At 67.1% G+C, this 55906-nt stretch carries 52 protein-coding genes and 1 tRNA gene (1 of these 53 only partly in view); 27 read left to right on the top strand and 26 right to left on the bottom strand.

Going from position 1 to position 55906, the window contains the following annotated elements; all coding sequences use genetic code 11:
• Positions 1-404: the 5' portion of a YdcF family protein gene (locus G5A07_RS02870; RefSeq protein WP_191862654.1), read on the bottom strand. The gene continues 373 nt to the left of window position 1, outside the view; the window shows 404 of its 777 coding nt (coding positions 1-404); it begins with the start codon at positions 402-404; the stop codon falls past the left edge of the window.
• 309 nt (positions 405-713) lie between these two features.
• Between G5A07_RS02870 and G5A07_RS02875 the strand changes: the two genes are divergently transcribed.
• Positions 714-1106, top strand: coding sequence for a hypothetical protein (locus tag G5A07_RS02875; protein ID WP_138984340.1), 393 nt, complete (start codon positions 714-716; stop codon positions 1104-1106).
• Positions 1107-1118: 12 nt separating this feature from the next.
• A complete protein-coding gene (locus G5A07_RS02880; protein ID WP_191862657.1) occupies positions 1119-2864 on the top strand; it encodes an ATP-binding protein in 1746 nt (581 codons plus the stop codon).
• Between the two features lie 68 nt (positions 2865-2932).
• Here G5A07_RS02880 and dkgB read toward each other — a convergent pair whose 3' ends face one another.
• Both dkgB and G5A07_RS02890 read right to left on the bottom strand, forming a co-directional pair.
• Entirely contained in the window at positions 2933-3742 is an 810-nt protein-coding gene (gene dkgB / locus G5A07_RS02885) for a 2,5-didehydrogluconate reductase DkgB (protein ID WP_191862659.1), read from the bottom strand.
• A 125-nt stretch (positions 3743-3867) separates the two neighbouring features.
• Positions 3868-5082, bottom strand: a complete 1215-nt coding sequence (locus tag G5A07_RS02890) for an MFS transporter (protein ID WP_191862661.1) — start codon at positions 5080-5082, stop codon at positions 3868-3870.
• Between the two features lie 105 nt (positions 5083-5187).
• Between G5A07_RS02890 and G5A07_RS02895 the strand changes: the two genes are divergently transcribed.
• Positions 5188-6090, top strand: a complete 903-nt coding sequence (locus G5A07_RS02895; RefSeq protein ID WP_049454144.1) for a LysR family transcriptional regulator — start codon at positions 5188-5190, stop codon at positions 6088-6090.
• A gap of 102 nt (positions 6091-6192) precedes the next feature.
• Here the strand turns inward: G5A07_RS02895 and G5A07_RS02900 are convergent, their stop codons facing one another.
• Positions 6193-8313 carry a methyl-accepting chemotaxis protein gene (locus tag G5A07_RS02900; protein WP_191862662.1) on the bottom strand — a complete coding sequence of 707 codons (2121 nt, stop codon included), beginning with the start codon at positions 8311-8313 and terminating at the stop codon, positions 6193-6195.
• A gap of 183 nt (positions 8314-8496) precedes the next feature.
• Here G5A07_RS02900 and G5A07_RS02905 point away from each other — a divergent pair, with 183 nt between their 5' ends.
• Together G5A07_RS02905 and G5A07_RS02910 are read left to right on the top strand one after the other, a co-directional pair.
• On the top strand, positions 8497-8952 hold the full coding sequence (locus tag G5A07_RS02905) for an Rrf2 family transcriptional regulator (RefSeq protein ID WP_191862664.1): 456 nt from the start codon (positions 8497-8499) through the stop codon (positions 8950-8952).
• Positions 8942-9847, top strand: a complete 906-nt coding sequence (locus G5A07_RS02910; RefSeq protein WP_109813754.1) for an NAD(P)/FAD-dependent oxidoreductase — start codon at positions 8942-8944, stop codon at positions 9845-9847. Before G5A07_RS02905 ends, G5A07_RS02910 begins: the two co-directional genes overlap by 11 nt.
• Before the next feature lie 41 nt (positions 9848-9888).
• Here G5A07_RS02910 and G5A07_RS02915 read toward each other — a convergent pair whose 3' ends face one another.
• The 4 genes from G5A07_RS02915 to G5A07_RS02930 all read right to left on the bottom strand — a co-directional run bounded on the left by G5A07_RS02915 (position 9889) and on the right by G5A07_RS02930 (position 14324).
• Positions 9889-11109 (bottom strand): RtcB family protein, encoded by a 1221-nt coding sequence (locus G5A07_RS02915; protein ID WP_109813755.1) that lies wholly within the window; start codon positions 11107-11109, stop codon positions 9889-9891.
• A gap of 57 nt (positions 11110-11166) precedes the next feature.
• Entirely contained in the window at positions 11167-12291 is a 1125-nt protein-coding gene (locus G5A07_RS02920) for a slipin family protein (RefSeq protein WP_071305572.1), read from the bottom strand.
• Between the two features lie 357 nt (positions 12292-12648).
• Positions 12649-12720 (bottom strand) — tRNA-Thr (locus G5A07_RS02925).
• A 647-nt stretch (positions 12721-13367) separates the two neighbouring features.
• Positions 13368-14324: an aldo/keto reductase gene (locus G5A07_RS02930; protein ID WP_191862666.1), complete on the bottom strand. Its 957-nt coding sequence runs from the start codon at positions 14322-14324 to the stop codon at positions 13368-13370.
• Positions 14325-14493: 169 nt separating this feature from the next.
• Between G5A07_RS02930 and G5A07_RS02935 the strand changes: the two genes are divergently transcribed.
• From G5A07_RS02935 to G5A07_RS02945, 3 genes are all read left to right on the top strand, one after another.
• Positions 14494-15351, top strand: a complete 858-nt coding sequence (locus G5A07_RS02935; protein WP_049480099.1) for a class I SAM-dependent methyltransferase — start codon at positions 14494-14496, stop codon at positions 15349-15351.
• A gap of 112 nt (positions 15352-15463) precedes the next feature.
• Positions 15464-15715: a hypothetical protein gene (locus tag G5A07_RS02940; protein ID WP_224329425.1), complete on the top strand. Its 252-nt coding sequence runs from the start codon at positions 15464-15466 to the stop codon at positions 15713-15715.
• Between the two features lie 88 nt (positions 15716-15803).
• Entirely contained in the window at positions 15804-16343 is a 540-nt protein-coding gene (locus tag G5A07_RS02945; RefSeq protein ID WP_191862667.1) for a pseudouridine synthase, read from the top strand.
• A gap of 60 nt (positions 16344-16403) precedes the next feature.
• On the opposite strand, the gene G5A07_RS02950 is transcribed toward G5A07_RS02945, so the two are convergent.
• Both G5A07_RS02950 and hrpB read right to left on the bottom strand, forming a co-directional pair.
• Positions 16404-16778: a hypothetical protein gene (locus tag G5A07_RS02950; protein WP_019336760.1), complete on the bottom strand. Its 375-nt coding sequence runs from the start codon at positions 16776-16778 to the stop codon at positions 16404-16406.
• Between the two features lie 145 nt (positions 16779-16923).
• A complete protein-coding gene (gene hrpB, locus G5A07_RS02955) occupies positions 16924-19428 on the bottom strand; it encodes an ATP-dependent helicase HrpB (RefSeq protein ID WP_191862669.1) in 2505 nt (834 codons plus the stop codon).
• Between the two features lie 67 nt (positions 19429-19495).
• Here hrpB and G5A07_RS02960 point away from each other — a divergent pair, with 67 nt between their 5' ends.
• A complete protein-coding gene (locus tag G5A07_RS02960) occupies positions 19496-20293 on the top strand; it encodes a TatD family hydrolase (RefSeq protein WP_032129204.1) in 798 nt (265 codons plus the stop codon).
• Positions 20294-20371: 78 nt separating this feature from the next.
• On the opposite strand, the gene G5A07_RS02965 is transcribed toward G5A07_RS02960, so the two are convergent.
• The 5 genes from G5A07_RS02965 to G5A07_RS02985 form a co-directional block, all read right to left on the bottom strand.
• Positions 20372-21298 (bottom strand): NAD-dependent epimerase/dehydratase family protein, encoded by a 927-nt coding sequence (locus G5A07_RS02965; protein WP_191862670.1) that lies wholly within the window; start codon positions 21296-21298, stop codon positions 20372-20374.
• On the bottom strand, positions 21295-22233 hold the full coding sequence (panE, locus tag G5A07_RS02970; RefSeq protein ID WP_191862672.1) for a 2-dehydropantoate 2-reductase: 939 nt from the start codon (positions 22231-22233) through the stop codon (positions 21295-21297). Before panE ends, G5A07_RS02965 begins: the two co-directional genes overlap by 4 nt.
• 187 nt (positions 22234-22420) lie before the next feature.
• Positions 22421-23188, bottom strand: coding sequence for a hypothetical protein (locus G5A07_RS02975; protein ID WP_191862674.1), 768 nt, complete (start codon positions 23186-23188; stop codon positions 22421-22423).
• Positions 23189-23507: 319 nt separating this feature from the next.
• Complete coding sequence (locus G5A07_RS02980; protein WP_019336752.1) at positions 23508-24299, bottom strand: ABC transporter permease; 792 nt, start codon at positions 24297-24299, stop codon at positions 23508-23510.
• A complete protein-coding gene (locus tag G5A07_RS02985) occupies positions 24296-25264 on the bottom strand; it encodes an ABC transporter ATP-binding protein (protein ID WP_019336751.1) in 969 nt (322 codons plus the stop codon). The genes G5A07_RS02980 and G5A07_RS02985 overlap by 4 nt, the downstream gene beginning before the upstream one ends.
• Positions 25265-25348: 84 nt before the next feature.
• Here G5A07_RS02985 and G5A07_RS02990 point away from each other — a divergent pair, with 84 nt between their 5' ends.
• The gene (locus tag G5A07_RS02990) at positions 25349-26098 is read left to right on the top strand and encodes a ferredoxin--NADP reductase (RefSeq protein WP_099559826.1); all 750 of its coding nucleotides are present in this window, start codon (positions 25349-25351) and stop codon (positions 26096-26098) included.
• 74 nt (positions 26099-26172) lie between these two features.
• Here G5A07_RS02990 and G5A07_RS02995 read toward each other — a convergent pair whose 3' ends face one another.
• The 3 genes from G5A07_RS02995 to G5A07_RS03005 all read right to left on the bottom strand — a co-directional run bounded on the left by G5A07_RS02995 (position 26173) and on the right by G5A07_RS03005 (position 29406).
• A complete protein-coding gene (locus tag G5A07_RS02995; RefSeq protein ID WP_049454132.1) occupies positions 26173-27333 on the bottom strand; it encodes a lytic polysaccharide monooxygenase in 1161 nt (386 codons plus the stop codon).
• Positions 27334-27514: 181 nt separating this feature from the next.
• On the bottom strand, positions 27515-28687 hold the full coding sequence (locus G5A07_RS03000; RefSeq protein ID WP_191862676.1) for a lytic polysaccharide monooxygenase: 1173 nt from the start codon (positions 28685-28687) through the stop codon (positions 27515-27517).
• Between the two features lie 233 nt (positions 28688-28920).
• Positions 28921-29406 carry a DUF1203 domain-containing protein gene (locus G5A07_RS03005; protein ID WP_043399484.1) on the bottom strand — a complete coding sequence of 162 codons (486 nt, stop codon included), beginning with the start codon at positions 29404-29406 and terminating at the stop codon, positions 28921-28923.
• 153 nt (positions 29407-29559) lie between these two features.
• Between G5A07_RS03005 and G5A07_RS03010 the strand changes: the two genes are divergently transcribed.
• From G5A07_RS03010 to G5A07_RS03025, 4 genes are all read left to right on the top strand, one after another.
• Entirely contained in the window at positions 29560-30762 is a 1203-nt protein-coding gene (locus G5A07_RS03010) for a GGDEF domain-containing protein (protein ID WP_019336746.1), read from the top strand.
• A gap of 68 nt (positions 30763-30830) precedes the next feature.
• Positions 30831-32357, top strand: coding sequence for an alpha/beta fold hydrolase (locus G5A07_RS03015; protein ID WP_191862678.1), 1527 nt, complete (start codon positions 30831-30833; stop codon positions 32355-32357).
• Positions 32354-33100 (top strand): ATP-binding cassette domain-containing protein, encoded by a 747-nt coding sequence (locus tag G5A07_RS03020; protein WP_057504146.1) that lies wholly within the window; start codon positions 32354-32356, stop codon positions 33098-33100. The genes G5A07_RS03015 and G5A07_RS03020 overlap by 4 nt, the downstream gene beginning before the upstream one ends.
• Complete coding sequence (locus G5A07_RS03025; protein WP_019336744.1) at positions 33097-34281, top strand: ABC transporter permease; 1185 nt, start codon at positions 33097-33099, stop codon at positions 34279-34281. The genes G5A07_RS03020 and G5A07_RS03025 overlap by 4 nt, the downstream gene beginning before the upstream one ends.
• Before the next feature lie 72 nt (positions 34282-34353).
• Here the strand turns inward: G5A07_RS03025 and G5A07_RS03030 are convergent, their stop codons facing one another.
• Positions 34354-34782: a hypothetical protein gene (locus G5A07_RS03030; protein WP_019336743.1), complete on the bottom strand. Its 429-nt coding sequence runs from the start codon at positions 34780-34782 to the stop codon at positions 34354-34356.
• 67 nt (positions 34783-34849) lie between these two features.
• Positions 34850-35635 carry a helix-turn-helix transcriptional regulator gene (locus tag G5A07_RS03035; RefSeq protein ID WP_043399471.1) on the bottom strand — a complete coding sequence of 262 codons (786 nt, stop codon included), beginning with the start codon at positions 35633-35635 and terminating at the stop codon, positions 34850-34852.
• Positions 35636-35712: 77 nt separating this feature from the next.
• Here G5A07_RS03035 and G5A07_RS03040 point away from each other — a divergent pair, with 77 nt between their 5' ends.
• On the top strand, positions 35713-35967 hold the full coding sequence (locus G5A07_RS03040; RefSeq protein WP_010482232.1) for a hypothetical protein: 255 nt from the start codon (positions 35713-35715) through the stop codon (positions 35965-35967).
• A gap of 84 nt (positions 35968-36051) precedes the next feature.
• On the opposite strand, the gene G5A07_RS03045 is transcribed toward G5A07_RS03040, so the two are convergent.
• Both G5A07_RS03045 and G5A07_RS03050 read right to left on the bottom strand, forming a co-directional pair.
• On the bottom strand, positions 36052-37053 hold the full coding sequence (locus tag G5A07_RS03045; protein WP_010482231.1) for an energy transducer TonB: 1002 nt from the start codon (positions 37051-37053) through the stop codon (positions 36052-36054).
• A gap of 200 nt (positions 37054-37253) precedes the next feature.
• Positions 37254-37874, bottom strand: a complete 621-nt coding sequence (locus G5A07_RS03050) for a TIGR00645 family protein (RefSeq protein WP_049454116.1) — start codon at positions 37872-37874, stop codon at positions 37254-37256.
• A gap of 112 nt (positions 37875-37986) precedes the next feature.
• Here G5A07_RS03050 and G5A07_RS03055 point away from each other — a divergent pair, with 112 nt between their 5' ends.
• From G5A07_RS03055 to G5A07_RS03075, 5 genes are all read left to right on the top strand, one after another.
• Positions 37987-38676 carry a glutathione binding-like protein gene (locus tag G5A07_RS03055; RefSeq protein WP_010482229.1) on the top strand — a complete coding sequence of 230 codons (690 nt, stop codon included), beginning with the start codon at positions 37987-37989 and terminating at the stop codon, positions 38674-38676.
• Between the two features lie 154 nt (positions 38677-38830).
• Complete coding sequence (locus tag G5A07_RS03060; RefSeq protein ID WP_191862680.1) at positions 38831-41056, top strand: S9 family peptidase; 2226 nt, start codon at positions 38831-38833, stop codon at positions 41054-41056.
• Between the two features lie 25 nt (positions 41057-41081).
• Complete coding sequence (locus G5A07_RS03065; RefSeq protein ID WP_029379809.1) at positions 41082-41597, top strand: cytochrome c oxidase assembly factor Coa1 family protein; 516 nt, start codon at positions 41082-41084, stop codon at positions 41595-41597.
• Positions 41598-42067: 470 nt separating this feature from the next.
• Positions 42068-43339, top strand: a complete 1272-nt coding sequence (locus G5A07_RS03070; protein WP_191862682.1) for a M12 family metallo-peptidase — start codon at positions 42068-42070, stop codon at positions 43337-43339.
• A gap of 181 nt (positions 43340-43520) precedes the next feature.
• Positions 43521-45323, top strand: coding sequence for a DUF885 domain-containing protein (locus tag G5A07_RS03075; RefSeq protein WP_191862684.1), 1803 nt, complete (start codon positions 43521-43523; stop codon positions 45321-45323).
• 84 nt (positions 45324-45407) lie between these two features.
• Here the strand turns inward: G5A07_RS03075 and G5A07_RS03080 are convergent, their stop codons facing one another.
• A complete protein-coding gene (locus G5A07_RS03080; RefSeq protein WP_010482223.1) occupies positions 45408-45866 on the bottom strand; it encodes a hypothetical protein in 459 nt (152 codons plus the stop codon).
• 184 nt (positions 45867-46050) lie between these two features.
• On the opposite strand from G5A07_RS03080, the gene G5A07_RS03085 reads away from it, so the two are divergent.
• The 4 genes from G5A07_RS03085 (at position 46051) to G5A07_RS03100 (ending at position 48650) form a co-directional block, all read left to right on the top strand.
• Entirely contained in the window at positions 46051-46299 is a 249-nt protein-coding gene (locus tag G5A07_RS03085; protein WP_006475755.1) for a hypothetical protein, read from the top strand.
• A 122-nt stretch (positions 46300-46421) separates the two neighbouring features.
• Entirely contained in the window at positions 46422-47339 is a 918-nt protein-coding gene (locus tag G5A07_RS03090) for a bestrophin family ion channel (protein ID WP_010482217.1), read from the top strand.
• Between the two features lie 19 nt (positions 47340-47358).
• Positions 47359-48348, top strand: coding sequence for a porphobilinogen synthase (hemB, locus tag G5A07_RS03095; RefSeq protein ID WP_010482215.1), 990 nt, complete (start codon positions 47359-47361; stop codon positions 48346-48348).
• A 32-nt stretch (positions 48349-48380) separates the two neighbouring features.
• Positions 48381-48650: a hypothetical protein gene (locus tag G5A07_RS03100; RefSeq protein WP_010482214.1), complete on the top strand. Its 270-nt coding sequence runs from the start codon at positions 48381-48383 to the stop codon at positions 48648-48650.
• A gap of 55 nt (positions 48651-48705) precedes the next feature.
• On the opposite strand, the gene G5A07_RS03105 is transcribed toward G5A07_RS03100, so the two are convergent.
• On the bottom strand, positions 48706-49578 hold the full coding sequence (locus tag G5A07_RS03105; RefSeq protein WP_191862688.1) for a PD40 domain-containing protein: 873 nt from the start codon (positions 49576-49578) through the stop codon (positions 48706-48708).
• 48 nt (positions 49579-49626) lie between these two features.
• Between G5A07_RS03105 and aroE the strand changes: the two genes are divergently transcribed.
• The 3 genes from aroE (at position 49627) to dinG (ending at position 53099) form a co-directional block, all read left to right on the top strand.
• Positions 49627-50472, top strand: coding sequence for a shikimate dehydrogenase (gene aroE, locus G5A07_RS03110; RefSeq protein ID WP_049454105.1), 846 nt, complete (start codon positions 49627-49629; stop codon positions 50470-50472).
• A 3-nt stretch (positions 50473-50475) separates the two neighbouring features.
• The gene (locus tag G5A07_RS03115) at positions 50476-50829 is read left to right on the top strand and encodes a hypothetical protein (RefSeq protein ID WP_029379808.1); all 354 of its coding nucleotides are present in this window, start codon (positions 50476-50478) and stop codon (positions 50827-50829) included.
• Between the two features lie 167 nt (positions 50830-50996).
• On the top strand, positions 50997-53099 hold the full coding sequence (dinG, locus tag G5A07_RS03120; protein ID WP_057501004.1) for an ATP-dependent DNA helicase DinG: 2103 nt from the start codon (positions 50997-50999) through the stop codon (positions 53097-53099).
• A 39-nt stretch (positions 53100-53138) separates the two neighbouring features.
• On the opposite strand, the gene G5A07_RS03125 is transcribed toward dinG, so the two are convergent.
• Positions 53139-53750 (bottom strand): hypothetical protein, encoded by a 612-nt coding sequence (locus G5A07_RS03125; protein ID WP_052148841.1) that lies wholly within the window; start codon positions 53748-53750, stop codon positions 53139-53141.
• Positions 53751-53888: 138 nt separating this feature from the next.
• Positions 53889-55727, bottom strand: coding sequence for a dihydroxy-acid dehydratase (ilvD, locus tag G5A07_RS03130; RefSeq protein WP_191862686.1), 1839 nt, complete (start codon positions 55725-55727; stop codon positions 53889-53891).
• Between the last annotated feature and the right edge of the window lie 179 nt (positions 55728-55906).

The following is a 55906-nucleotide window of genomic DNA, read 5'->3' on the forward strand; positions in this document are numbered from 1 at the left end:
AGACGGGCCAGCTCGCGCGCGTAGACGTTGGCCTCGCTGGTCTTACGGTTTCGTGAGGCACCTCCGCTCACGATCACCCTGCAGGTCTCGTGCTTCTGCTGGCAGAGCAGATAGCGCTGCGCCGTAACCAGCAATCGGCTGTACCCCACCAGACCCGGGCTGGAGCCCTCGGCATGGTGCTCGATGCCACCGCCCAGCAGCAGGATCGTTGTCTTCGGCCGATCTGCAGGTGTCGTGAATGCAGCGCTGGCCTGGGCCCGGTCGAGCATCCATTGCGTTATCGGGCCCGTTGCGCTGGACAGGGCCATCAGGGGCAGCATCGACAGGAGTGCCGCGGTGCGGAATCGGCGTGTGGCGATCAGTGCGGCACATGCCAGCAGAAGAAGAAGGGTAAACGCCAGCACAGTGCACCTCAGGAAAGTTTGAATGAATTCCGATGGCGCGGGGCCTTCGTTGTGTGGATGCTGGATGCCATGGATCTGAAGCGACTGTCACCCTCCGCAAGAGCGGGCGTCATTCTCGGCGGCGTATGGCTTGGATTAGGGCTGGGATACGTGTTTTCCGAGCGGTTTCCGGGTTTGTTCGCTCTCATTCATGAGCGGATGCAGTAGCGAATCGGGAAGATGCGTTGTCGCGAATGGCCCTGCACGAAATCGTATTTGGCCGGGAGCGTCATGCACGAACAGGTCGCATGCGACATATGGCGGAGACAGATGCACGCAATCGATCGACGTGGCATGGCGGGAACGCAGGCGGCAGGCGCCGATCGCCCTGAGCTTGGCGAGCATTCAATGCTGAAGGTGATTGCCGCGGTGTCACCATGCGAGCTGCCGTCCTTTGTTGCTGCGTTGGACGAAGCGATAGCACGGTGGAGGGTGGAGTCTGCGAGTACGCCCAGCAGCGATCTGGATGCAGAACTGGCGCGCCTGCACGCGCTCAAGAGCATCACGTCGGCGCTGGGCAGCAGGCTGATCGCCAGCGCGTGCGACGACCTGGGTGAGTGCCTTCGATCGGGCGCGGCGGCAGACCACATACGACGCCGCTCCCAAGCCTTGGCGGTAGCGGCGCAGCGCCTTCTGCAACGTTACATCGTTTCTCACAGGTGAAGGAGTCCGGCCATGCCCCATGCACCCTCTGCTCTGCTCGATCCTGGTCCCGACGCACTGCTTCAGGCGGCCCGCTCACTGGAAATGAAACGACTTGCGCTGTTGCTGTCCTCGCTGCAGGAGCCGCGTGCCAGCCTGTCCAGAGTGGTATTGCAGGTACTGACCGTGCTGTGGTGCTGGCTCTGGATGGATGGACCACAACCCGTGCTGGCCAACGAGGCGGCGAAGGTGCTGCCTGCGTCGATTGCGCTGCTTGTTGCGTCCGTGGCATGGGCCGCATGGGTGAACCTCCATAAGGATCGCGGTGTGGCATGGCGCGACGCGGTGGGCCTGCTCCTCAGCCTGGTGATGGTGACGGTGCAGGTCGATGCAGCCTTCATTCTTCTGATGACGCTCAATGCGACGCTGCCTTTCCTGGTGATCGCGGCGACGGCTGCCTACGGGCGGAGGGCGATCGCGCCAGCCATCGCTGCAACGGCGTTGGGGCTGCTGTGGGCCGCGCCGGAGGGCTATTGGATCTCACGACCTGCCTACCTGGCCTATGCCCTGGCGCTGACGATCCTGCTGCCGGCCGTGGTTGCCTCCATGGTTGCGGCCATGCGCGATATTGCGCTCCGTGCCGTCGCGTCGCGCGAGGCCCAGGGGCGGTTCATCGGAACGATGAGCCATGAGCTGAGGACGCCGTTGAACGCCATCATCAATGGCATCCAGTTGCTGGACATGGACGCCGCGACGCCGGCGCAGCGCAGTTCGTTTGCGATGGTGGCCCGGCAGGCAAGAGCGCTGCGGCATCGCATTGATGATGTCCTCGATGTGGCCAGCATCGAGGGTGGAACGCTGCGGCTTCGTCCTCAACCCTGTTCATTGGCGTCCGCGCTCGATGCGATGCAGGAAAGCTGCGCACCGGCTGCTGCGGAGAAAGGTGTACTGCTGACGGTGGAGGACTGCGATCCCGCAGTGTGGATGCTGGTTGACGCAGGCCGGGTCGAACAGGTGATCAGCAATCTTGTCTGCAACGGGATCAAGTTCAGCCCGGTGGGGGGCGAGACCCGCGTGTCCATTGACGCCTCCCGCATCGGTGAGCAATGGCAGGTGCGGGTGACCGTTTCCGACTCCGGGTGCGGTATCGACGAGAGCGACCAGGAGGCGATCTTCTCCCCCTTCGTCCAGGTGAGCGAGGGCGATGCCCGTTGCGAGCAGGGGGTTGGGCTTGGGCTCTACATCGTGCGACTGATTTCCGATGCCATGGGCGCGACGATCGAGGTGGGCCGCAGCACGTGGGGTGGCGCCTCGTTCCAGTGGTGCTTCACCGCTCCTGCCGTGATCGGCGAGGCAGCATCACCTTCGCTTGAGGCGGTGTTCAAGGCACATGCGGCGTCGGTACGATCCCTGCATTGCCTGCTGTTCGAGGATGTGGAAACCAACCGGCAGGTGGTCGAGCGGCTGATGGAATGTGCAGGTCATCGACTGAGTTGCCGGCACGACGGGCGCGATGCGCAGGCTGCGGTGGCGTCGCTTGCGCCGGACGTGGTGCTGCTGGACCTTCATATGCCGGGTTGCAGCGGTTGGGACGTGCTTGAAGCGGTCGGCTCCAGAACGGACGGTCCGCCCATCCTGGTGATGAGCGCGGACACGCGTCTGCAGGTCATCGAGAGGGCGCGTTCAATGGGCGCCGCCGGCTTCCTGTGCAAACCGTTGGATGTGCACGAGGTGCTGCGGATGCTGCACGAGGTGGCGCCCCGGGGATCCAGTCTGTAGAGCCGAGCCATGCTCAGCTCCAGGGAGACGGCAGCCGAGCGTGGGCTCGGCTCTACAACAACGGGGCCTCAATCCCAGGCCGGCGCAATGCCTTCCGGGTTGGCCAGGCGGTGCCCACGATCCAGCTTGGCGATCTGCGCCATGTCTTCGTCGGTGAGGCGGATCGCGGCCGCTTCCAGGTTGCCCGACAGGTTCCCGCGCTTGGTCGAAGACGGAATGACCGAGTAACCCTGCTGCAGTGCCCAGGCCAGTGCGATCTGCGCGGGCGTGGCCTGGTGACGGCCGGCAATGGCCTGGATCACCGGGTCCTTGATCACCTCGCCATAGGCCAGGCTCATGTAGGCGGTAATGTGGATGCCGTTGTCCTGCAGGAACGTCACCAGCAGGCGGTTCTGCAGGTACGGATGGATCTCGATCTGGTTGGTGGTGATCGCATCGGCGCCGAGGATCTCGATCGCCTTGCGGGTCTGTGCGATGGTGAAGTTGGAGATGCCGATCGCCTTCGTCAGGCCCTGTGCCTTGGCCTCGGCCAGTGCGGTCAGGTACTCCTCCATCGGCACGTCGACCTTGTCGTTCGGCGACGGCCAGTGGATCAGTGCCAGGTCGACATGGTCGGTGCGCAGCTTCTCCAGGCTGGTGCGCAGGCTGGCCAGCAGCGCTTCGCGCTTGAACTCGGTGATCCAGACCTTGGTGGTCAGGTAGATCTCATCGCGCGGCACACCGGAGTCGGCAATGGCCTGGCCGACCTCGGCTTCATTGCCGTAGATCTGTGCGGTATCGATGGCGCGGTAGCCGACATCCAGCGCGTTGCGCACGGAGTCGATCACGGTCTGGTCTTTGAGGCGGAAGGTGCCGAGACCGAAGGCGGGGACAGTCATGGGGAGCTCCAGCAGAGGGGAGGGATGCGAATATCCGGCAAAGGGTAGGCCAGTGGCCGCATACGTGCCGGCAACGGTGCATTGCACCACCGTACCGGCAGGGTGCCGGCACGGCATGACCTGTCTCAATGCGCGGCCACGGCGATGCCATCGGCGCGATCATCGATGCCATCACGACGGTCCAGGCGGCCGCTGAGCACGGTCAGCGCATACGCGCCCACCACCACCAGCGCGCCCAGCCACGGCGTGTGCATCAGGCCGATGTTCTCCACCACCAGGCCGCCGAGCGAGGCGCCCAGCGCGATGCCGATGTTGAAGGCGGCGATGTTCAGGCCCGAGGCCACGTCGGTGGCCTGCGGTGCATAGCGCTGCGCCTGCTTGACCACATAGACCTGCAGGCCGGGCACGTTGCCGAAGGCCACGGCGCCCAGCGCCAGCACGGTCAGCAGCATCAGCCAGGCGTTCCAGGCGGTGAAGGTGAGCGCGAACAGCACGATGGCCAGCAGCGCGAAGATGCGCTTCAGCGCGGGCACCGGGCCCATGCGGTCGGCCATGCGCCCGCCCCACAGGTTGCCGATCGCCACCGACACGCCGTACACCAGCAGCACCAGGCTGACCGCATTGGCCGAGAAACCGGTGACGTCCTGCAGGATCGGCGCCAGGTAGGTGAAGGCCAGGAAGGTCCCGCCATAACCCAGCGTGGTCATCGCATAGACGAGCAGCAGGCGCGGCTGTGCCAGCACCGCCATCTGCTGGCGGAAGCTGGACGGGGCGCTCTGCGGTACGCTGCGCGGCACGAACAGCAGCGCGCCCAGCAGTGCGATCACGCCGAGCCCGGCCACCGCCAGGAAGGTGGCGCGCCAGCCCAGGTGCTGGCCGATGAAGGTGCCCAGCGGCACGCCGGTCACCAGTGCCACGGTCAGGCCGGTGAACATGATGGCGATGGCACTGGCGGCCTTCTCCTTCGGCACCACCGCGGTGGCGATGATCGAACCGATCGAGAAGAACACGCCGTGGGCCAGGCCGGTGAGGATGCGCGCGGCGATCAGCGACGTGTAGCCCGGCGCCAGGAAGGCGATGACGTTGCCGAGGGTGAACAGCACCATCAGGGCTACCAGCAGCGACTTGCGCGGCACGCGGCCGGTGAGCGCGGTCAGCACCGGCGCACCGATGGCCACCCCGAGGGCATACAGCGAGACCAGCAGGCCTGCGGAGGGCAGGCTGACCTGCAGATCGGCGGCAATGGTGGGAATCAGGCCGACGATGACGAACTCGGTGGTGCCGATGGCGAAGGCACCGAGGGTCAACGCCAGCAGGGCGAGGGGAATGCCACGGATCATGGCCGGCTCCGGAGGGAAGGAAGGCGCGCAGTGTGCGCGGTGCACCTTTGCCGAAAAACCAGTCTTCACGCCAATCACTATTGCCGCTCAGTCAATAATGGCGGGATGAAGACCACTCTCGATGAAATGCAGGCCTTCCTCGCGGTGATCGACAGCGGGTCGATCAGTGCCGCTGCCGAGCAGCTGGGGCAGACGCCCTCGGGCGTGAGCCGTGCGCTGGGGCGGCTGGAGGACAAGCTGGGGATCACCCTGCTGACCCGCACCACCCGCCGCCTGCACCTGACTGCCGAGGGCGAGGCGTTCCTGCGCCATGCCCGGGCGATCATCGATGCGGTGGAATCGGCCGAGGAACAGATGGCGGCACGCCGCGAGCGCCCGGCAGGGCGCCTGCGCGTGGATGCGGCGATGCCGTTCGTGCTGCACGTGATCGCGCCGCTGGTGAGCGGCTATCGTGCGCGCTACCCGGAAGTGCAGCTGGAGTTGAACAGCTCCGACCGCTACATCGACCTGCTGGAGCGGCGCACCGATCTGGCGATCCGGATCGGGCCACTGGCCGACTCCACATTGCATGCGCGGCCGCTGGGGCGGTGCCAGCTGCGGCTGGTGGCAAGCCCGGCCTACCTGGCTGCACACGGCGAACCGGCCAGCGTCGCCGCACTGGGCCAGCACACACTGCTCAGCTTCAACGAGCCGGAGTCACTCAACCGCTGGCCGTTGCCCGGAGAGTCGGATGGGCTGCTGCTGGTGCGGCCGGACATCGCCGTGTCCAGTGGCGAGACACTGCGCCGTCTGGCGGTGGAAGGTGTCGGCATCACCTGCCTGTCCGACTTCGTCACCGATAGCGACCGCGCTGCTGGCACCCTGGTGCCGGTGCTGGCGGCGCAGACGCTGGATGTGTACCAGCCGATCCACGCGGTGTACTACCGCAACACGGCGGTGTCGGCGCGGATCAGCTCGTTCCTGGATTACCTGGGTGAAGCAATGGCGCAGAGCGGTTACCTGCGCTGATCGGATTCGGGTGGGTGCGGACCGTTGGTCCGCACTGCACCTGCCATCGCCCGACCAACGGTCGGGCGCTACCCATCTGACGCTGGCCGGCAACCGGACCAATCAGGCCGCGCGCGCCAACCCGCCCTTCGCATCCGCCGTGGTCGACAGATCGAACACATCCACCGCCTCGATCAACCGGTTCGCCTGCTGTTCCAGGCTGCGTGCCGCGGCGCTGGCTTCCTCCACCAGCGCAGCGTTCTGCTGGGTGGTGCCGTCCATCTGGATCACGGTCTGGCTGACCTGCTCGATGCCCGCGCTCTGTTCCTGCGAGGCGGCGGAAATCTCGGCCATGATGTCGGTCACGCGCTGCACCGAGGCCACGATCTCGGCCATGGTGTCGCCTGCCTCGCGCACGCGCTGTGCGCCATGGCCAACCTGTTCCACCGAGGCTTCGATCAGTGACTTGATCTCCTTCGCGGCCGCCGCCGAACGCTGCGCCAGCGTGCGGACCTCGCTGGCAACCACCGCGAAGCCACGGCCCTGCTCGCCGGCACGCGCGGCTTCCACCGCAGCGTTCAATGCCAGGATGTTGGTCTGGAAGGCGATGCCATCGATCACGCTGATGATCTCGGCGATCTGCCGTGACGAGGTTTCGATCGCGCCCATCGTCGTCACCACCTGGCCGACCACGCTGCCACCCTGCGAGGCGACCGCGTGCGCGCCGATCGCGAGCTGGTTGGCCTGGCGCGCATGTTCGGCGTTCTGGCGCACGGTGGAGGTCAGTTCCTCCATCGAGGCAGCGGTTTCTTCCAGGTTGGCGGCCTGCTGTTCGGTGCGGCGCGACAGGTCATTGTTGCCGGCGGCGATCTCTGCGGCGGCGGTGTGGATGTTGCCGGAGGCGTGCTTGATGTCGGTGACGATGGTCGCCAGCTGCGCGGCGGTGGTATTGGCGTCGCCGGCGATGCGCGCGAATACACCCTGGAAATCACCGTGCATGCGCGCGCCGAGACGGCCATCGGCAATCGCGCGCAGCATGCTGGAAACCTCGCCCAGGTTCAGTTCGGTGGTCTGCATCAGGCGGTTCAGGCCGTCGACCATCGCGCGGAAATCATGTTCGAAGCGTGCGCTGTCGCCGCGCTGGCTGAAGTCACCGGCGGCAGCGGCTTCGGCCAGGCGGCGGATCTCGCCGTTGATCACGCCGAGATTGGCCTTGGCGGTATCCAATGCATTGGTGATCACGGCCTTTTCGCCGGGCAGGCGTTCCATGTCCTGGCTGAGGTCACCGACGGCGTAGCGGCCCATGATCGCAATCGCGCGCATCTTCACCTGGATGTGTGCATCCACCAGCGTGTTGCTGTCGGCCACCATGGTGCCGAAGGCGCCGGGGAAGGCGCTGGCGTCCATGCGGTGGCTGATGGTGCCGGCCTCATGCGCCTGCGCCATCGTGGCCTGTGCATCCAGCACGCCGCGCAGCGTGGACTGCACCGCCTGCATGGCCTGCGCGAGGCGGCCGATCTCGTCGCGGCTGCGCACCTGCACCACGTGTTGCAGGTCGCCGGCAGCCACTGCACGTGCAGCGGCTTCCACCGCCAGTACCGGCTGCACCACGGCACGCCGCAGCCACCACGCCAGGCCCATCAGCAACAGCACGGCGGCCAGCACGGTCAACGCCGCGCACACCAACAACGTCTGCCGCGCCTGCTGGGAACGCGCGGCCACCGCCGCTTCTGCCACCTGTGTGGCGTGCGCGCTCAACGTATCCAGTGCGCTCGCCACCGGGCGATCCTTGCCGTGCACGAGGTTGTCGCCGGCAGCGGGATCGTAGCCGGCCTCCGCAAATGCCTGCAGGGCGGCGTGATAGTCCTTCTGCAGCTGCGCATGCAGGCCGATGAAGGCCTGTGCCAGATCACGCGTGCGCGCGTCCGGGCTGGTCACCAGGCCCTTGGCCAGCTGCTCGACCAGTCGGCCCTCGCTGTCGAAGGCATCCAGATGGCGCTGGCGCAGCGCATCGTCGCGGCCGCGCAGCAATACGTTCTTCCATTCCTGCACCTGGCCGCGGAACTCGCGTTGCAGGCGTTCTGCATCGCGGCTGTGCGCGACTTCGGGTGGAACTTCGGTGGACAGCTTCAACCAAGCGGAGGCCAGGCCCGCCAGTGCGCACAGCAGGACCACGGCCAGACCAACAGAAACCGCGCCGAGCAGCTTGGACTGCAGGCGCGGAGCACGGACAGACGCTTTCATGGAAGGGACTCTCGGGAAGGGGCAATGCGGTATCGACCCGTGCCCTGCACGTCTGAAGTGCGACAACGATCACATTCGCGTTCCGTTTAGCGATGTGAAGGAGATGTTTCATAGGACAAATGTGTCCATATGGAACGAATACGGACTCTCGACAGATGGTTTAAATGTAACTATTGTTGTTACATGAAATCAGCAAGCCCGCTTTCCGATGCCCTGCACGTGATGGCACATCTGGTGGGCCACGCTGCCCCGCGTACGTCCGAGCAGCTGGCGTCGTGCCTGCCGACGCATCCGGTGGTGATCCGTCGCCTGCTGGCACAGCTGCACAAGGCCGGCCTGGTGCGCAGCACGCGCGGCCACGGCGGTGGCAGCCTGCTGGCACGCGATGCCGCGGCGATCACCCTGCATGACATCTATCTGGCCGTGGGCGCACCACCGCTGGTGCAGGTCGGCGCCCGCGATTCCGGCGGCGGCTGCCCGATCCAGCAGCTGGTCAACAGCGCCCTGCTCGAAGGGGCGCGCGAAGCACAGCGCCTTCTCGAACAGCGGCTGCAGGCGACCACGCTGGACCAGCTCGGCGCCGACTTCGCCCGCCATCTCGCCCATCACCGTTCCCTGGAAGGTCATCATGAATCCTGATGTGCTCATCGTCGGCGGCAGCTATGCCGGCATTGCCGCCGGCCTGATCCTGGCCCGCGCCCGTCGCCCGGTCACCGTCATCGATGCCGGTTCACCGCGCAACCGTTTCGCCGGCCATTCGCACGGCGTGCTGGGGCTGGATGGCATCAGCGGCGCCGAGCTGCTGAAGACCGCGCGACAGCAGCTGCTGGACTACCCCACAGTGCGTTGGGTGCATGCCGAAGCCATGCAGGCCAGCGCCCGCGCCGAAGGTGTGGAAGTGCATACCGCCGATGGCCAGGTCCTGGCCGCGCGCAAGCTGCTGCTGGCCAGCGGTATCGCCGACCAGTTGCCGGCGTTGCCGGGCCTGGCCGAGCGCTGGGGCAGCACCGTGCTGCATTGTCCCTACTGCCATGGCTACGAAGTGGGTGGTGGCGCAATCGGTCTGCTTGGTGGGCACCCGATGTCCGCCAGCAAGGCGCCGCTGTTCGCCGATTGGGGAAATGTCACCTTCTTCAGCCAGGGCCTGCCGATCACCGATGAGGAGCGGGCCGCCATGCAGCAGCGCGGCGTGCAGATCGAGACCGCGCCGGTGGTGGGCGTGCAGGGCGACCAGCCGACCTGGCTGGAAGTGGAGTTGGCTGATGGCCGCCGCATCGCGCAACGCGCGCTGTTCGTGCCGGCCACGCAGACGATGGCGACGCCGCTGGTGCAGCAGCTGGGCTGCACCCTGTTGGAAAGCCCGCTGGGCGTGCTGATCGAGGTCGATGCGATGAGGCAGACCTCGCTGCCGAACGTGTACGCCGCCGGCGATGCAACCACAGTTGGCAACATCACCCTGGCTGCTGCCGAGGGCGTGCGTGCGGGCATCGGCGTGCACCACGCGCTGGTGACTGAAGACAGCGTGGCGCGCTGAACGTGTTCCGGTGGGTGCCGGCCTTGGCCGGCACCGTTCCATTACCCTTTCACGCACAGCACCTGCCGCAGTGTGTGCACCACGTCCACCAGGTCCAGCTGGGCGGCCATGACATCATCGATCGACTTGTACGCCGCCGGTGACTCGTCCAGCACGCCGCTGTCCTTGCGGCACTCAACGTGTGCGGTGGCCTCGCGGTGCTGGGCCAGCGTGATCTGCTGGCGCGCCGTGCCACGGCTCATCGCCCGGCCGGCACCGTGGCTGCAGCTGTGGAAGCTGTCCGCGTTGCCCTTGCCACGCACGATGTAGCTGCGCGTGCCCATGCTGCCGGGAATGATGCCCAGCTCACCCTCGCGGGCACTGACGGCGCCCTTGCGTGTCACCAGCAGCTCCTGGCCGTGATGCGTTTCCTTCTGCACGTAGTTGTGGTGGCAGTTCACCGCCATCGCCGCCAGCTGGAACTTCGGCAAGCGGTGGCGCATCTCGGCCAGCACGCGCGACATCATCGCCTCGCGGTTCTGCCGCGCGTAGTCCTGCGCCCACGACACCGCTTCAACGTAGTCATCGAACAGCGGCTCGCCTTCCATGAAGAACGCCAGGTCCTTGTCCGGCAGGTGGAAGCCCAGCACGCGCCGTGCCAGCTCCTCGCGCGCCTTCTCGATGAAGTAGGTGCCGATCAGGTTGCCGGTGCCGCGCGAGCCGCTGTGCAGCATCACCCACACCGTATCCGTCTCGTCCAGGCACAGTTCGATGAAGTGGTTGCCGCCGCCCAGCGTACCCAGCTGGCGGTCCAGCTTATCGGTGCGGATCCTGCGGTGCTTGTCCTTGATCTTCTCCAGGCCGTCGGCCAGCCCGGACTGCACCAACCGGGTGTGGATGCTGTCGGGCATGCGGTGATGCTCGCCGCCGCGCCCGTTGCCGACTGGGATGCTGCGCTCGATGCTGTTGCGCAGTTGCCGCAGGTCATCGGGCAGGTCGTTGGCGCGCAGCGTGGTACGCACCGCCGCCATGCCGCAGCCGATGTCGACGCCGACCGCGGCCGGAATGATCGCGCCACGGGTCGGAATCACCGAGCCCACGGTCGCGCCCTTGCCCAGGTGCACGTCCGGCATCACCGCCACCCACGGCCCGACGAACGGGATCGCGGCGATGTTGCGCAGCTGCTCGTGGGCCTGTGCCTCCAGCGGTACACCGTTGACCCAGCCCTTGATCGGCGTGGTGCCCTCGGCGTGCAGCCATTGATAGTTCTGTTGCGTGTCCATTGTCTTGTTGAATGTCCTTGATGGGCCGGCGGCGCGTCCCTGCGCCGCCGCGACCCCCTACCTGATCGTCACCAGCTGCTTCAGCACGCCATCCAGGCCGCCGAACACGGTGAGCTTGTCGATCTTCTCGGTGACCTTCTCCAGCGCCTCCAGCTCCTTCAAGCGCATCAGCACCGGGTTGTCCTCGATCAGCTTTGCGGTGTTGAGCTGCGAACGCGTGGCGTTGGCCTCCTCGCGGCGACGGATCACGCTGGCCTGGGCCTGCTTCTCGGCCAGCACCACGCCGTTGAGGATCTCCTTCATCTCGCCCGGCAGGATCACGTCCTTGATGCCCACGCCGAGCAGCCGCACGCCATGGCCCTCGATCGCCGCCTGCACATGGGCAGCGATCTCGCCGTCCAGTGCCGCCTTGTCGCCCAGCAGCTCGTCCAGGCTGCGTGCGGCGATCGCCTGGCGCAGGCCGAACTGCAGCTGCCGATAGATGAACTCATCGGCATTGCTCAGCGTGCGATGTGCACGCACCGGGTCGACCACCTGCACGGTCGCGGCCAGGTTCACCCGCAGGGTCACCTTGTCGCGGCTGAGCAGTTCCTGGCCGGACACGTCCAGCGAACGCGCACGCAGCTCCACGCGCTCCACCGACACGTTGCCGTTGAAGTTCCAGAACGCGTGCAGGCCGGCGTCCAGCGTCTGGCGCAGCGTGCCATCGATGAACAGCAGGCCGACCGACTCGCTCGGCACGGTGCTGATCACCGCGACACGCGGCAGCACGCCCAGCTGGCCCAGGCGCTGCTGCACGTCCAGCGGGATGCGCGGCTCGTCACCCAGCGCCATCACCCGTACCTGGGTGTCGACCGAACCGCGCCAGTACAGACGGCGGCTGCCCGGCGGCAGCACCTCGTCGATGCGGCCGTTGCGCAGCAACAGGCCGACTTCGCCGGCGCCGACGTTGGCCAGTACGAAGTGCGTGTCCAGCTGTGCGTCCAGCGCTTCGATCAGGCTGTCCTGGTCGCTGCCGGTGTAGGCCGCGCCCTTCGATGCGTTGTGGAGGTCCACGTGCGGCCGGCCGCCGAACGGCGACAGGCGGTGCACGCCCGGCAGCAGGATCTGCTGGAAACGACGGTTGCGATACACCAGGCCGCGCTCGCCGTCGCCGATCACGACCTTGATGGTCCAGAACATGGGAGTCTCTCCTTGTATGGCTCTGGTGGTCCGACCCGATGCGGATGAATCACCATGACCCGGGTCGATCAGGTCGTGGCGAGGCCGCCTGCACACCACGTGCAGGCGGCGGAAGAGGGCGGCCATCGGCGGACGGTCCGCGCGCGGAGCCTTCGGTGCGTCATCACCCTTGCGGCCACCGCTGCCGGCAGACAGCACCGGAGCAGAGTGGGGCAGGTAGTGGTGACAGGCCGAGGCCCGGCGTGCGGTCCGTTGCCTTCCACGTTCCTGCCCGAAGGCAATGACGATGGACGGCGACGATGGCCGCTGGGGCTTGCGCCCCGGGTGTTGCTTCAAGTCATGACGTGACAGGTCATGTGGTTGGAGTGGGAATCGAACCCACGACAGACGGATTACGGATCCGTTGCTCTGACCAAGCTGAGCTATCCAGTTGGGGACCGCGCGGAATCGAACCGCGTACCGGCGAACCGGTGCCTGCCTCCAGCAGGCGATCCAGGCGATGGCATGTCCGCGACCTCCGGCATACGCCACGGCAACGCCGCGCGCACCAGCCCGTGGTTGAAACGGGACCGTTGGTAGTCGAGGGTGCAGGCCACCGACATTATCGCGAGCGATAATGTTTGGGTGCGATGCAGATAATGTCCAGGCGCTGCCATGCACGCGGAGAAAATCCTCCGGTGGGGCGAAAAAACCTGGGTCAGTGAGCGGCGGGTTGCCGCGCGGGGTGCAGTTCTGGCATCGCGGGTCCTTGTGCCGACGCAAACGAAAACGCCCCCGGGACGTGCGTTCCGAGGGCGTCGTCAGGCCTCGGAGATCGGGGTGGCCGATCTCCGCAGGGCGGGTATCAGGCCGTTGTCAGCTGGACTTCCTTGCCGAACGCGCGCGCCAGCCCGTCCATGCGCAGGCATGGCAGCAGTTTGGCGATGGCGACGGAATGCGCGTTCAAGGGAAGTTTCCAGTGGTTGTTGAAACGAGGTGCGCACGATAAACCACGATTTAGTCGTGTGCAACCATTTTGTTCAATTATTTTCTTCGGTGTGTGTGTCATGCCGGCCAGCGGCCGGCACTACCGGGTCTCAGGCTTCCGTGCTGGCGGCGTCGAGTTGCGCGACATCCTGCACACTCAACGACAGGTTCGCTGCGGCCAGCAGGTCGTGCAGCTGCTCGACGCTGGTGGCGCTGACGATCGGTGCGGTGATCGACGGCCGTGCGATCTGCCACGCCAGTGCGATCTGCGCAGCGCTGGCGCCGTGCTTGCTGGCCACGTCATCCAGCGCCTGCAGGATGCGCAGGCCGCGCGGGTTCAGATAGCGCTTCACCACCGTCTCGCCACGCGCTGGGCTCTTGGCTGCATCGGCCGGCGTGCGGTACTTGCCGCTGAGGAAGCCGCTGGCCAGCGCGTAGTAGCCGATCACGCCGATCTGTTCGCGCTGCACCAGCGGTTCCAGTTCCTTTTCGTAGCCGGCGCGGTCATACAGGTTGTACTCCGGCTGCAGGGTTTCGTAACGCGGCAGCTTGTAGTCGGTGGAGACCTTCAGCGCGTCGGCCAGGCGCGTGGCGCTGTAGTTGGAGGCGCCGATCGCACGCACCTTGCCGGCCTCGATCAGGCGGCCGAATGCCGCAAGCGTCGCCTCCAGTGGCGTCGACTCATCGTCCTCGTGCGCCTGGTACAGGTCGATCACGTCGGTCTGCAGGCGGCGCAACGAATCCTCGACCGCCGCATTGATGTTGTCCGGGGTCAGGCCGGGGCGTTCGGCCCACTTGGCCACCTTGGTCGCCAGCACCACCTTGTCGCGCTTGCCGCTGCGCGCGAACCATTTGCCGATCAGCGTCTCCGATTCGCCGCCGACATTGCCGGGCACCCAGGCCGAGTACACATCGGCGGTGTCGACCAGATTGAAACCGGCGTCGACGAAGGCATCGAGCAGGGCGAAGCTGGCCTTCTCATCGGCGCTCCAGCCGAACACGTTGCCACCGAAGGCGAGCGGACGTACATGCAGGCCGGAACGGCCCAGTTCGCGGGTTGCCGTCATGGGCACGGACTCCTTGGGGGAAGTGCTCCAGAATAGAACGCGATGTGTGACCGTGCTGCGGCGACGACCACAAAACAGTGTTCCGCGGCGCGCACGCAGCTAACGTTTTGTGAACACCTGGGACGCTACGGCTGCTAGTCTCGCCGCATCTTCCGCTGGAGTCGTCCCGATGATGCCTGCTTCGTCCCTGCGTGGTTGCCGACTGCTGCTTGCGTCGGCCCTGCTTGCTGCTGTTCCTGCGTTCGCCGCACCGGCCACGGTAGCGCCGGCGAAGATCCAGGTCTCGCCGGCCATCGACGCGGCGGTGAAGGCGCCCACCCGCGATGCCAACAACGTCAAGCGCGATGGCTTCCGTCATCCGGCGCAGACGCTGTCGTTCTTCAGGGTGGCTCCGGAAAAGACCGTCATCGAGATCACCCCCGGCAACGGCTGGTACTCGGAGATCCTGGCGCCGCTGCTGCATGACAAGGGCCGATACGTCGCCGCCGTGGTCGACCCGATGGCCGTGCCCGAAGGCCGCGGCCGTGACTACCAGCAGCGCAGCCGCGACAGCCTGGAAAAGAAGTACGCCGGCGCACCGGCGCAGTTCAGCAAGACTGCCGTGGTCGCCTACGATCCGGCCAAGCCGGTGTTCGGCCCGGCCAATTCAGCCGACGTGGTGCTGACCTTCCGCAACGTGCACAACTGGCGCAAGGCCGGCCAGGCGCAGGGCATGTTCCAGGGCTTCTTCAACGTGCTCAAGCCGGGCGGCGTGCTCGGCGTGGTCGAGCATCGCGCCAAGACCGATGTGGCCGACGACGATGACACCGGCTATGTCGGCCAGCAGCAGGTGATCGCGATGGCCGAGGCGGCTGGTTTCAAGCTGGATGCGCGCAGCGAGGTCAACGCCAACCCGCGCGACACCAAGGACCACCCGAACGGCGTCTGGACGCTGCCGCCGACCAACCAGCACGACAAGGCCGACGATGCGAAGTACCAGGCGATCGGCGAGAGCGATCGCATGACCCTGCGCTTCATCAAGCCGTAAATCGGCAGGGCCGGGCCACGCCCGGCGAGCGCAGCGGCGTGGCAATCGACGCAATGTGCATCCGCCGGGCATGGCCCGGCGCTACCATCCATGGAGTGGACTGTTGAAGAAAGTGTTCTACATCGCCGTGGCCGTGCTGGTGCTGGCGCGGCTGATTGATTTCGTGTTCTACGGTGGCCATGCCTACGACCTGGTGGCGACGGTGGGGTTTGCCGTGCTGTTCGCCGGTGCGCTGCTGGAGGAACGTGCGCGTGCCATGAATCCGCCACCGGTACGCCTGCGGCGCCGGGCCAATGTCATCGCGGCGTGCGGCATCGCACTGGTGTTGGGTTCGTTCCTGCTGGAGTGGAAGGTCTTCGGCTGATCCCGCCGCAGCCTCGGCCAAAGGGGTGCCCGGCGAGCGAGCAGCGCGGCGTGGGACAATGCGCTTTCTGCCGCCCGCCGTGCCCGCAATGCTGATTGCCTTCAACAAGCCCTTCAACGTGCTCTGCCAGTTCACCGACCGCAGCGTGCCGCCGCGGCCGACCCTGGCCGGGTTTGGCCTGCCGCCGCGCGTGTATGCCGCCGGCCGCCTGGACCATGACAGCGAGGGCCTGCTGCTGCTGACCGACAACGGTGCGCTGGCGCACAAGCTGACCGACCCGAAGCACAAGGCCGACAAGACGTACTGGGTGCAGGTGGAAGGCACCCCCAGCGACGAGCAGCTGCAGCGGCTGCGCGACGGCGTTGAGCTGAACGACGGGCCGACCCTGCCGGCGAAGATCGAGCGCCTCGATCCGGCGCCGTCGCTGTGGACACGGGATCCGCCGGTACGTTTCCGCAAGACCGTGCCTGACAGCTGGCTGGCGATCACGATCCGCGAGGGCCGCAACCGCCAGGTGCGGCGGATGACCGCGGCGGTGAACCTGCCGACGCTGCGGCTGGTCCGCGTGTCGATGGGACCCTACCGGCTGGACGACCTGCAGCCGGGCCAGTGGCGGCAGATCGGTTGAAATGAAAAGGCCGGAGCCCTTCCTGCGGAAGGACCCCGGCCCTGGCAGCGGCCGACGATCTCAGGCGTCGCTGCCGATGTCGCTGTGCTCATCCACCACGGTGTCATTGCGGCGGTCACGTGCATTGATGCGCTGCGCCTGCCCATTCACCACGTGGCCATTGGCGGCCTTCTTCTTCTGCTGCTTGCGGTACAGCGCATAGCCGAGCAGGCCCACACCGACCGCAGCTGCGGCCACGGCCACTGCCGGATTGCGGCGCACGAACTTGGTCGCGGCCTTGCCGCCGGTCTTCACTGCGCCGATGGCGGCGCCGGTCTTGATCCAGTCCGCATTGCGCAGGCTGCCACCGGCGCTCTTCAGGCCATCGCCGGCGGTGTGGGCCAGCTCCAGGGCGCGCTCCAGAGCGCGGTCGGTGATTACGGTCAGCTTGCTCATGCGGGGGGTCCTTTGCCTCGGGTCGAAGTCCAGTGTCGCGTGTTGCCCGTAAACGGTATGTCAGTCGAGGCCGCACGTGGCGTGACTTTACCGCAGCCATTCAGGATCAGGCAGGGTCCGCAACCGGTGGTGCCGGCAGGGCCGGTCAGGTCCCGCGTGGCTTGGCCCGGTGCGTGGCCGTGGCCGTCCACGGGTCATCCGGCCACGGATGGCGCGGGTAGCGGCCCTTCATCTCCTTTTTCACTTCGGCGTAGGTGTTTTCCCAGAAGTTGCGCAGGTCCTGGGTGACCTGCAGCGGCCGGCCACCGGGCGACAGCAGGTGCAGGGTCAGCGGCACGCGCCCATCGGCGATGCGCGGCGTATCAGCCAGGCCGAACAGTTCCTGCAGCTTCACCGCCAGCACCGGCGGCAACGGCTCGCCACTTTCGCTGTCCAACGCGTAGGTGATCGGCCGTTCCAAGCCTGAAGGTACGGTGATGCGGGTCGGCGCATGGCGCTCGACCAGCTGCCGCTGCGACCACTCCAGCGGCGACTTCAGCGCCTCGCCGAAGCTGGACTCGTCCAGCGCATCCAGACGGCTCTTGCCGGCGAACGCGGGCTGCAGCCACTGCGCAAGGTTGGCCAGCAGGGCCGCGTCGCTGCAGTCGGGCAGATCCAACTCCGGCATCCAGCGCCGCAGTGATTCCACCCGTGCCTGCCACTGGCGCAGGCCTTCGGTCCATGGCAGCGCCTGCAGGCCGAGCTCGGCCACCGCGTCAGTCAGCGCCTGCGCGGCGTGCTGCGGATCGACCCGGCCGGCCGAGCGGCTGTCCAGCACGATGCGGTCGAAACGGGTCTCGCGCAGGGCCACCAGGGCGCGGCGCTCGCTTTCCCAGCGGACCACATCTTCGGTGACGAAGCGCTCCGGCCACGCCTTGCGCAGCTGGCCTTCGTCCACCGGTGCGGCACGCAGCAGCAGCGCATCGCGTGCCTCGAAGCGAAGCTCGCTGGCCACCAGCCACGGTTCGCCACGCAGGTCGCTCAGTTCGTGCAGGCGCGCGCTGCGACCATTGGCCAGCAGGTAGCGCAATGGATCGCTGGGATGCTGGAAACCGATCCGGTCGGGGAAGGCATGTGCGAGCAGGTCACCCAGTTCGTGGGCCTCGATGCTGGCGGGCGGCGCGGCATCACAGCGCAGGCGACGTCGCCACTGCTTGGCGGCCGCATCGATGGCGGCCAGACCGCTGTGGTTGGCATCGGACGGCGCACGACCATTGCGGAACGCGGCCAGCGCACGCCAGCGTGCGGCCAGCGCATCACCGCCCTGGCGCAATGGGTCGCGCGCCTCCAGCAGGGCGGCCAGATCAGCGGCCAGCGCCTGCGCACGTGCATCGGGCGCCGCCAGCAGCATCGCCGCCATCCGCGGATGCGTGCCCAACGCCAGCACGCGCCGGCCAAGTGCGGTGATCGCACCGCTGCTGGCCAGGGCGCCGAGCCGTTGCAGCAGTTCGCGTGCCGCGCCCATCGGGCCGGCCGGCGGCGGGTCGAGGAAGCGCAGGTCGCTGCTGCCCCAGGCCGCCAGTTCCAGTGCCAGTCCTGCCAGTTCTACCTGGTCGATCTCGGCGCGACGCTGTGGCTCCAACCGCTGCGACTGCGGCCACAACCGCCAGGCCACGCCCTCGGCCACGCGTCCGGCGCGGCCGGCGCGCTGGTCGGCCGACGCCTGCGCGATGGCCACCACGTCCAGCCGGGTAAAACCGCTGTTGGGGTCGTAGCGCGGTTCGCGTGCCTGGCCACTGTCGATCACCACGCGCACGCCGGGCAGGGTCACCGAGGATTCGGCCACGTTGGTGGCCAGCACCACGCGGCGGCGACCATCGCTGGCGGCCTGCAGCACGCGCGCCTGTTGTTCCACCGGCAGTTCACCGTGCAGGGCCAGCACTTCGACGCCGGCATCCAGCGATTCCTGCAGTCCAGCCTGCACGCGCGCGATTTCGCGCTGGCCGGGCAGGAACACCAGCAGGTCACCGGGGTGTTCGGCCAAGGCCTGCTGCACCGCGCGGCGCACCTGCAGTTCCAGCGCCTCATCGCGGCGCGCCGGGAAATGGCTGACCGTCACCGGGTAGCTGCGGCCTTCGCTGCTCAGCCGCGGCGCATCGAGGAAGCGTGCCAGCCGTTCGCCATCCAGCGTGGCCGACATCACCACCAGGCGCAGGTCATCGCGCAGCTGTGCCTGCACGTCGAGCGCCAGTGCCAGGCCGAGATCACCGCTGAGATGGCGCTCGTGGAATTCGTCGAACAGGATCGCACCGACCTCTTCCAGCATCGGGTCGTCCTGCAGCATGCGGGTCAGGATGCCTTCGGTGACGACTTCAATGCGTGTGCGCGCCGAGATCTTGTTCTCGAAGCGGATGCGGTAGCCGACGGTGCCGCCCACCTCTTCACCGAGCTGCCGCGCCATGAACAGTGCAGCGCTGCGTGCGGCCACCCGGCGTGGTTCCAGCAGGATGATCTTCCGCCCCTGCAACCACGGTGCATCGAGCAGCGCCAGCGGCACCTGGGTGGTCTTGCCGGCGCCGGGCGGGGCTTCCAGCACCAGCCGTGGCTGCGCGGCCAGGTGCTGCTGGATCTGCGGCAGCAGCGGGGAAATCGGGAAGAGCGGGGCGTTCATGTGCAAAGGATAAGGGGCCACGGCGGGCGCAGGTACAATGCGCGGGCACTTTTCCCCCACGATGACCATGCACCTGATCGATATCGGCGCCAACCTGACCCACGATTCCTTCGACCGTGACCGCGATGCCGTGCTGGATCGCGCGCGCCAGGCCGGCGTGGTGCAGATGGTCATCACCGGTGCCAGCCGCGAGCACTCACCGTTGGCGGTGCAGCTGGCGCAGCAGCATCCGGGCTTCCTGTATGCCACCGCCGGCGTGCACCCGCACCATGCGGTGGAATACACCGAGGAGTGCGATGCCGAAATGCGCGCGCTGCATGCCCACCCGGAAGTAGTGGCGGTGGGCGAGTGCGGGCTGGACTACTTCCGCGATTTCTCGCCGCGCCCGGCCCAGCACCGCGCGTTCGAGCGCCAGCTGCAGCTGGCCGCGGACAATGGCAAGCCGTTGTTCCTGCACCAGCGCGATGCGCATGCCGATTTCATGGCACAGATGAAGAACTTCGAAGGCCGCATCGGCCCGGCGGTGGTGCATTGCTTCACCGGCGAACGCGACGAACTGTTCGACTACCTGGACCAGGACTGGTACATCGGCATCACCGGCTGGCTGTGTGACGAGCGCCGTGGTGCGCACCTGCGCGAACTGGTGAAGAACATCCCGGCCAACCGCCTGATGATCGAGACCGACGCGCCGTACCTGCTGCCGCGCACCCTGAAGCCGATGCCGAAGGATCGCCGCAACGAGCCGATGTTCCTCTCGCACATCGTGGAAGAGCTGGCGCGCGACCGTGGCGAGGACGTTGCGGTGACGGCGGCCAATGCCACGGCGGCCACGCGCACTTTCTTCCGGCTGCCCGACGCGGGTTGATCCGTAGAGCCGAGCCCATGCTCGGCTTATCGCGCGCAGCGCGAAAGACGCAAAGAGCAGCCGAGCATGGGCTCGGCTCTACAAAGCGCTGTCCGGTAGCGCCGGGCCATGCCCGGCGAGCGAAGCGGCCAGCGCCTGCAGTCCTTCCCGATACGTCGGAAACCGCGGTGCCCACCCCAGCGCCACACGCGTGCCACGACTGTCGATGCGCTTGTTGCTCTGGTAGAAGCGCTGCAGCGTCGGGCTCAGCGCTGGATCGTCCCAGGCCACGGCCGGCGGCATCGCAAGCCCGGCCAGCTGCGCGGCGAAGGCCAGCACATCCTGTGGTGGTGCCGGTTCGTCGTCGGCCGGCAGGTATAGCCCCTCCACGCACGGCCGCTGCATCGACGCGATAACGACCGTTGCCAGGTCATCCACGTGCAGCCGGTTGAACACCAGCCCAGGGCGCACTACGTGGCGGGCGCGTGCCTGCGCCAGCTGCAGCAGCACATTGCGCCCCGGCCCGTACAGGCCAGGCAGGCGGAACACCGCCGAGGCGATGCCGCGTTGTCCGGCCAGCGCGCGCCACTGGGCTTCCGCGAGCAGGCGCTGCACACCGACGGCCCCGGTGGCATCTGCGTCGCTGGTTTCGTCGATCCAACCGCCAGCGCGGTCGGCATACACCGAGGTGGACGACAGATAACCGACCCAGCGCAGTGCCGGGCTGGCCAACAGCGCGGGCAGCAGCAGGCGCAAGGCAGGATCGCCCTCGGCATCGGGCGGCACGCTGCACAGCACGGCCTCGGCGTGTGCGATCTCCTCGAGCAGGGCCGGCGAAGGCGAGGCGTCAGCCTGCAACCGGTGCCGACGCAGGCCATCGCCGGGGGCCGCTGCCGGATCGCGTACTGTTCCCGCAACCTGCACGCCGCGCGCCCGTAGCTGCGCGGCCAACACGCGGCCACTCCAGCCCAGGCCGAGGATCAGCACCCGCGCCGGCAGCGCGCCCGCCTGCAGCGCGAGGCTCACGCGCCGCGCTGGGCCTGATAGGCCTGCAGGCTGCTGTACGCCACCTGCAGCAGCAGGCCTTCCTGGTCGGCTTTGCGCGCACGCACCAGCATGTCGCCGACGATCTGTTCGGCCTCCACCTGCTGGCCAGCCTCCAGATCACGCAGCATCGATGCCTTCAACGCCGAGCCCGCCTGGGTGAGGGTGCCGCGTGCGGTGTCCTGCGCGGCATCGGGAATCGGCTCACCGGCCGCTTCGGCCACGGCCAGGCATTCGTCGTACAGGCCGCGCACGATCGCCTCGCCATCATCGGTGGCGACGATGGTGCCGATGTCCGCGCGCAGCAGGCAGGTGGCGGCGGCCAGTGCGGTCAGGAAGGTGTACTTGATCCACTGCTCCTGACCGATGCGCTCGCTGGCCAGGTGGTCGAGGTTGGCCTGTGCGCAGGCAGCAGCGAAGGCACGCACTCGCGCGGAGATCGCGCCACCATCGCGCTCGCCGAAGGTGAGCTTGGCTGGCTTGCCCAGATGCAGCACGGCGCCGTCAGCGGCCTTGGTGGCGCTGATGAAGCACAGGCCGCCGAGCACCGCCTCGCGGCCGAAGCGCAGATCCAGCGCGTCGTAGTGATGCAGGCCGTTGAGGATCGGCAGTACGGTGGTGTTCGCGCCCACGGCCGGAGCAATGGCGTCGATCGAGCTGTCCAGGTCGTAGGCCTTGCAGCTGAGGATGACCAGATCGAACGGCTTCTGCGCGGCCAATGCGGGCAGCGTATCGGCGGTGACGTGCTGCACCGGGAAGCGGGCGTCGCCGAGCGGGCTGCGGATGACCAGGCCGTCGCGGTCCAGCTGGGCGGCGCGTGCGGGGCGGACGAGGAAGGTCACGTCCACGCCGGCCTGGGCCAGGCGACCACCGAAGTAACCGCCGGTACCGCCGGCGCCGAGGATCAGGATACGCATTGCACGTTCACCGTTTGCTGGGGGAATCATGAGTCCGATTGTGCCGGAGAATGTGGCCAACGGCGGTGCCCCCGTGGTGGTTCGCGGAAAGCACTGTTCATCGGGGGTGGCCGGGCGCGGCCACCACGGGAAGCAGATCAAGAGCGGAAGCGGGTCGTTCGCTGCGCTCGCTCGTGTAGAGCGGTGCTCAGGGCAGCTGTTCGCTGAAGTCCTCGGTGTATCCCAATAGAAGCGTGGTTCGGGTGGCCAGCGTTGCAGCCAGTTGTGACCAGATGTCGTGCGTTCCGGCAGCGTAGACACGCTGCAGGTCAGCAACCAACGCGTTTGCCTCTGCTGGCGATGGCGCGCTGTCGCGCTGGAAGCCCAGCCACGATGCGCCGAGTCCGAACAGGCGGTAGTCGTAGCGCTCCTGCAGGTGCCGTATCAGGGCGTGATTCTGGAAGATGTCCCAGTCCGCGCTGAAGTAGCCGTTGGGCAGGGCGGCGATCAGCAGGTCATCGCGGTCCACCGGCACCTGCTGTACGCAGACCGCTTCGTCGACGATGAGGTCGGGTGCGGCATTGGCCGTGACCAGCGTCTCGATGTGTGCGTCATTGCACAGCAAGGTACCCGGCAGGGTGGTCCATTCCAGCCGATGAGAGGAATGTTCGAGCTGCGCGACGACATGCGCCAGCAACCGCTGGCGTGCCGCCAACGCATCTTCGGGGGTTGCCGGGTCTTCGTCCTCGTACAGTGCGATGCGCGCGTCGTCGGACGCGTGCATGCTGGTGTAACGGCACTGACCGACATCGTCGAGCGTGCACAGATAGCGATGGCGGGGATTGGCCACGTGCAGCGACGCCAGGCAATCCAGTACCTCATCCAGCGTGGACGAATCGCCCAGCAACACATGGCTGAAGGCATCGATGGGGCCGTCCGACACGGCCTTGTCCAATGGAATGGAAGTGATCTTCATCGCCACAGCCTAGCCGCAATCCCAGACGAAAAGCGCCGAGCATCGGCTTGGAACGCTTCATTCACGCATGGCGTGGATCCATCGTGTCGACCAAGGTCGACACCCACCCACAGCAGCGGCAATCTGTCGAAGGCGGGGTGGGTCCGATTGCGGGGGTGTCCGCGGCATGGATGCCGCGGCCAAGCCCCCAGGGATGGGTTTACGGCGTCCCCCGCAACCGGACCCACCCCGCCAACCCACGGAATGCCAGCTTTTGATGTTGCCGTAGAAGTTGACGTTGATTCGGCGGGTGCAGGGCCGCAGGCCCTGCACGCAAAACTCAGCTGCGCATGCCCACGCCACGGCGCAGCAGCCACAGCGCCAGCGCCGTCAGCACCACCACGAAACCGATCATCAGGCCGTAAGCCACCGGCAGCGGCACATCGCTGCTGCCCAGCAGGCCATAGCGGAACGCATTGACCATGTAGAAGATCGGGTTCGCATGCGTGGCCGCTTCGGCCCAGCCCGGCAGCAGCTTCACCGAATAGAACACGCCGCCCAGGTAGGTCAGCGGGGTCAGGATGAAGGTCGGCACGATCGCCACGTCGTCGAACTTCTTTGCATACACCGCATTGATGAAACCGGCCAGCGAGAAGATCGTCGCGCCCAGGATCACCGTGGTCAGCATCACCAGCGGGTGCGGGATGCGCACCGGGGTGAAGAACATCGCGATGATCAGCACGATCACGCCCACCATCAGGCCGCGCAGCACGGCGCCGGCCACGTAGCCCCACAGGATCACCCAGTTCGGCATCGGGCTGACCAGCAGTTCTTCCACGTGGCGACCGAACTTGGCGCCGAAGAACGAGGAGCTGATGTTGCCGTAGCTGTTCTGGATCACGCTCATCATCACCAGGCCCGGCACGATGAACTGCATATAGGTGTAGCCACCCATGTCACCCACGCGCGACCCGATCAGGTTGCCGAAGATCAGGAAGTACAGGGTCATGGTGATCGCCGGCGGCACCAGGGTCTGGCCCCAGATGCGCATGATGCGTGCGACTTCGCGGCGCACGATGGTCAGCAGCGCGACGCGGTTGCGCTGGCCGTCGGTCAGCTCGGTGGTGCTCATGCGGAAGTCTCCAGGTTGCCAGTGAGGCGCACGAACAGCTCCTCCAGGCGGTTGCTCTTGGTACGCATCGAACGCACGCGGATGCCGGCCTCGTTGAGCGTGGCGAACACGCGGTTGAGGTCCATTGCGCGTGGCATGTCGATGTCCAGCGTGTGCGGGTCCGGCGCGGTCAGCGTCGCGCCTTCGATCACCGGCAGCTGCGCCGGCAGCTCACCGTCGATGTCCAGCAGGAAGCCTTCCACGTCCAGCTTGGCCAGCAGGGCGCGCATCGGGCCCTGCTCGACGATCTGCCCATGGTTGATGATCGCCAGGTGGCGGCACAGGTACTCGGCTTCTTCCAGGTAATGGGTGGTGAGGATGATCGTGGTGCCGGCCGCATTGATCTCCTTCAGCACCCGCCACATGTCGCGACGGATCTCGATGTCCACGCCGGCGGTTGGCTCGTCCAGGATCAGCAGGCGCGGGCGGGTCATCATCGCGCGGGCGATCATCAGCCGGCGCTTCATGCCGCCGGACAGCGTGCGGCTCATCACCTGGGCCTTTTCCCACAGGTGCGCGCGCTTCAGCTCCTCTTCGGCGCGCTGTTCCGCTTCCTCGCGCGGCACGCCATAGAAGCCGGCGTAGTTCACCAGGATGTCGAAGGGCTTCTCGAACAGGTTGAAGTTGATTTCCTGCGGCACCAGCCCGATCAGGCGCATGGTGGCGCTGCGGTTGCGCACCAGGTCGCTGCCGAACACTTCCACCTGGCCCTCGCTGAGGTTGACCAGGGAGCTGATGATGCCGATCAGGGTCGACTTGCCGGCGCCGTTGGGGCCGAGCAGGGCGAAGAAATCGCCCGGGGCCACTTCCAGGGAAACCCCCTTCAGGGCCTGGGTGCCGTTGTCGTAGGTCTTGCGCAGGTCGCGCACGCGCAGGGCGGGCGCCATATCGTTCTGGGATGCCAAGCTCGAAGCCTTCGCGCCCATGGGCTGGCGCTGGAGAGGGGCGGGGAGGGGCTATTATAGAAGACCCCGAGGGCTTGCCCCGGCTACACACTGTCCCGAAAAGTCGTGCCTGTTCAATTCCCCCTCAAGCTGGTCGGCTGCCGCATGCTGGCCCCGACCGTCGGCCACTACCAGTTCGTGCGTGACGATGGGCAGCCGCTGGATTTCCAGCCCGGGCAGTTCATCCAGGTCCATTTCAGCTACGCCGACGGCACTGAAACCAAGCGCAGCTACTCGCTGGCGACCATCCACGACCATGCGCTGGGCCCGGGCGAGGCGGTGGATATCGCGGTCAGTTTCGTGCCCGGTGGCGCCGCCACGGCCCTGTTCGAGGCGCTGGAGCCGGGCGGCCAGATCAGTGCGTCCGGCCCCTATGGCCGGTTCTGCCTGAATCCCGGCGACCACAATGCCCGTTACCTGCTGATCGCCACCGGCACCGGCGTCACCCCGTACCGCTCGATGCTGCCGCTGCTGGAAACGGCGATGGCCGAACGGGGCGTGCAGATCGTGCTGCTGCAGGGCGCGCGCAGCCCGGGTGAGCTGCTGTACAGCGAAGATTTCTACAGCTTCGCCGAAAAGCACCGGAACTTCCGTTATGTTCCGTGCCTGTCGCGCGAACTGCCGGCTGATCCTCACCCGGACGTGCAGCACGGCTACGTGCAGCAGGCGCTGGCCGGTTTCACGCCGGACCCGGCCACCGACATCGCCTACCTGTGCGGCAACCCGGACATGGTCGATGCCTGCGCCGAGCTGCTGAAGGCCGCCGGCCTGGGCAACCCGCAGATCCGCCGCGAGAAGTACGTCAGCAGCAAATAGGTCCGGGTAGTGCCGGCCGCTGGCCGGCATTCCCTGAACCGGAGGCGGCATCACGCCGCCCCCGGTGCCCTGCTTCAGTACGCGATCCAGGCATCACGCCAGGCAAAGCCCGTGCCCGGGCGATAGGCATCGGCATTGATGTTGCACCACGCGCCTTCCGGGAACGGGCGGCAGGCGTAGAGCCTGCCGTCGGTACCCTTGACCACGGTTTCGCCCGGCTTGTAGCTGCCGATACCGGCCGGATACACGAAGTCGTAGTCGTCGCCCGGCGGCGGATCGATCGGGCCCGGCACACGGGTATCGATCTGGAACAGGTTGCCCGGCTTCAGGTAGACGCGGTTCTCGGTGGCCGAGGCGACCGGTGTGATCACGCCGTTCTTCATCACGCCTACGCGCGCCTGCTGCGCACTGGCGTTGACCTTGCGGGCCAGCGCCAGCGGCCACTGGTTCGCAGCGGTCTGACCTGCGGCCAGGGTGATCTCCGGGCGCTCCAGATCGTTGCCCTGAGCGTTGAACACGCGCAGGGTCACGGTGGTGCCCACGTCCAGCGCACCGCGGGCGGTGACCGGGCCGGCATCCTGCCACTGCGGCGGCGGGGTCACACCACCGCCCCCCTCAAAGCGCACGTCCGCGCAGGTATAGAACGCTTCACCGGAATCCGAGCGCTGCCAGGTGTTGTAGATGATGTGCTGGCCGCTGCGCTTGGGCAGTGGGCAATCCAGCTTGTAGACGTCGCCGGAGACCGGCACGTTACCCGCCGTGCAGAATTCCTGCAGGTCGGCCCAGCGCAATGGGCTGCCCGGCTGCCAGCCGTCGCGGGTGACGTAGAACTTCCACTCGCGGGTGGCATGCGGGGCCGGTGCCTTGAACTCGAAGGTGTAACGCCCGCGCGAATCGGCATGGATCGGTGAGGTCGGCCAGTCACTGCGGTTCAGATCGAGGCCGCGGTACTTGCTGTTGCCGCCGCTGCACAACTCGCCATCTGGAACCACCGCTTGATGGTTGCCATTGGCGTTGGCCTGATTGACACCGGCCCAGTCGTAGAACGGCTGGGCGCCACCAATGGCCTTGGCGGCGGCACAGGCCGGGTTGGTCGGATTTTCGGGATTGCCCTGGTAACAGGAATAGACGCGGCTGGAGGGTTTGGACATGGTGCCGTGGGCGAAAGCGCTGCCAGAGGTGGCAATGCCTGCGATCACAGACAGCGCGATGACAGTCCGATGTGACAGATGCATGGAGATCTCCTGTGGGTGGTGAAACCCCGCGAAGTCTCGGCATCCCACCCGCCCGCATCCATCGGATTACTTTGAAAAAAGCATCGCGTGGTTCCGTATGGGAACGGCTTCACACTCACGCGCTGGCGCGTCTCACGCTATGCAGGGAACGGCGCTCTGCCACCGTTCCCTGCACCCGGTCTCAGTATGCGATCCAGGCATCGCGCCAGGCCGCACCCACACCCGGCCGGTACGCCTCGGCATTGACGTTGCACCACGCACCTTCCGGGAACGGGCGGCAGGCATACAGCTTGCCGTCGCTGCTCTTCACCACGGTCTGGCCCGGTACATAGCTGCCGATGCCTGCCGGGTACACGTGGTCGAAATCACCGCCCGGCGACGGCGTACCCGGGTCCGGCACCCTGGTATCGAGCTGGAAGCGGTTGCCGTCCTTCAGGTACACGCGATTGTCGGTGGCCGACGCCGACGGCGTGATCACGCCATTGGCAAGCACACCCACGCGCGCATGCTGTGTACTGCCATTGACCTTGCGGGCAAGCGCCAAGGGCCACTGCGAGGCAGACGTCTGGCCGCTGGCCAAGGTCGTTTCCACACGTTCGACATCGTTGCCGCTGGCGTTGAACACCCGCAGTGCCAGCGTGGTACCCACCGGCAACTCACCGCGTGCGGTCACCGGGCCAGCATCCTGCCATTGCGGTGCCGGCGTCGTACCTCCGCCGCCGCCTTCAAAGCGCACGTCCATGCAGGTGTAGAACGCTTCGGTCGAATCCGAGCGCTGCCAGGTGTTGTAGATCACATGCTGGCCGTTGCGCTGCGGCAGCGTGCACTGCAGCTTGTAGGTGCCATCGGCCGACAGCGGCGTATTGCCCAGGGTGCAGAACTCCTGCAGATCGGCCCAGCCCAGCGGGCTGCCCGGCTGCCAGCCTTCGCGGGTGACATAGAAGCGCCAGTCACGCGTGGCATGTGGCGCGGTCGCCTTGAACACGAAGGTGAACCTGCCATTGGCATCGGCATGGATGGGCGTGGTCTGCCAGTCGCTGCGGTTCACGTCCAGGCCGCGGAAGGTGGGATTGTTGCCGCTGCACAGCTTGCCGTCGGGCACCACGGCCTGGTGGTTACCGTTGGCGTTGGCCTGGTTGATGCCGTTCCAGTCGTAGAACGCCTGCGATCCACCGACCGCCTTGGCGGCGGCACAGGCGGGGTTGGTCGGATTCTCGGGATTGCCCTGGAAACAGGCATAGACGCGGCTGATCGGCGTGGTCATGGTGCCGTGGGCGGATGCATTCCCGGCCAGGCATAGGCCCGCAGCCGCGAACGAGGTGGCCATCAGCAACGGTATGGATCGGAATGACATGGCGCTTCCTTGTGGTCGTCGAAAGAGAGCGGTGGCCGCAGGAGCTGCGCTGCACGGCGGACTTTCGGCGGCACCACGGCGAGTATCGAGTCGCAGCGCAGGGGGCGGAACCATGGAAATGCCGATCCGTGACTGTGGGTGTGAAGCCCTTCCCGCAGGCTTCACGCGGGACTGAACGGATGCGCTGGCGATCACGTCTTCGGCGTGGCAACGATCACGTCGTGGAGATCGTGCTACGTCGGCGTCATACCCACGCGATCCGCCTGGCATGAGAAGCAGCCGTGGGCCGCGTTGTGCAGCTGCACGAAGGCCACGGCAGGATCGGCAAACAGCGCGTCCAGCCGAGCGGAGACGTCCGTGCCCGCGCTGATCTCTGCGGCCAGCATCCATGCAGCCTGGTCATAAGCGCGCAACGAGATCATCCGGCGCTGTACGTACGGCGGTACTTCACCCGGCGGCAGCACGCAGCGGGTGACGCCACGCTGCACGAAGATCGGGCCCGAGGCGTGATAGGGCGAGTGCAGGGGCAGGTGCACATGGGACAACAGCAGCAGCTCGCTGCCACCGGGTGGATCGCTCAGGCTGATCCGGCAGGGGTGTCCTCCTGTTTCGCCGGCCCAGCGACGCTGGATGCCCAGCGCAGCCAACGCGGTGTCGCTCTTCTCGAACAGGTGCAGGAACGGGCGGTGGTCGATGCCACCGAGGTACCACGCATGCATGGGCGTCTCCTTGGTTTTCCGCGGATTCTGCGCATGCGCCGGCCGCCATGCTCGACGTTTTCAGACCCCGCATCGCCATCGGGGCGGGAAGCGCCGGAGGGATCGCACCACAAGGCGCTAAGATGCGCGCGCCCCCCGGCCGATGAGCGCCGCATGTCCCTGGATTTCCCGACCATTACCGTGCTTGGCTTCCTGCTCTGCATCGGCATTGCCGTGGGGTTCTCATTGCTGCTGGTGGTGCTGCGCGGGCAACCGGTGCTGCGCCTGTGGACCGCCAGCCTGTGGCTGCTGACCCTGGGTGTGACCCTGCTGGCGCTGCGACCCTACCTGCCGTTGGCGCCGGCCATACTGGCCGGGAATGCGGCGATGGCCGGCTGCGCGGTGCTGATGCTGCGCGGCGTGGCGCTGCATCTGGAACAGCCGCTGCCGCTGTGGCGTCCATTGTTGATGGCGGCCGCCTTCATGGCCTGCATCTTCGCCTTCCTGGTGCTGTGGCCGGACCTGGGCGTGCGCCTGCAGGTGTTCAGTGTGTTCACGCTGCTGGTCGATGGCTGGATCGCGTGGCTGCTGCTGCGGCATGCCCCCGTGCAGCAGCGCACCAGCTGCCGTCTGGCGGCGGCGGTGTTCCTGGCCGAGGCGGCCCTGTACGCGGTGCGCCTGTTCCTGCCGGTGGCACCCGATGCCGGCGAGGACATCATGCGCACCGGTACACCGATGTTCGTCACCTACCTTGCCGGCGTGATGCTGGAACTGGCGCGGTGCTTTGCGATGGTGCTGCTGCTGGTCGAGCGCATGCTGGTCGATCTGCGGCGTGCGGCGCGCACCGATGGGCTGACCGGGCTGCTCAACCGCAGCGCGGTGCTGGCCGATGGACAGGCACAGTTGCAGCGGATGCGTCGGCAGGGCCGGCCACTGGCCCTGTTGCTGGTCGACGTCGATCACTTCAAGCAGATCAACGACCGCTGGGGTCATCTGGCCGGAGACCAGGTACTGCGCCACTTCGCTGCGCTGCTGCAGCACGGTTTGCAGGGCCACGACACGCTGCTGGGCCGCTACGGTGGCGAGGAGTTCGTGCTGGTGCTGGCCGGCAGCACGCAGGGTGAAGCGATGGCGGGGGCTGCGGCGATGCGTACCGCTCTGCAGCAGAAGCCGGCGCGGCTGACCACCGGGCCGGTGACGGTCACCGCCAGCATCGGCCTGGCCATGGACGACGGCCACGGCGACCTGTCCACGCTGCTGGCAGCGGCAGACGCGGCGCTGTACCGGGCCAAGGCCGCCGGCCGCGATCGCCTGGCCTGCGCCACGCCGGCGGAGATTTCGCGTCTGCCCATCGCCGACGACGCCGTGCCCGTGTAAGTTGAGTCACATCTTCCGCGGCAGCCCGTCGTGGTTGCCAGGAACGTCCTCCAGGGGAAACGAGCACGATGCAAAGACACCACCTCGCGTTGGCCGCAGCGTTGGCCAGCCTGATGCTTGCCGGTTGCAGCCAGTCACCGTCACCCGGCGCCGAAGGCGCCAGCGATGCACCCAGCCGCCGCTTCGGCAGCATCGATTTCCAGCCCTGCACGCTGTCCACCGAAGGCGCCAGCGCCAACGTGGAAGCGCAGTGCGCCACCCTGCAGGTGCCTGAGGACCGGGCCCGGCCCGATGGCCGACGCGTCGGCCTGCGCATCGCCTGGCTGGAATCGGGCGATGGCGGCAGCAGCCAGCCCGATCCGGTGTTCTTCCTGGCCGGTGGTCCTGGCCAGGCAGCCAGCGAGGTGGCCGTCATTGTCGATACCGCCCTGCGTCAGGTGCGCAAGCAGCGCGACATCTTCCTCGTCGACCAGCGCGGTACCGGCGGCTCCAACCCGCTCAGCTGCCTCGGCGCGGACGGAAAGGAGCTGCCGATGGACGAGGACGCGGCGCCCTCCGAGGCCTTGCTGCGCGACTATGCCAAGCGATGCGCGGCTTCCCTGCAGGGACGTGCGGACGCACGTTTCTACACCACCACCGAAGCCATTGCCGACCTGGACGCGGTCCGCCAGGCCTTGGGCGTGGACCAGGTCAATCTGATCGGTGCGTCCTACGGTACCCGTGTGGCCCAGCGCTATGCGGGTACCTATCCACAGCACACCCGCAGCATCGTCATCGATGGCGTGGTGCCGAATGAGCTGGTGGTGGGCGGCGATTTCGCCAGGACGTTCGAAGACGCGATCGCCCTGCAGTCGGCGCAGTGCCGCAAGGACGCCGCCTGCAGCAAGCGCTTCCCGACCGATACCCGTGCGCAGCTGCGCAGCGTGGTAGAGACCCTGCGCCGTGCACCGGTTCCGGTCGAGTATCGCGATCCCGGCACCTACGACACCCGGAAGGATGTGCTGACACCGGACAGCGTTGTGGGCCTGGCTTTTGCGTTTTCCTACGTACCCCAGTACGCCTCATTGCTGCCGCTGGTTCTTGATGAAGCCGCGCACGGCCGCTACGCACCGCTCGCCTCGCTGGCGCGCGGTGCGAACCGCAGCATGGATTTCCAGATCAACCGTGGCATGCAGTGGTCGGTGATCTGCAGTGAAGATGCGCCGCGCTACCAGGCGCCGGCCGAGGATCCCGGGCGCCTGTTCGGCAACGACGTGGCAAGTTCCTTCTTTGCCGCCTGCCCGGCATGGCCGCACCGGCCGGCACCGGCAGGCAATGCCGTGCCGCTGCGCAGTGACGTACCGGCGCTGCTGCTGTCCGGTGAGCTGGACCCGGTGACGCCGCCGCGCTATGCCGAGCAGGTGCTCAAGGGCCTGCCCAATGGCCGCGCGCTGGTCGCCCGCGGCCAGGGCCACGGCACGCTGACCGCCGGCTGCATGCCGCGCCTGCTCGGCCAGTTCATCGACAAGACCGATGCCAAGGCGCTGGATGCCGGCTGCCTGGACACGCTGAGCTACGTGCCGGCGTTCACCTCGTTCAACGGATGGGAACCATGATCGTCGCCGACAACCTGCACAAGGCTTTCGACACCCGCACGGGCCGCATCCAGGCGGTCTCCAACGTCGGCTTCCGCGCCGAGGATGGCCGCATCACCGGCCTGCTCGGCCCCAATGGTGCCGGCAAGACCACCACCATGCGCATGCTGTACACGCTGATGACCCCCGACCAGGGCAGCATCAGCGTCGATGGTGTCGATGCTGCGCGCAATCCGGTGGACGTACGCCGCCACCTTGGCGTGCTGCCCGACGCGCGCGGTGTCTACAAGCGCCTGACCGCGCGCGAGAACATCGCCTACTTCGGCGAACTGCATGGTCTCTCGGCCGAGCGCATCCGCGAGCGCATCGAGGTGCTGTCACATGCACTCGACATGGGCGATATCCTCGACCGGCAGACCGATGGCTTCTCGCAGGGCCAGCGCACCAAGACCGCGATTGCCCGCGCGCTGGTGCACGACCCGCGCAACGTGATCCTCGACGAACCGACCAATGGCCTGGACGTGATGACCACGCGCGCACTGCGCCGCTTCCTGCTGGGTCTGCGCGAAGAGGGCCGCTGCGTGATCCTGTCCAGCCACATCATGCAGGAGGTGGCCGCGCTGTGCGATCACATCGTGATCATTGCCAAGGGCACGGTGATGGCTGCCGGCAGCGCCGATGAACTGCGCGCGCAGGCCGGCGAATCCAACCTGGAAGATGCGTTCGTGAAACTGATCGGCAGCGAAGAGGGCCTGCACGCATGAGCATGATGTCGACCCTGATGACGGTGATGCGCAAGGAACTGCGCGACCTTTCCCGTGATCGCCGCACGCTGCTGCTGACCCTGCTGTTCGGGCCGCTGCTGTACCCGGTGCTGCTGCTGGGCATGGGCAAGCTGGCCGAGAGCCGGGTGCGCACCCAGATTGAACAACCGCTGCAGATTCCGACCATCGGTGCGGACAACGCCCCCAATCTGGTGCGTTTCCTCGCCGCGCAGGGGCTGAACGCCGCGCCGGCACCGAAGGACCTGGCCGAGGCCATCCGCAGCCAGCAGATCGACGTGGCACTGCGCATCAGCGATGACTTCGGCAAGGACTGGGCCGATGGCAAGCCGGCGCTGGTGGAGGTGATCAAGGACAGTACCCGTCGCGCCGCAGAAGTGCCCAGCGCACGCCTGGAGGCGGCACTGGCGACCTACAATGGCCAGATCGGTGCGCTGCGCCTGATGGCGCGTGGCATCGACGCACAGGTCGCGCGGCCGCTGGACGTGGCGCGCCAGGACCTGGCCAGTGCCGAAGCCAAGCGCGGCATGATCCTGTCGATGCTGCTGCCGGTGTTGCTGACGCTGACCTCGTTCATCGGTGGCGCCTACCTGGTGATGGACGCCACCGCCGGCGAGCGCGAACGGCAGTCGCTGGAACCACTGCTGGCCACGCCGGGCTCGCGCAGCGCGATCGTCAGCGGCAAGATCGCCGCCGCCTGCGTGGTCGGCTTCGTGTCGCTGCTGCTGACTCTGGTCGCGTTCAAGGTGAGCGCGCAGATCGCGCCCGGCAACATCGGCCGCCAGTTCAACATGAATGTCGGTTCGATGCTGCAGATGCTGCTGGTGATGTTGCCGATGCTGATGATCGGCACCTCGCTGCTGACCTTCCTGTCGGCCGCAGCCAAGAGCATGAAGGAGGCGCAGAGCCACATGACCTGGCTGATGCTGCTGCCGATGATGCCCGGTTACGCGCTGGTGGCCTATCCGTTGAAGAGCGAGCTGTGGCAGTACGCCGTGCCGTTCCTGTCGCAGAACCAGATGCTGCTGAAGGTGATCCGCCACGAGCCGATCACGCCGGCAGTCTGGGCCATCTACCTGGGCGCCAGCCTCGGCCTGGCCGCACTGCTGTGGTTCGCCGCGGTGCGGCGCTACCACAATGAGCGTCTGGCGATCTCCGGCTAAGTGCGGGTGGTAGCGCCGGGCCATGCCCGGCGGATCTGAAACGAGGCCCGGTCATTCCGGGCCTCGTTGATTTCAGGACTGCGTTGCCTGCCAAATGGCGAAACGCTGGGCAATCACCGGTGCCAGTCGATCGAAGTTCTCCCAGGTATCGGCGACGTGGTACAAATCCGGGACATTGGCGCCCAGCTGTCCCTCATAGTCGTCCAGGTACTGGCCATTCTCGAGGTCGTAGTACGCAGCGGTGAACGTGTTGGCTTCATCACTGATCAGATCGTCGACGAATTTGCCGTCGCTGCACTCCAGCAGGAACAGGCCTGGCGTCGTTCTGCGTTCCAGCAGCGCCTGCAGGTCTTCTTCTGCGTCCTCGGCGAGCTCTTCGCTTGCCATGCCCTGTAGCAGCAGCCATGCCAGGTACATACCGATGTGAGTGGCACCGGCCTCTGCAGGAAGATCCGAAGGGAAGTCACCCCCGGAATGCCAGCTGGCGTCGTCGTACTTCATCTGTTGCGCTCCTGAAATCAGCAAGCAGCTTAGGTCGCAAGGAAGGATAGAGGGAGTGCTGGATACGTCAGTCCTCCCCGTACCGCGCAGGCGTCACTCCCATCTCGCGCTTGAACACGGCGATGAACGCACTGGGCGTGTCGTAGCCCATCGATAGCGCGACGCTGATCACCGGTTCGCCCGCCAGCAGGCGTGGCAGCGACAGCAGCACGCGCAGGCGCTGCCGCCACTGGCTCAAGGTCATGCCTGTTTCGGCCTGCCAACGGCGGGCAAGGCTGCGGCCGGACAGGCCGCTGCTGGCGGCCCAGTCCTCGATGCTGCGGCCGTCTTCGGGTGCGCGCGCCAGTGCGGCGGCGATCTTCTGCAGTCGCCGGTCACGCGGTTGTGCCAGGGCAAGCGGCAGAGGCGTGCTGGCGGCGATCTCATCGGCGATCACACCGGCCAGTCGTGCCTGCGCAGCATCCAGTGGCTGGTGGGGCCATCGCAGCGCACGTGTTGTCGCCGCCCGCAGCAGTGCATTGGGCTGGAAAATGCGCGGTGTGGCGGGCAGGCCCAGGCAGGCCTCGGCGTTGAAGTACAGGCTCCAGCCATCGAACCCGTCTGCGCTCAGCAGCGCGTGGGGCAGCAAGGGCGGTATCCAGGCGACGTGACCTGCGGGCAGCAGCCAGTGCAGGTCGTCGGCGGCGATCCGCAGCAGCCCCTGGTGTGCACCCAGCAGCTGCCCACGGGCATGCCGGTGGCGCGCTGTGCGACGCATACCGCGTTGGCGCAGCCCGGCCGCCAGCACCACCGGTCCGTCGGCGGTATCGGCCAACGTGGGGTCGAGTAATCCGGTGGTTGTCTGATCTGCCATATCAATTGGCAGTTATACGGCAGAAACGTCGCGTCCGCGTCCCGACACTGGAGCCTACTTCAACGGAGCGCTTCCCCATGCAGCCACAGGACATTCTTCCCGACCATCAGAACGACGTGCAGGTGAACGGCGTCACCGTGCGCAAGGGCAGCGTAGGTGCTTTCCTGGCCAGCGTTCGTGACTGGCAGGATCCGTCCAGCGATCCCGCCTTCCGCGCCACTGCCGAAGCTGACCTGCGTGCGTTGCTGCCGGGCCTGCATGCGCTGGGCCTGTTCCAGGTGCTGGTCGCGCGCGATCCTGCCCTGCAGCACCTGATTGATGGCGCGGCCTGAAACGGACAAGGCCCGGACGGACCGGGCCTTGGCGTCATGGAGGCGGCAGAAACGACTTGATCCCGTCCGTCCCCTTTTCTGCGGTCAGCCGCCCGGCGCGAACACCAGGGTGCGGCGGGTGGTGACCGGCGCGTTGACCGGCTCGAAGCGCCAGCGCTTGACCGCGTTCAGGGCTTCGCGGTCGAAGGTCCGTCCGGACGTTGCGCGCAGCACGCGGGCGCTGACCACTGAGCCGTCGGTGCCCACGGTGATCTCCACCAGTACTTCCCCCGACGTTCCCGAACGCAGGGCTTCGGCCGGATAGCGCGGCGCTGGCGTACTGACCGGGCGCAGGGTGGGGGCTGCGGCGGCGGCTGCCTGGCGCGCGGCGCTGGCCTGCTGGGCGGCGGCCTGCTGCTGCTTCTGTTCGGCATCGCGACGGGCCGCGGCCTGGCGCTCGGCCTCCTGGCGCTCGTTGTCGCGGCGTGCGGCATCCTGCTGCGCGGCGATCTGCTTGGCCGCGTCGGCTTCCTTGGTGCGCTGTTCGGCCAGGCGCTGCTGTTCGATCTGCTGCTTGCTGCGGTCCTCGGCGTCCTTCTTTGCCTTCTCGGCTTCGGTCTCGGTGCGCTTGGCGGCGTTTTCCACGCCCTTGGCCAGGCCTTCCTTCAGGCGCGGAAGTGCGGGGGCGGAGGCATCCACCTTCTCGATCAGTGCCACCAGGCGCTGCGCCTCGGTGTAGTCCTCGCGGCCCAGGTGCTGCTCGGCGGCGATCAGGGTATAGGGCAGCAGATCGGTCAGCGCGCTCTTCACCGAGGCGTCGTCCGGCGTCTTGTCACGCAGGGCGAGGTAGTACTCGATGGCGTTGTCGCCGGCCGGTGCATACATGCGGTTCTCGCGCAGCGCCTGGCTGGCCGACTCGCGCAGCTGCTCGGTACCCATCGACTGCACCTTGGCAGCGACCACCGGTGCGGCGGGTGCGGCAGCGGCAGGCGCCGTGGCGGCAGCAGGCGCTGCGGATTCTTCCTTGCCCGAGCAGGCGGCCAGTGCCACTGCCAGGGCAACCGGCAGCCACCGGCGCGCGGCGGTGATCGTTGAGACGTGCGACATCCTGCTCCCCTCTAGAAGACGACGTGACGTAAATCATTGATACGCATGGCCGGGACCTGGGGTCCGGGCGCGGCAGGGTGACGTTTCCCGACGCCACCGCCGGCAACGGCGAGGGTGCAATCTAGCATCCCGGCCACCGCCGCGTACAAGGGGCGGTGGCCGGGACGGGCAACGGCGTCATGCCGCTGCTGGCAACGACCTCAGTGGTCGTGCGCCTTGTCGTGCGACTTGCTGTGGCCGTTGGACATCAGCTTGTCGGTCCAGGCGATGCCGATCGCCGACAGGATGAACACGCAGTGGATGATGGTCTGCCACAGCACGCCGTCCTGGGTCAGCATCGAGCAGCGGGCGACACCGATGTTGGCAGCGGCCACGCTCATCTGCTCCGGCGTGCACAGCGGGATGCCGCCCAGCGCACCGCTGGCGATGAACGTCTTCAACAGGTGGATTGAGGAGATGCCGATGATCGCCATCGCCAGCTTCACCTTCAGCACGCTGGCGTTGACGTGGCTCAGCCATTCCGGCTGGTCCGGGTGGCCTTCCAGGCGCAGGCGCGAGACGAAGGTCTCGTAGCCGCCGACGATCACCATCACCAGCAGGTTGGAGATCATCACCACGTCGATCAGGCCCAGCACGATCAGCATGATCTGCTGTTCACCCATCGAGGCCGAATGCGAGATCAGGTGCCACAGTTCCTTGCCGAACAGGAACACATAGACGCACTGCGCCACGATCAGGCCCAGGTACAGCGGCAGCTGCAGCCAGCGTGAGGCGAAGATCAGCGTGGACAGCGGGGAGAGCGGCGGGCGGTTTGCACTCATGCGGAGGATGCTGCGTTGCGGGGGAGAGGCGAGGTTACCGGCCCGCCATGACGGTGCCAACCCAACTCACGCACTAGACTTCAGGTTCCTTTCCGCACCCCGAGCCGCCGCCATGATCGACCTGTATTACTGGCCCACCCCGAACGGCCACAAAGTGACCCTGCTGCTGGAAGAAGCCGGCCTGGAGTACCGCATCCACCCGGTCAACATCGGCTCGGGCGACCAGTTCAAGCCGGAATTCCTCGCGATCTCGCCGAACAACAAGATGCCGGCGATTGTCGACCACGCCCCGGCCGATGGCGGCGCCCCGCTGAGCGTGTTCGAGTCCGGCGCGATCCTGCTGTACCTGGCCGAAAAGACCGGCCAGTTCCTGCCCAGCGACCCGCGCGGCCGCGTCACCACCCTGGAATGGCTGTTCTGGCAGATGGCCGGCCTGGGCCCGATGAGCGGCCAGATGGGCCACTTCAACGTGTATGCGCCGGACAAGATCCCGTATGCCATCGAGCGCTACGACAACGAGGTGCGCCGACTGCACGGGGTGATGGACAAGCGCCTGGCCCAGCACGCCTTCCTTGCCGGCGACGCGTACAGCATCGCCGACATGGCCAGCTATCCGTGGATCGGCGCCTACGACAAGCTGCCGGTGGATTTCGCCGCGTTCCCGAACCTCAAGCGCTGGCACGACGCCATCGCCGCACGCCCGGCCACCCAGCGCGCCTATGCCCTGCGCCAGCAGGTGAACCCCAACGCCGGCAAGCCGCTCAGCGACGAAGAGCGCAAGCACCTGTTCGGCCAGCGTTGACCCAGGACGGTGGGTGCCGGCCGTTGGTCGGCACTCGTCAGCATTCCTTATGGGCAAAAGGTCATGCTGCCTTCCTGCACGGGCTTGGTTAGGATGGGGAACGACCGCCCCGTGCTCCGAGCCGGGGTGGACCTGCCGTTTGCCGGGATCCTCCATGCGCCACCTGTTCGCTTCGCTCGCCCTCATGTTCGCCACCACAACCGCCGCCCACGCTGAAAAGCTGACCCTGGAAGCCATCACCGGCCCGTTGCCGTTGTCCGGCCCGACCCTGATGAAGCCGAAGGTGGCGCCGGACGGTTCGCAGGTCAGTTTCCTGCGCGGCAAGGACAGCGACCGCAACCAGCTGGACCTGTGGACCTACGACATCGGCAGCGGCCAGACCCGGCTGCTGGTCGATTCCAAGGTGGTGCTGCCCGGCACCGAAACCCTCAGCGATGAGGAAAAGGCACGCCGCGAACGCCAGCGCATCGCCGCGATGACCGGCATCGTCGATTACCAGTGGTCGCCGGACGCGCAGCGCCTGCTGTTCCCGTTGGGCGGCGAGCTGTACCTGTACGACCTCAAGCAGCAGGGCCAAGCCGCGGTACGCCAGCTGACCCACGGTGAAGGATTCGCCACCGACGCCAAGCTGTCGCCCGAGGGCGGCTTCGTCAGCTTCATCCGCGGCCGCAACCTGTGGGTGATCGACCTGGCCAGTGGCAAGCAGCTGCAGCTGACCCGTGATGGCAGCACCACCATCGGCAACGGCGTGGCCGAGTTCGTCGCCGATGAGGAGATGGACCGCCACACGGGTTACTGGTGGGCGCCGGATGATTCGGCCATTGCCTTTGCCCGCATCGACGAGGCACCGGTGCCGGTGCAGAAGCGCTACGAGGTCTACGCCGACCGCACCGATGTGATTGAACAGCGGTATCCGGCCGCCGGCGACGCCAACGTGCGCGTGCAGCTGGGCGTGATCGCACCGGCCGCCGACGCGCAGCCGCGCTGGGTCGACCTGGGCAAGGAGCAGGACATCTACCTGGCCCGCGTCGATTGGCGCGATGCACAGCACCTGAGCTTCCAGCGCCAGTCGCGCGACCAGAAGCAGCTGGACCTGGTGGAAGTGGCGCTCGATTCCAACCGCCAGCGCCTGCTCGCCCACGAGACCAGCCCGACCTGGGTGCCGCTGCACAACAGCCTGCGCTTCCTGGAAGACGGCAGCGTGCTGTGGTCGTCCGAGCGCACCGGCTTCCAGCACCTGTACCGCATCGACAGCAAGGGCAAGGCCACCGCGCTGACCCACGGCAACTGGCCGGTGGACGAACTGCTGGCGGTCGATGAAAAGGCCGGCAAGGCCTACTTCCGTGCCGGCATCGAGACCTCGCGCGAAAGCCAGATCTACGCGGTGTCGCTGCAGGGCGGCGAGCCGCAGCGCCTGTCGAAGGCACCGGGCATGCACAGCGCCACGTTCGCCCGCAATGCCAGCGTCTACGTTGACAGCTGGTCCAACAGCACTACGCCGCCGCAGATTGAACTGTTCCGCGCCAACGGCGAGAAGATCGCTACGCTGGTGGAGAACGACCTGGCCGATCCCAAGCACCCGTATGCGCGCTACCGCGATGCGCAGCGCCCGGTCGAGTTCGGCACGTTGACCGCGGCCGATGGCAAGACCCCGCTGAACTACAGCCTGATCAAGCCGGCCGGCTTCGATCCGTCCAAGCGCTACCCGGTGGCGGTGTACGTCTACGGCGGCCCGGCCAGCCAGACCGTCACCGACAGCTGGCCCGGCCGTGGCGACCACCTGTTCAACCAGTATCTGGCCCAGCAGGGCTACGTGGTGTTCTCGCTGGACAACCGTGGCACCCCGCGACGTGGCCGTGACTTCGGTGGTGCGCTGTATGGCAAGCAGGGCACGGTGGAAGTGACCGACCAGCTGCGCGGCGTGACCTGGCTGAAGCAGCAACCGTGGGTGGACCCGGCGCGCATCGGCGTGCAGGGCTGGTCCAACGGTGGCTACATGACCCTGATGCTGCTGGCCAAGGCCTCGAACCAGTACGCCTGTGGCGTGGCCGGTGCGCCGGTGACCGACTGGGGCCTGTATGACAGCCATTACACCGAACGCTACATGGATCTGCCGGCGCGCAATGAAGCGGGTTACCGCGAAGCGCGCGTGCTGACCCATATCGACGGCCTGCGCTCGCCGCTGCTGCTGATCCACGGCATGGCTGACGACAACGTGCTGTTCACCAATTCGACCAGCCTGATGAGCGCGTTGCAGAAGCGTGCACAGCCGTTCGAGCTGATGACCTACCCGGGTGCCAAGCATGGCCTGTCCGGCGCCGATGCTCTGCATCGCTACCGCGTGGCCGAAGCCTTCCTGGGACGTTGCCTGAAGCCCTGATCCGCAGCCGGGAAGGAGCCCGCCCATGACCCTGCCACCACCGATTCCCGCCCATCGACAGACGTCCGCCGGTTGGTGGTGCCGCCATTGGCGCTGGGCAATGCCGCTGACGGTGGTGCTGGTGCTGGGCGGCGCAGGTGGCGTGGTGACCTGGAGCGTGCTGCGCTGGAGCGAGGCGGCACGCGAGAGCCCGCCGATGCGCGAAGCGCTGCGTCGCGCGGGCTGCAGCATCGAACTGGTGGAAGCCTTCGGCGAGCCGCTGCATATCGAATCGATGCCGCTGGGCAGCATGCAGACCGCGATCAATGGCCAGCGCGATGTCGGCCTGACCGTTGCGCTGGAAGGACCGCATGCGCACGGACGGTTGTTCGTGCAGGGCAGCCGTCGCGATGAAGTCTGGGATTACCCGGTGATGTATGTACTGGCCGAAGACAAGCAGACCTTCGATCTGACCGCGCTGGATGACGACGAGGCTGCGGGAGAGTGCGAGTTGCAGGCCTGCCGTGATCGCGGCGAATGCCCGCTGACCGCGGCGTTGTGACCTCAGGTCGCGCGGCCGGGTAAAGGCGGCTGGTAATGCCGCCTATTGGCCGATTGCTCTTCACAAGGCGCCTGAAGGCCCCGCGTTGCGCGCGTGGGTCGACTGGCAGGTCTCCTCTGGGCCCGGTCGCCTATCAATTCCGCCACGACTTCCTACCGATTGTCGCCACCGCCGTGAGGCGCAGTGAAGAATCGGCGACTGTGAAGCGCAGTCTGATGCGGCACAGGAAGAGCAGATGCGTGCGAACGGATAGATGTCGGGATTGCCATCTGGCTGGAGATCGCTGAGGTATCCGGGCGGAAACTCAGGGAAGGACAGCGCACCATAATCTGGAGAATCGTGGCGAAAATTTGTCGTGTGCAGCCCAAATCCCACGCCGTCCATAGTCTATGTGATGGGAGTCTCCTGCTGAAGTGAAGTCAACACGTAGCTTTCATCGTGCCATGTGGCGGCGACATTGCGGGTGGATCATGAAACGTGCGCTTTTCTGTCTGGTGCTGGTTCTGCTCGGCATCTTTCCGTCAGTTGCGAAGACCGGTACCCGGTTCGTCCAGATACCTGCTGGTGGGTGGGATCCTGGACCAGAGCTGCGCAGGCAGTACGAGGGCAGCATCGTCGACTGGGTGCGTCGCGTTGACGTTCATCCAGATGCCCTTTCCGGCGATTCGATCGAAGTCGATCTTTTCGACGTGACAGTACGGCTGGAACGCGTAGGCTACCCTGCAGGTGACGCGCCGGATCCGGTCCACGTTCTGGCCGTCCAGAATGGCGGAACATCATCCGGAACCATGCCCAGCCGGCTCCGTTGGGCTGGCACAACCGCATCGTCCTCCTCGCCGTGTACAGATGTGGAAGGGGCGGTGCGTGTTTCCGAGGCTTCTGACGGGCGATTGCAGGCCATCTTCAACATCGGCAGCTTCCGGTACGAACTCCAAGGCAGCGTGCTGATCCGCAAGGATCTGCGCAGGCTTCCACGAGAGGCACCGGTACGCGATGTCGGCCCCGCGGTGCCTGGTGCAGCCGCTTCAGCCGAAGCCGGACCCGCGGGAAAATCAACGGCTCGTGTCCTCTTCGGCTATGGAACTGCCGCACTTGAGAGTGACCGGGAAGAGGTCTTTGCCGAAATGCGGAAGGCCGTGTGCCTGGCTAACAAGGGATTCTCTGACAGCGGAATCCAGCTCGAACTGGAGCGCGCGGGGAACGCGCTACCCGGCTACCGGGAAACCGGTGTGACCCAGACGCTGGATGATCTCATGGCCGGAAGAAAGGGTGCACTGGGCTTCATGCATCAGGTCCGCGATGTTGCCAAGGCGGACATCGTGCTGATGATTATCGACACAGGGTCGTCACTGTCGTCCTGCGGACAGGCGCAACGGCTGCTGGCTACGAAGGAAACGGCCTTCGCGGTTGTAGAGCGGAACTGCCTGGGGGCCAGTACCAGCAGCCTCGCCCACGAAATTGGACACCTGTTCGGCGCCGATCATGAGCCTGCAAATGCATCGATCAGTCCGCCGCGATTTGCTTACGGGCATGGCTATCAGGCGCCGGAGAATGTGCCTGATCGCTGGAGGACTGTGATGTCCTACGAGTGCTCTGGCGTGCCATGTCACCGAGTGAATCTGTGGTCTTCGCCTGACCTCAGTCACAACGGATTGCCTGCCGGCACGGAAAAGACCCACCACAATGTCAGGGTCTTGAACGAAACCCGCCAGATGATTGCCGACTTCCATCCTTGGCCATAAGACGGAAGATCGGGGCGCCAGGCAGGCTGTTACCCCGTTGGAGAGGCTGTGAATTCTGCAGATGGTCGGATCACCGACGAAGCACATGCATCCTGCGCCCCCCTTCCCCCATGACCTCCAGCCGATTGTCGCCATCGCCGTGAGCGCGTAGGGTGCGGGCAACCCTGTCCTGGAGTGCACCATGAAGCCGATTGCATTGGCCGTTGCCCTGGCCCTGACCGCCGCACCGCTGCTGTCTGCGCCACCGGCGCTGGCCGCACCCGCCGCCAAGGCCGCTACTCCGGCCAGCCCGGCCTGGGTTGCCCGCAGCAATGCACTGGCGCAGATCCTGCTTGATGCACAAGGCCCGTTCCAGCCGGAGGAAACCGGCTTCTTCGGCGTTCCCGGCTACGACGACAAGGTCGCAGACCTTGGCCCGGACAACGGCAAGCGCTATCGCGCCGCGATGGCCAAAGCCCGCGATGAACTCAAGGCAAAGCTGGCCACCGAGAAGGATCCCAACGTCCGCCAGGACCTGGAGATCATGATCCACGCCGCCAGCCAGAACATCGAAGGCAGCGAGCTCAACGAGAAATACCTGCTGCCGTGGAGTGATGCGCCGCAGACCGTGTTCAGCGGCCTCAACCTGCTGCTGTCCGACCAGGTGCCGGCCGAGCGCCGGGCCAAGGCGCTTGACCGCCTCAAGGCCTATGCCGGCCTGCAGCCGGGCGGCACCGCGTTCACCACGCTGGCCCGCCAGCGCTACGAAGAACGCCTGAAGGACAACAGCCTGCTGCAGCCGACCAAGATCGAAGTGCAGCAGTCGCTGGACAACGTTGAGACCTACATCACCGGCATCGAGTCGCTGCTGAAGAAGTACCAGATTGCCGGCGCCGATGAAGCGATGAAGGCGCTGGCCGGGCAGATGAAGGACTACGCCGCCTGGACCCGCAAGGAGGTGCTGCCGAAGGCGCGTACCGACGCGCGCCTGCCGGCACCGTTGTACGCCTACCAGCTCAAGCAGGTCGGCATCGACATCGACCCGAAGCTGCTGATGCAGCGCGCGCAGCTGGAGTTCATGGAAACCCGCTCGGCGATGCAGCAGCTGGCGCCGCTGGTGGTGAAGGACAAGGGCCTGAAGGTGGCCGACCCGAGCGATCCGGTAGCGGTGATCCGCGCACTGAAGGCCGACAAGATCGCCGACGATCACTTGGAAGGCCACTACCGCAAGGTGATCGATGCGATCGATCCGCTGATCCGCGAACACGCCATCGTCGACGTGCCCCAGCGCGCCATGCAGATGCGCCTGGGCTCGGCCGCCGAGAGCGCGGCCAGCCCGGCGCCGCACTTCCTGCCGGCACCGCTGGTCAACAACACCGGGCAGCAGGGCACCTTCGTGCTGCCGCTGGGCAACCCGGCAGCGGGCCCGGGCGCGCAGTACGACGACTTCAACTTCGGTGCGGCGGCATGGACGCTGAGCGCGCATGAAGGCCGCCCCGGTCACGAGCTGCAGTTCACCGCGATGGTCGAGCGTGGCGTGTCGCTGGCACGCACCATGTTCGCGTTCAATTCGGTGAACGTGGAAGGCTGGGCACTGTATGCCGAGGCCGAGATGGTGCCCTACGAACCGCTGGACGGTCAGATGATCGCCCTGCAGTTCCGCCTGCTGCGTGCCGCGCGCGCGATGCTGGACCCGATGCTCAACCTGGGCCTGACCGACCGCGCCAACGGCGAGCGCGTGCTGATGGAGCAGGTCGGCCTGTCCAAGGCAATGGCCACCCAGGAACTGGATCGCTACATGGTGCGCATGCCGGGCCAGGCCGGCAGCTACTTCTACGGCTACACCCGCATCCTGGAACTGCGCATGCAGACCGAGCTGGCACTGGGTGCGAAGTTCGACCGCCTGGCGTTCAACAACTTCCTGCTCGACCAGGGCCTGCTGCCGCCGGACCAGCTCGCCGATGCGGTGAACAAGGTGTTCGTGCCGAAGTACCGGCAGAAATAATCGGTAGCGCCGGGCCATACCCGGCGAGCGCAGCGGGAGAGACGCCGGGCATGGCCCGGCGCTACCCGCGGTGACGCTGCCGCGTCACCGCTGCGGGGTGATCACCTGTGTCGGCAACCGCGCTGGCGGTGCCGGATTCGGCACCCAGATGGCGACGCCGGCGGCGCGCTTCTGCGTCGTCGGAATACCGATGCCGACGCCGCCACCGACGTGCGAACCGAACGTGCCGGCGCCCACCGACATGCCCACCGGCGAGCCGCTGCTGCCCACGCCCATCAGCACCACGCCATTGGCGCCGAGCGCGGCGGCCTCACGCTTCAGGCGTGCCACAGCGGCATCGGTCTGGCCCTGGGTGCCGAAGCCGACGGCGGACGCCGATTCCAGCTGGGCGATTTCCTGGGAACCGGCCGGTGGCGTCGAGTAGATCTGCACCAGCGCCGGATCGATCGGTGCGCGGGCGCGGCCCAGCATCACCTTGGAGGTGCTGGCACAGCCAGCGGCGACCAGCAGGATGGCCGCCAACGCGGCCCAACGGATGTTCATGGCACGACCCCTGTAGGACTGGTTGCGATCATCGGCGGGCCACTCTGAATCGGCGCCAACACCCGGGCCAGGGCACGCACGGCAGCACGCTAGCACGGTGCGGGTGACAGCTCCGCCAATGGCAGTAGGCGGCGGCAGCGGGAACGTCTATGGTTGGGGCAGGAACCAACTGCGGGAGAGCGGCATGGGTGTGATCAGTCTGTTGTGGGGCGTACTGGCGCTGTTGTGGATGATCCTGGCGCTGATTCCACTGCTCGGCTGGGGCAACTGGTTCCTGATCCCGTTCGCTGCGGTGGGCGCGGTCATCGCCGCGCTGGGCATCCTGTTCACCCACCCGAGCAAGCGTGGCCGGGCCTGGGCGGGCCTGGTCCTGAACGGCATCGTGGTGGTGGTGGGCATCCTCCGCCTCGGCCTGGGTGGCGGCGTGATCTGAGCCCGCGCCCGGGTGCGACAGGGCGTCGCAGGCGCACGGCCGGTGGCCGGGCAGGGGCGTACAATGAATGGCTGCGCGAGCCCCACGCGTGCCTGTGAATCCGCGCCCGGCGCGGCTGCCCCATGATCATCCGACCCCGTCCCCACGGCTGGCAACTGCTGTACATCCTGCGCGGTTCGATCGTCAAAGCGATCGCGCCCAAGGTGCTGGCCATCCTGATCCTGTCCATCGCCGTGGCCGCGGTGGTCGAGCTGGCGCCGCCCACCGGCATCGAACGCGTGTCGGTCACGCCGTTCACCCTGCTTGGCCTGGTGCTGTCGATCTTCCTCAGCTTCCGCAACAGCGCCTGCTACGAGCGCTGGTGGGAAGGCCGCAAGCTGTGGGGCCAGCTGGTCTACGAATCGCGCTCGCTGGCCCGCCAGGTGAACCTGCTGCTGGCCGATGACACCGGCCGTCGCCGCCGCATCGCCTATCTCACCACCGCCTTCGCCCATGCATTGGCCGGTCGCCTGCGCGGGCGCATCGTGGCGTTGATGGCCCTGCCGTGGCTGGACAAGCGCCAGCGCGAACAACTCGGGCAGCGTGAGAACGTGCCCGACGCGCTGCTGTCGATGATCGCGGCCGAGCTGGCCCAGGCCCTGCGCGCCGGTGACCTCGACCCGATCCTCTACACCCAGCTGGAAGAGCGCCTGCACGCGATGTCGTCGATCCAGGCCGGCTGCGAGCGCATCCTCACCACCCCGCTGCCGTTCGCCTACACCCTGCTGCTGCACCGCTGCGCGTGGATGTTCTGCGTGCTGCTGCCGTTCGGCCTGGCCAGTTCGCTGGGCTGGGGCACGCCGGTGCTGTCGGCGGTGCTGGCCTATGCCTTCTTCGGCCTGGACCAGCTGGGCGAAGAAATGGAAGACCCGTTCGGCCTGGAGCCGAACGACCTGCCGCTGGACGCGCTGGTGCGCACCATCGAGATCGACCAGCTCGACGCGCTCGGCGAACGCCCATTGCCCGAACCCCTGCTGCCGCAGGGTTACCTGTTGCAATAGCCACTCCTCGGAGCCTGCCATGTCCCACCCGCTTTACCGCCCGCGCCGCATGCGCCATGACGAGTTCTCGCGCCGCCTGATGCGCGAGAACACGCTGACCACCGACGACCTGATCTACCCGGTGTTCGTGCACGAACTGGCCGGCCGCACCGCGGTGCCGTCGATGCCGGGCGTGGAGCGGCTGTCGATCGAAGAGCTGCTGAAGGTGGCCGAAGAAGCGCTGGAGCTGGGCATTCCGGTGATCGACCTGTTCCCGGTGATCGACCCGTCGCTGAAGTCGCTGGATGCGTCGGCGGCGTGGGCCGAGGACGGTCTGGCGCAGCGTGCGATCCGCGCGCTGAAGTCGCGCTTCCCGGAGCTGGGGGTGATGACCGACGTGGCGCTGGACCCGTACACCACCCACGGCCAGGACGGCATCATCGATGACAAGGGCTATGTGCTGAACGACATCACGGTCGAAGCGCTGGTCAAGCAGTCGGTGTCGCACGCCGAGGCCGGTGTGGACATCGTCTCGCCGTCGGACATGATGGACGGCCGCATCGGCGCGATCCGCCGTGCGCTGGATGCCGGCAACCACATCAACGTGCGCATCATGGCGTACTCGGCCAAGTACGCCTCGGCGTTCTACGGTCCGTTCCGTGATGCAGTGGGCAGCGCGGCCAGCCTCGGCAAGGCCGACAAGAAGACTTACCAGATGGACCCGGCCAATGGCGACGAGGCCCTGCGCGAGATCGCGCTGGACCTGGAAGAGGGCGCCGACATGGTGATGGTCAAGCCGGGCATGCCGTACCTGGACCTGGTGCGCCGGGTGAAGGAGACGTTCGGCGTGCCGACCTTCGCCTATCAGGTGAGTGGCGAGTACGCGATGATGAAGGCCGCCTTCGCCAACGGCTGGCTGGACGAGCGCGCCTGCGTGCTGGAGTCGCTGCTGGGCTTCAAGCGGGCCGGTGCCGACGGCGTGCTGACCTATTTCGCGCCGCAGGTGGCGCGATGGCTGCGCGAGCGCTGACAATAGCGCCACGATAGACGGAGGACTGCGCGATGGGACCCGAACTGGGATGGATGCAATGGTTGATCTGGGGCATCGGTACGCTGGTGTTCGGCGCCATCATCGTCGGTGTCTTCATCGCCGCATGGCGCGCGGGCAAGCGCCCGCCGGAGCAGCTCTCCGCCGCCCGTCACGTGGCCCGTGAGCAGGCCCTGCCGGAGAGCGTGCAGGCCGAGCTGGCCGCGCTGAACCAGCGCAAGGACAACGGCCAGTTGAGCGAAGTCGAGTACGAGCAGCAGCGCGCGAAGGTGTTGTCGCGCTGACGGGTGGGTGCCAACCTTGGTTGGCACTTTCCCGCATGCCAACCAAGGTTGGCATCTACCGGGCGGCAGGCACGCACCCCGCAACCGCCGCCACCTTCGGCACCGCCAACCGGTACACATCCACGCCACCGGCACGTGGCGCCTTCGCCGCACTGCTGGCAACCATCATCTCGCCCGGCTTGGCGTTGTCGATCACCGGCGCGCCGGTCCAGCCGCCGGCCTGGTTGAATGACAGCCCCAATGGCTGCAGCGCCGCGCCGGTCCACGCACAGCCGCTGCTCCACACCTGCGCGGTCGCGCCGCTGCCACGACTGAACACCACGGCGCCGTCGTTGCCCAGCCAGTCGCCGTCGGTCTCGTCGTCGGCGCTGTTCAACGCGGCCAACGCGGTGGCTGGGCCACGCACGCCCTGCGCGTCCAGTGACGCCACGAACAGGTCCCAGCCCGCGCCGCGACCCTGCTCGCGGGCAAACAACAGCCGCTTGCCGTCCGCGCTCAGGGCCGGCCCGCGCTCTTCCCGGCGCCCACCATCGCCCGCCAAGGGCTGCGCCTTCCCGAGCTGGCCGTCGGCTTCCACCGTGGCCCGGTACAGCGCCAGCGCGCCCTCGCGGCCGGCCGCGAACAGCAGCCAGCGGCCATCACGGCTGAAGTAGGGATCGCGGGCCTCCCCGGCCACGCCTACCGGCAGTGCCTGCGCCTGCTGCCATCGGCCGTCGACCACGCGCGCCTGCCACAGGCCCCAGCCCGCCTCGCCGCGGCGTGCGAACACGATGCGCTGGCCATCGGCGCTGATCGTGGCGCGGCCCTCGTCGGCACGGGTCGAGACCACGCCCATGCCTTCGATGCCGTACTCGTTCAACGCCCTCGCCACGGGGGCAGAGAGTAGACTGGCGGCAAGCACCAGCAGGGGCGGGGTGATGCGCATCATCCGGGTCCGTGCACGAAAGAGCATCAGTCTAGCCAGCTTGAGGATTCCATGACCGACCGTTACGCCGTCTTCGGACACCCCGTTGCCCACTCGAAGTCGCCGCAGATCCACGCGACGTTCGGTCGCCAGGAAGGCATCGCGGTGGATTACCGCGCGATCGACCTGGCGCCGGATGCGTTCCTGGCCGGCCTGGAAGCCTTCGCCGCCGAAGGCGGTGTCGGCGCCAACGTCACCTCGCCGCACAAGGAGGCTGCGTTCTCGGTGTGCTCCACCCTGACCGCACGTGCGCGCCGCGCCGGCTCGGTGAACACGCTGCTGCGCAAGGGCGACCGCTGGCATGGCGACACCACCGATGGCATCGGCCTGGTGCGTGACCTGACCGACCGTCATGGCCTGGACCTGCGTGGCCGCCGCATGCTGCTGATCGGTGCCGGCGGCTCCGCGCGCAGCGTCGCCCCGGCCTTCCTCGATGCCGGCATCACCGAGCTGGTGGTGGTCAACCGCACGCCGGAACGCGCCGATGAACTGATCGACGCGATGGGCGAACCGGGCCGCGCGATCAGCCGCTACTGGGAAGACCTGCGTGATCTGGGCGACTTCGAACTGATCGTCAATGCCACCTCGGCCGGCCGCGACCGCGACGTCGAGTTCAAGCTGCCGCTGTCGCTGGTCAATTCGATGACCACCGCCGTCGACCTGAACTACGGCGAGGCCGCCATCGCCTTCCTGGCCTGGGCGCGTGCGGCGAACTGCCGCAATACCGTGGATGGCCTGGGCATGCTGGTCGAACAGGCGGCCGAGAGCTTCCTGCAGTGGCATGGCGTGCGCCCGCAGACCGACGAGATCTACCAGTCGCTGCGCCAGGGCTCGGCCGTGCTGGCCGGCGAGGACTGATCGATGGACAGCACAACGTTGATGGTGACCGTGCTGAGCATGGTCGGCGTGCGCCTGCCGGTACTGATCGCGCTGTGCATCGGCCTGGTCTGGGTGATCGGCGCACCGCGCGATGCCACCCGCACCGGCGCCCTGGTCGGCCTGGGGCTGTTGCTGCTGTCCAGCCTGGGTGGCCTGGCGGCGGGCATCCTGCCCATGTGGCTGGTCAGCAGTGGCAACTTCAGCGCCATCTCGGGCATGGGCGCCATCCTCGGCGTGCTGCATTTCGCGCTGGCGATGGTCGAGGCCATCGGCGTGGTGCTGCTGGTGTGGGCACTGGTGCGCCTGCTGCGTAGCCGTACGATCCCGGCGGCCTGACCGGTCGCGCCGGGCCATGCCCGGCGTATCTGGCCCCTGAGAGGTCCGGCCACCGGACCGTGACCGCCGCCAGGCGTCGTCGCTGGCCCGTTCAGGGTGCCAGCGGCGGTGAACGTGGCCGGCCATGCGACAATGACCGGCCTGATCCAGCCACGGTACTTCCCGGCGTGACCGAAACCGTCGCCGCTCCGCGCACGCTTGATGACGCCTTGAAGGACGCGATCCGCAAGGCGTACACCACGCTGCAGGCCAATACCCCCGGCTTCTCCACCCGCCGTTCGCAGAGCCAGATGATCGGCGTGGTGTCGCGCGCGCTGTCGAAAAGCGGTGGCGTCGGCGTGGTCGAGGCGCCCACCGGTGTCGGCAAGAGCCTGGGCTACCTCACCGCAGGTGTACCGATCGCGCTGGCCACCAAGAAGAAGCTGGTGATCAGCACCGGCACCGTGGCCCTGCAGTCGCAGCTGGTCGAGCGCGATATCCCGAATTTTCTCAAAGCCACCGGCCTGGAAGCGACCGTGGCGCTGGCCAAGGGCCGCACCCGCTACCTGTGCACGCGCAATGCCGCCGAGGCGCAGGGCGAGGGCTCGCAGGGAGGCATGTTCGAGGATGACGCGCCACTGTTCGACCGGCCGCTGGCGCCGATCGAGATGGACATCGCCAAGCGCCTGACTGACGCCTTCACCGGCGGCAGCTGGGACGGCGACATCGACAACGCGCCGGAGACCATCAGCCCCGGCCTGCGCAGCCGCATCACCACGCCGGCCTCGGGCTGCGCCGGGCGCCGCTGTGCCTATTCGGCGCAGTGTGCGGTGCTGCGTTCGCGCAACACCGTGCGTGATGCGCAGATCGTCGTTACCAACCACGCGCTGCTGCTGTCGGCGCTGTCGATCGGCGACAGCGACAACGGCCAGCCGTTGATCGCGCCGCCGTCGGACATGCTGCTGGTGCTGGACGAAGGCCATCACATCGGCAACGTGGCGATCGACCAGGGCGCGGCCAGCCTGGCGCTGGATGAAATGGCCAAGCGCACCGGCCGCCTGCAGATCCTGATCGCCGGTGCCTACCGCGCGGTCGACAAGGACCGCCTCGGCAACCTGCTGCCGAACGAAGCGATCGAAGTGGCCAGCAACGTGGCCAAGCAGTTGCGCGCGTTCCGCGATCATATCGAGCGCGTGTGGATGCCGGCGCCGGCGGACGAAGAGCCGATGTGGCGCGCGGCCAATGGGCGACTGCCCGAGGCCTGGCGCGAGCCGATCGAGGCGCTGGCTGACGATACCCGCAGCCTCTACAACTGGGCGCATGCCGCCACCGCGCAGGTCGCCAAGGGCAAGCCGGACGATGCCGCGCGCGAGCGCCTGCAGCGCAACCTGGGCATGGCGCTGGAAATGATCGAGCAGCAGTACAACCTGTGGCAGGCCTGGCGCCGCGAGGACAAGGACGGCGCGCCGCCGATGGCGCGCTGGGTCACCGCCACCCGCGACGGCGACCTGGTGCTGCACGGCTCGCCGGTGTCGGCCGCGCACGTGCTGCGCAAGCTGCTGTGGGATGAAGTGGATTCGGTGGTGATGACCTCGGCGACGCTGACCGGCGGTGGCGATTTCCAATCGCTGGCGATCGACAACGGCATTCCCGAAGAGGCCGAGATGGTTTCGCTGTCGTCGCCGTTCGACCTGCCCAACCAGGCCGAGCTGATCGTGCCGAAGTTCCCGGTCACGCCGGATGACCGCGAAGGCCATCCGCGCGAAGTGGCACGCTACCTCGACACCGAGCTGGATTGGGCCAAGGGCTCGATGGTGCTGTTCACCTCGCGCTGGAAGATGGAGAAGGTGGCTGGCCTGATGTCGGCCGCGCGCCGCAAGCAGGTGCTGGTGCAGGGCGAGATGTCCAAGACCCGCCTGATCGACGAGCACCTGCGCCGTGTCGCGGCGGGTGAAGGCTCGGTGCTGTTCGGGCTGAATTCGTTCGGCGAAGGCCTCGACCTGCCAGGTGAAGCCTGCACCACGGTGGTGATCACCCAGGTGCCGTTCGCGGTGCCGACCGACCCGCAGACCGCCACGCTCAGCGAATGGTTCGAGGGGCGCGGGCTCAATGCGTTCAACCTGATCGCCATTCCGCATGCGCTGCGCACGCTGACCCAGTTCGCCGGCCGCCTGATCCGCACCTCCACCGACACCGGCCGCGTGGTCATCCTCGATTCGCGGCTGCTGACCCGCCGCTACGGCAAGCGCATCATCGACGCGCTGCCGCCGTTCAAGCGCGTGATTGGTTGACGGGTGCTGGTAGCGCAGGGCCATGCCCGGCGGAGGGCCTCAACGGCCTTCCGGATTCCGGCAGCCTGGCCCATAGGCCTCCACGTAGGGTTTGCCGAAGCAGCGCAGCAGTCCATCAAGCACGTCCAGGTTCGGCGGCCACGGCATCTGCACCTGCTGCCCGCCCTCGGTGGTGAAGTGGTAGCGGCCGTCCTTGATGTTCTCCGCGATCGCGGTGGGCGTCGGTATCGCGACCAGCCTCGCACGAGCCTTCTCCAGGGCGCTGCGATCCTGGCGCAGGAACGCGACCATGCCGTCCACGTAGGCATTCCAGTAACCCGGGTCGCTCCCGTTTACTGGCTTGTGGCTGCGTTCCATTAGCGCAATCGCCTGCGCGGTCTGCCCCAGCTCCGCGCGCAGCTGGCCCTCGTGCCACGTGATGATGACATTGCCTTCCGCTTTGGACAGTGCGCCGTAGGCGGACAGCAGGTCGGCCGCTTCGCGGGTACAGCCACGGTCGGCCAACGGGCGCCAGCCACCTTCCAGGTCCTGATCGAACCGGCCAGGTTCCATCGCCAGCATCGCTGCACGGTCGTAGCTGCAGTCGGGTGCTTTTGGCGGTTCGGCTGCTGCACCCATGGCAGCGGCCAGCGCAAAGGAAAGCAACATCATCTCAACCTCCGTGTTGGTGACTTCCTGGACCACCATAACGGATCAGGATGGGTAGCGCCGGCCGCTGGCCGGCAACCTCATTGATGTGGGGCGTCGCAGTACAGATGCCGGCCAGCGGCCGGCACTACCGTATGGCGGTCAATCGCCCAGAAGCGCGGTGTTGCGCACGGCGCCCTTGTCTGCGCTGGTGGCGAGCAGGGCGTAGGCCTTCAGGGCGCTGGTGACCTTGCGCGGGCGCGGCGCACGCGGCTTCCAGCCGCGCGCATCGGCGTCGGCGCGGCGTTGGGCCAGGGTGGCCTCGTCCAGCAGCAGATCGATGCGGCGGGCCGGAATGTCGATGCGGATGCGGTCGCCGTCTTCCACCAGGCCGATCGCGCCGCCGCTGGCCGCTTCCGGCGAGACGTGGCCGATCGACAGGCCCGAGGTGCCGCCGGAGAAGCGGCCATCCGTGAGCAGCGCGCACTGTTTGCCCAGCCCCTTCGACTTCAGATAGCTGGTCGGGTACAGCATTTCCTGCATGCCCGGGCCACCCTTCGGGCCTTCGTAGCGGATCACCACCACCTCGCCGGGTTGCACTTCGTCGGCGAGGATGCCGGCGACGGCCGCGTCCTGGCTTTCATAGACGCGCGCAGGGCCTTCGAACACGTGGATCGACTCGTCCACGCCGGCGGTCTTCACCACGCAGCCATCCACGGCCAGGTTGCCGCGCAGCACGGCGAGGCCGCCTTCCAGTGAGTACGCGTGCTGCAGCGAGCGGATGCAGCCTTCAGCGCGGTCGATGTCCAGCGTCGGCCAGCGCGTGGCCTGGCTGAAGGCTTCCTGGGTGGGAATGCCGGCCGGGCCTGCCTTGAAGAAGGTGTGCAGGGTGTCGTTGTCACTGCGCACCACGTCCCAGCGTTCCAGCGCTTCGGCCAGGCTGGTGCTGTGTACGGTCGGCACCGTGGTTTCGAGCAGGCCGGCGCGCTCCAGTTCACCGAGGATGCCGAACACGCCTCCGGCGCGGTGCACGTCCTCGATGTGGTACTTCGGCGTATTCGGCGCCACCTTGCACAGCTGCGGTACGCGCCGCGACAGCGCGTCGATGTGGGTCAGGTCGAAGTCGACCTCCGCTTCCTGCGCGGCGGCCAGCAGGTGCAGGATGGTGTTGGTGGAACCGCCCATGGCGATATCCAGGGTCATTGCATTGGCGAACGCGGCCTGGGTGGCGATGCCGCGCGGCAGCGCGCTCGGGTCTTCGCCGCCATACCAGCGATGGCAGAGTTCGACGATCAGGCGCCCGGCACGGCGGAACAGCGCCTCACGGTCGGCGTGGGTGGCCAGCGTGGTGCCGTTGCCGGGCAGCGACAGGCCCAGTGCTTCGGTCAGGCAGTTCATCGAGTTGGCGGTGAACATGCCCGAGCAGGAGCCGCAGGTGGGGCAGGCGCTGCGCTCGAATGCGGCCACCTTCTCGTCGGAGGCGCTGTCATCGGCGGCCACCACCATTGCATCGACCAGGTCCAGCTTGTGCTCGGACAGCTTGGTCTTGCCCGCTTCCATCGGCCCGCCGGACACGAACACCACCGGGATGTTCAGGCGCAGCGCGGCCATCAGCATGCCGGGGGTGATCTTGTCGCAGTTGCTGATGCACACCAGTGCGTCGGCGCAATGCGCGTTGACCATGTACTCCACGGCGTCGGCGATGATCTCGCGGCTGGGCAGCGAATACAGCATGCCGTCGTGGCCCATCGCGATGCCGTCGTCCACGGCGATGGTGTTGAATTCCTTGGCGACGCCGCCGACCTGTTCGATCTCGCGCGCGACCAGCTGGCCGAGGTCCTTCAGGTGCACGTGGCCGGGCACGAACTGGGTGAAGGAGTTGGCGATGGCGATGATCGGCTTGTGGAAGTCGCCGTCCTTCATGCCGGTGGCACGCCACAGGGCGCGGGCGCCGGCCATGTTGCGGCCGGCGGTGGAGGTGCGGGAACGGTATTCGGGCATGGCTGGCGGAACGGGCGGGCCGTACGACGTGGGAGTCAGCCGATCATGGCCAATTTTTTCGGTTGCTGCTGCAACCACCGGAGGTGGTTCGGCCGGGCTGCGCCCGGCACCTGCCGAAGCAACGTCAAGGTCAAGGGCGGGCGCTCCGTGGGATGGCGGGGTGGGTCCGGTTGCGGGGG

The sequence above is a fragment of the Stenotrophomonas sp. AS012628 genome (assembly GCF_010608305.1).
Lineage (GTDB): Bacteria > Pseudomonadota > Gammaproteobacteria > Xanthomonadales > Xanthomonadaceae > Stenotrophomonas > Stenotrophomonas geniculata.

Excerpts from the sequence above, each read along its gene's own strand:
- G5A07_RS03045 (WP_010482231.1), bottom strand. The coding sequence starts at position 37,053 with ATGTCGCACGTCTCAACGATCACCGCCGCGCGCCGGTGGCTGCCGGTT.
- G5A07_RS03030 (WP_019336743.1), bottom strand. The coding sequence starts at position 34,782 with ATGAAGTACGACGACGCCAGCTGGCATTCCGGGGGTGACTTCCCTTCG.
- dkgB (WP_191862659.1), bottom strand. The coding sequence starts at position 3,742 with ATGACTGTCCCCGCCTTCGGTCTCGGCACCTTCCGCCTCAAAGACCAG.
- G5A07_RS02910 (WP_109813754.1), top strand. The coding sequence starts at position 8,942 with ATGAATCCTGATGTGCTCATCGTCGGCGGCAGCTATGCCGGCATTGCC.
- G5A07_RS02900 (WP_191862662.1), bottom strand. The coding sequence starts at position 8,313 with ATGAAAGCGTCTGTCCGTGCTCCGCGCCTGCAGTCCAAGCTGCTCGGC.
- G5A07_RS03090 (WP_010482217.1), top strand. The coding sequence starts at position 46,422 with ATGATCATCCGACCCCGTCCCCACGGCTGGCAACTGCTGTACATCCTG.
- G5A07_RS03060 (WP_191862680.1), top strand. The coding sequence starts at position 38,831 with ATGCGCCACCTGTTCGCTTCGCTCGCCCTCATGTTCGCCACCACAACC.
- G5A07_RS02915 (WP_109813755.1), bottom strand. The coding sequence starts at position 11,109 with ATGGACACGCAACAGAACTATCAATGGCTGCACGCCGAGGGCACCACG.
- G5A07_RS03015 (WP_191862678.1), top strand. The coding sequence starts at position 30,831 with ATGCAAAGACACCACCTCGCGTTGGCCGCAGCGTTGGCCAGCCTGATG.
- G5A07_RS03105 (WP_191862688.1), bottom strand. The coding sequence starts at position 49,578 with ATGATGCGCATCACCCCGCCCCTGCTGGTGCTTGCCGCCAGTCTACTC.
- G5A07_RS02935 (WP_049480099.1), top strand. The coding sequence starts at position 14,494 with ATGATGCCTGCTTCGTCCCTGCGTGGTTGCCGACTGCTGCTTGCGTCG.
- G5A07_RS03000 (WP_191862676.1), bottom strand. The coding sequence starts at position 28,687 with ATGTCATTCCGATCCATACCGTTGCTGATGGCCACCTCGTTCGCGGCT.
- G5A07_RS03035 (WP_043399471.1), bottom strand. The coding sequence starts at position 35,635 with ATGGCAGATCAGACAACCACCGGATTACTCGACCCCACGTTGGCCGAT.
- G5A07_RS03005 (WP_043399484.1), bottom strand. The coding sequence starts at position 29,406 with ATGCATGCGTGGTACCTCGGTGGCATCGACCACCGCCCGTTCCTGCAC.
- G5A07_RS02890 (WP_191862661.1), bottom strand. The coding sequence starts at position 5,082 with ATGATCCGTGGCATTCCCCTCGCCCTGCTGGCGTTGACCCTCGGTGCC.
- G5A07_RS03085 (WP_006475755.1), top strand. The coding sequence starts at position 46,051 with ATGGGTGTGATCAGTCTGTTGTGGGGCGTACTGGCGCTGTTGTGGATG.
- G5A07_RS02960 (WP_032129204.1), top strand. The coding sequence starts at position 19,496 with ATGCACCTGATCGATATCGGCGCCAACCTGACCCACGATTCCTTCGAC.
- G5A07_RS02930 (WP_191862666.1), bottom strand. The coding sequence starts at position 14,324 with ATGACGGCAACCCGCGAACTGGGCCGTTCCGGCCTGCATGTACGTCCG.
- aroE (WP_049454105.1), top strand. The coding sequence starts at position 49,627 with ATGACCGACCGTTACGCCGTCTTCGGACACCCCGTTGCCCACTCGAAG.
- G5A07_RS03115 (WP_029379808.1), top strand. The coding sequence starts at position 50,476 with ATGGACAGCACAACGTTGATGGTGACCGTGCTGAGCATGGTCGGCGTG.
- G5A07_RS03080 (WP_010482223.1), bottom strand. The coding sequence starts at position 45,866 with ATGAACATCCGTTGGGCCGCGTTGGCGGCCATCCTGCTGGTCGCCGCT.
- G5A07_RS02920 (WP_071305572.1), bottom strand. The coding sequence starts at position 12,291 with ATGTTCTGGACCATCAAGGTCGTGATCGGCGACGGCGAGCGCGGCCTG.
- G5A07_RS02880 (WP_191862657.1), top strand. The coding sequence starts at position 1,119 with ATGCCCCATGCACCCTCTGCTCTGCTCGATCCTGGTCCCGACGCACTG.
- G5A07_RS03075 (WP_191862684.1), top strand. The coding sequence starts at position 43,521 with ATGAAGCCGATTGCATTGGCCGTTGCCCTGGCCCTGACCGCCGCACCG.
- G5A07_RS02945 (WP_191862667.1), top strand. The coding sequence starts at position 15,804 with ATGCTGATTGCCTTCAACAAGCCCTTCAACGTGCTCTGCCAGTTCACC.
- hemB (WP_010482215.1), top strand. The coding sequence starts at position 47,359 with ATGTCCCACCCGCTTTACCGCCCGCGCCGCATGCGCCATGACGAGTTC.
- G5A07_RS02875 (WP_138984340.1), top strand. The coding sequence starts at position 714 with ATGCACGCAATCGATCGACGTGGCATGGCGGGAACGCAGGCGGCAGGC.
- G5A07_RS03070 (WP_191862682.1), top strand. The coding sequence starts at position 42,068 with ATGAAACGTGCGCTTTTCTGTCTGGTGCTGGTTCTGCTCGGCATCTTT.
- hrpB (WP_191862669.1), bottom strand. The coding sequence starts at position 19,428 with ATGAACGCCCCGCTCTTCCCGATTTCCCCGCTGCTGCCGCAGATCCAG.
- G5A07_RS03020 (WP_057504146.1), top strand. The coding sequence starts at position 32,354 with ATGATCGTCGCCGACAACCTGCACAAGGCTTTCGACACCCGCACGGGC.
- ilvD (WP_191862686.1), bottom strand. The coding sequence starts at position 55,727 with ATGCCCGAATACCGTTCCCGCACCTCCACCGCCGGCCGCAACATGGCC.
- G5A07_RS02950 (WP_019336760.1), bottom strand. The coding sequence starts at position 16,778 with ATGAGCAAGCTGACCGTAATCACCGACCGCGCTCTGGAGCGCGCCCTG.
- panE (WP_191862672.1), bottom strand. The coding sequence starts at position 22,233 with ATGCGTATCCTGATCCTCGGCGCCGGCGGTACCGGCGGTTACTTCGGT.
- G5A07_RS03065 (WP_029379809.1), top strand. The coding sequence starts at position 41,082 with ATGACCCTGCCACCACCGATTCCCGCCCATCGACAGACGTCCGCCGGT.
- G5A07_RS03025 (WP_019336744.1), top strand. The coding sequence starts at position 33,097 with ATGAGCATGATGTCGACCCTGATGACGGTGATGCGCAAGGAACTGCGC.
- G5A07_RS03040 (WP_010482232.1), top strand. The coding sequence starts at position 35,713 with ATGCAGCCACAGGACATTCTTCCCGACCATCAGAACGACGTGCAGGTG.
- G5A07_RS02995 (WP_049454132.1), bottom strand. The coding sequence starts at position 27,333 with ATGCATCTGTCACATCGGACTGTCATCGCGCTGTCTGTGATCGCAGGC.
- G5A07_RS03125 (WP_052148841.1), bottom strand. The coding sequence starts at position 53,750 with ATGATGTTGCTTTCCTTTGCGCTGGCCGCTGCCATGGGTGCAGCAGCC.
- G5A07_RS02905 (WP_191862664.1), top strand. The coding sequence starts at position 8,497 with ATGAAATCAGCAAGCCCGCTTTCCGATGCCCTGCACGTGATGGCACAT.
- G5A07_RS02980 (WP_019336752.1), bottom strand. The coding sequence starts at position 24,299 with ATGAGCACCACCGAGCTGACCGACGGCCAGCGCAACCGCGTCGCGCTG.
- G5A07_RS02985 (WP_019336751.1), bottom strand. The coding sequence starts at position 25,264 with ATGGGCGCGAAGGCTTCGAGCTTGGCATCCCAGAACGATATGGCGCCC.
- G5A07_RS03050 (WP_049454116.1), bottom strand. The coding sequence starts at position 37,874 with ATGAGTGCAAACCGCCCGCCGCTCTCCCCGCTGTCCACGCTGATCTTC.
- G5A07_RS02895 (WP_049454144.1), top strand. The coding sequence starts at position 5,188 with ATGAAGACCACTCTCGATGAAATGCAGGCCTTCCTCGCGGTGATCGAC.
- G5A07_RS03100 (WP_010482214.1), top strand. The coding sequence starts at position 48,381 with ATGGGACCCGAACTGGGATGGATGCAATGGTTGATCTGGGGCATCGGT.
- G5A07_RS02975 (WP_191862674.1), bottom strand. The coding sequence starts at position 23,188 with ATGAAGATCACTTCCATTCCATTGGACAAGGCCGTGTCGGACGGCCCC.
- G5A07_RS03055 (WP_010482229.1), top strand. The coding sequence starts at position 37,987 with ATGATCGACCTGTATTACTGGCCCACCCCGAACGGCCACAAAGTGACC.
- G5A07_RS03010 (WP_019336746.1), top strand. The coding sequence starts at position 29,560 with ATGTCCCTGGATTTCCCGACCATTACCGTGCTTGGCTTCCTGCTCTGC.